Annotated in this window: 31 protein-coding genes; 18 read left to right on the forward strand and 13 right to left on the reverse strand. The window is 71.9% G+C overall.

Annotated features, from left to right (window positions below):
- The first annotated feature begins 343 nt into the window (after window positions 1-343).
- The 6 genes from I3F58_RS22430 to I3F58_RS22455 all read left to right on the forward strand — a co-directional run bounded on the left by I3F58_RS22430 (window position 344) and on the right by I3F58_RS22455 (window position 11,867).
- Window positions 344-2,215, forward strand: coding sequence for a serine/threonine-protein kinase (locus I3F58_RS22430; RefSeq protein ID WP_240110460.1), 1,872 nt, complete (start codon window positions 344-346; stop codon window positions 2,213-2,215).
- Window positions 2,216-2,332: 117 nt separating this feature from the next.
- Window positions 2,333-4,939, forward strand: a complete 2,607-nt coding sequence (locus I3F58_RS22435; RefSeq protein WP_240110461.1) for a serine/threonine protein kinase — start codon at window positions 2,333-2,335, stop codon at window positions 4,937-4,939.
- A 183-nt stretch (window positions 4,940-5,122) separates the two neighbouring features.
- Complete coding sequence (locus tag I3F58_RS22440) at window positions 5,123-6,835, forward strand: serine/threonine-protein kinase (protein WP_374208021.1); 1,713 nt, start codon at window positions 5,123-5,125, stop codon at window positions 6,833-6,835.
- Window positions 6,836-6,865: 30 nt separating this feature from the next.
- On the forward strand, window positions 6,866-8,293 hold the full coding sequence (locus I3F58_RS22445) for a serine/threonine-protein kinase (RefSeq protein ID WP_374208022.1): 1,428 nt from the start codon (window positions 6,866-6,868) through the stop codon (window positions 8,291-8,293).
- A 124-nt stretch (window positions 8,294-8,417) separates the two neighbouring features.
- Window positions 8,418-10,049: a succinic semialdehyde dehydrogenase gene (locus I3F58_RS22450; protein WP_240110463.1), complete on the forward strand. Its 1,632-nt coding sequence runs from the start codon at window positions 8,418-8,420 to the stop codon at window positions 10,047-10,049.
- A 33-nt stretch (window positions 10,050-10,082) separates the two neighbouring features.
- Window positions 10,083-11,867: a GMC family oxidoreductase N-terminal domain-containing protein gene (locus tag I3F58_RS22455; RefSeq protein WP_240110464.1), complete on the forward strand. Its 1,785-nt coding sequence runs from the start codon at window positions 10,083-10,085 to the stop codon at window positions 11,865-11,867.
- Between the two features lie 113 nt (window positions 11,868-11,980).
- Here I3F58_RS22455 and I3F58_RS22460 read toward each other — a convergent pair whose 3' ends face one another.
- Window positions 11,981-13,105, reverse strand: coding sequence for an LPXTG cell wall anchor domain-containing protein (locus I3F58_RS22460; RefSeq protein ID WP_240110465.1), 1,125 nt, complete (start codon window positions 13,103-13,105; stop codon window positions 11,981-11,983).
- Window positions 13,106-13,361: 256 nt separating this feature from the next.
- Here I3F58_RS22460 and I3F58_RS22465 point away from each other — a divergent pair, with 256 nt between their 5' ends.
- The 4 genes from I3F58_RS22465 to I3F58_RS22480 all read left to right on the forward strand — a co-directional run bounded on the left by I3F58_RS22465 (window position 13,362) and on the right by I3F58_RS22480 (window position 25,935).
- Window positions 13,362-17,138 (forward strand): LamG domain-containing protein, encoded by a 3,777-nt coding sequence (locus I3F58_RS22465; protein ID WP_240110466.1) that lies wholly within the window; start codon window positions 13,362-13,364, stop codon window positions 17,136-17,138.
- Between the two features lie 204 nt (window positions 17,139-17,342).
- Window positions 17,343-23,762 (forward strand): RHS repeat-associated core domain-containing protein, encoded by a 6,420-nt coding sequence (locus I3F58_RS22470; RefSeq protein WP_240110489.1) that lies wholly within the window; start codon window positions 17,343-17,345, stop codon window positions 23,760-23,762.
- Window positions 23,763-24,429: 667 nt separating this feature from the next.
- On the forward strand, window positions 24,430-25,683 hold the full coding sequence (locus I3F58_RS22475; protein WP_240110467.1) for a helix-turn-helix transcriptional regulator: 1,254 nt from the start codon (window positions 24,430-24,432) through the stop codon (window positions 25,681-25,683).
- 96 nt (window positions 25,684-25,779) lie between these two features.
- The gene (locus I3F58_RS22480) at window positions 25,780-25,935 is read left to right on the forward strand and encodes a hypothetical protein (protein WP_240110468.1); all 156 of its coding nucleotides are present in this window, start codon (window positions 25,780-25,782) and stop codon (window positions 25,933-25,935) included.
- 482 nt (window positions 25,936-26,417) lie between these two features.
- Here the strand turns inward: I3F58_RS22480 and I3F58_RS22485 are convergent, their stop codons facing one another.
- From I3F58_RS22485 to I3F58_RS22495, 3 genes are all read right to left on the reverse strand, one after another.
- A complete protein-coding gene (locus tag I3F58_RS22485; RefSeq protein WP_240110469.1) occupies window positions 26,418-26,705 on the reverse strand; it encodes a hypothetical protein in 288 nt (95 codons plus the stop codon).
- Window positions 26,706-26,944: 239 nt separating this feature from the next.
- Window positions 26,945-27,949 carry a hypothetical protein gene (locus tag I3F58_RS22490; RefSeq protein ID WP_240110470.1) on the reverse strand — a complete coding sequence of 335 codons (1,005 nt, stop codon included), beginning with the start codon at window positions 27,947-27,949 and terminating at the stop codon, window positions 26,945-26,947.
- Complete coding sequence (locus tag I3F58_RS22495) at window positions 27,928-28,179, reverse strand: hypothetical protein (RefSeq protein ID WP_240110471.1); 252 nt, start codon at window positions 28,177-28,179, stop codon at window positions 27,928-27,930. The genes I3F58_RS22490 and I3F58_RS22495 overlap by 22 nt, the downstream gene beginning before the upstream one ends.
- A gap of 145 nt (window positions 28,180-28,324) precedes the next feature.
- Here I3F58_RS22495 and I3F58_RS22500 point away from each other — a divergent pair, with 145 nt between their 5' ends.
- On the forward strand, window positions 28,325-28,498 hold the full coding sequence (locus I3F58_RS22500; RefSeq protein WP_240110472.1) for a hypothetical protein: 174 nt from the start codon (window positions 28,325-28,327) through the stop codon (window positions 28,496-28,498).
- Here I3F58_RS22500 and I3F58_RS22505 read toward each other — a convergent pair.
- Window positions 28,482-29,090, reverse strand: coding sequence for a hypothetical protein (locus I3F58_RS22505; RefSeq protein WP_240110473.1), 609 nt, complete (start codon window positions 29,088-29,090; stop codon window positions 28,482-28,484). The two genes, I3F58_RS22500 and I3F58_RS22505, sit on opposite strands and share 17 nt — an antisense overlap.
- Before the next feature lie 673 nt (window positions 29,091-29,763).
- On the reverse strand, window positions 29,764-30,072 hold the full coding sequence (locus tag I3F58_RS22510) for a chorismate mutase (RefSeq protein WP_240110474.1): 309 nt from the start codon (window positions 30,070-30,072) through the stop codon (window positions 29,764-29,766).
- A 341-nt stretch (window positions 30,073-30,413) separates the two neighbouring features.
- On the opposite strand from I3F58_RS22510, the gene guaA reads away from it, so the two are divergent.
- Together guaA and I3F58_RS22520 are read left to right on the forward strand one after the other, a co-directional pair.
- Window positions 30,414-32,012 carry a glutamine-hydrolyzing GMP synthase gene (gene guaA, locus I3F58_RS22515; protein ID WP_240110475.1) on the forward strand — a complete coding sequence of 533 codons (1,599 nt, stop codon included), beginning with the start codon at window positions 30,414-30,416 and terminating at the stop codon, window positions 32,010-32,012.
- Between the two features lie 157 nt (window positions 32,013-32,169).
- Window positions 32,170-32,673 (forward strand): DoxX family protein, encoded by a 504-nt coding sequence (locus tag I3F58_RS22520; protein ID WP_240110476.1) that lies wholly within the window; start codon window positions 32,170-32,172, stop codon window positions 32,671-32,673.
- On the opposite strand, the gene I3F58_RS22525 is transcribed toward I3F58_RS22520, so the two are convergent.
- Both I3F58_RS22525 and I3F58_RS22530 read right to left on the reverse strand, forming a co-directional pair.
- A complete protein-coding gene (locus I3F58_RS22525; RefSeq protein WP_240110477.1) occupies window positions 32,574-32,843 on the reverse strand; it encodes a hypothetical protein in 270 nt (89 codons plus the stop codon). The genes I3F58_RS22520 and I3F58_RS22525 overlap by 100 nt on opposite strands.
- On the reverse strand, window positions 32,830-34,203 hold the full coding sequence (locus I3F58_RS22530) for a PspC domain-containing protein (RefSeq protein WP_240110478.1): 1,374 nt from the start codon (window positions 34,201-34,203) through the stop codon (window positions 32,830-32,832). The genes I3F58_RS22525 and I3F58_RS22530 overlap by 14 nt, the downstream gene beginning before the upstream one ends.
- Before the next feature lie 203 nt (window positions 34,204-34,406).
- Between I3F58_RS22530 and I3F58_RS22535 the strand changes: the two genes are divergently transcribed.
- Window positions 34,407-35,705, forward strand: a complete 1,299-nt coding sequence (locus tag I3F58_RS22535; RefSeq protein ID WP_240110479.1) for an ATP-binding protein — start codon at window positions 34,407-34,409, stop codon at window positions 35,703-35,705.
- Between the two features lie 313 nt (window positions 35,706-36,018).
- Window positions 36,019-36,732 (forward strand): response regulator transcription factor, encoded by a 714-nt coding sequence (locus tag I3F58_RS22540; protein ID WP_240110490.1) that lies wholly within the window; start codon window positions 36,019-36,021, stop codon window positions 36,730-36,732.
- A gap of 9 nt (window positions 36,733-36,741) precedes the next feature.
- Here the strand turns inward: I3F58_RS22540 and I3F58_RS22545 are convergent, their stop codons facing one another.
- Complete coding sequence (locus tag I3F58_RS22545) at window positions 36,742-37,857, reverse strand: C40 family peptidase (protein ID WP_240110480.1); 1,116 nt, start codon at window positions 37,855-37,857, stop codon at window positions 36,742-36,744.
- 572 nt (window positions 37,858-38,429) lie between these two features.
- Between I3F58_RS22545 and I3F58_RS22550 the strand changes: the two genes are divergently transcribed.
- Entirely contained in the window at window positions 38,430-38,783 is a 354-nt protein-coding gene (locus tag I3F58_RS22550; protein WP_240110481.1) for a hypothetical protein, read from the forward strand.
- 194 nt (window positions 38,784-38,977) lie between these two features.
- On the opposite strand, the gene I3F58_RS22555 is transcribed toward I3F58_RS22550, so the two are convergent.
- The gene (locus I3F58_RS22555; RefSeq protein WP_240110482.1) at window positions 38,978-39,817 is read right to left on the reverse strand and encodes a C40 family peptidase; all 840 of its coding nucleotides are present in this window, start codon (window positions 39,815-39,817) and stop codon (window positions 38,978-38,980) included.
- Between the two features lie 360 nt (window positions 39,818-40,177).
- On the opposite strand from I3F58_RS22555, the gene pcrA reads away from it, so the two are divergent.
- Window positions 40,178-42,670 carry a DNA helicase PcrA gene (gene pcrA, locus I3F58_RS22560; RefSeq protein ID WP_240110483.1) on the forward strand — a complete coding sequence of 831 codons (2,493 nt, stop codon included), beginning with the start codon at window positions 40,178-40,180 and terminating at the stop codon, window positions 42,668-42,670.
- A gap of 102 nt (window positions 42,671-42,772) precedes the next feature.
- Here pcrA and I3F58_RS22565 read toward each other — a convergent pair whose 3' ends face one another.
- Both I3F58_RS22565 and I3F58_RS22570 read right to left on the reverse strand, forming a co-directional pair.
- On the reverse strand, window positions 42,773-44,311 hold the full coding sequence (locus I3F58_RS22565; protein ID WP_240110484.1) for a M23 family metallopeptidase: 1,539 nt from the start codon (window positions 44,309-44,311) through the stop codon (window positions 42,773-42,775).
- 224 nt (window positions 44,312-44,535) lie between these two features.
- Window positions 44,536-45,357: an alpha/beta fold hydrolase gene (locus I3F58_RS22570; protein ID WP_240110485.1), complete on the reverse strand. Its 822-nt coding sequence runs from the start codon at window positions 45,355-45,357 to the stop codon at window positions 44,536-44,538.
- A 330-nt stretch (window positions 45,358-45,687) separates the two neighbouring features.
- On the opposite strand from I3F58_RS22570, the gene I3F58_RS22575 reads away from it, so the two are divergent.
- A complete protein-coding gene (locus I3F58_RS22575) occupies window positions 45,688-46,101 on the forward strand; it encodes a cobalamin B12-binding domain-containing protein (protein WP_240110486.1) in 414 nt (137 codons plus the stop codon).
- 233 nt (window positions 46,102-46,334) lie between these two features.
- Here the strand turns inward: I3F58_RS22575 and I3F58_RS22580 are convergent.
- On the reverse strand, window positions 46,335-47,681 hold a 1,347-nt coding region (locus I3F58_RS22580), incomplete at its 5' end, for a DUF5691 domain-containing protein (protein WP_240110487.1).

Genomic DNA, 47,681 nt, shown 5'->3' on the forward strand with positions numbered 1-47,681 from the left:
GTCCTCCAGGTGCGCGAGCGCCCGGGCGCACTCCTGCGCCTCGTCCTGTGCGTAGAAGGCGGAGCGGGCCGACGACGACCAGGCCGAGGCGGGCCCGGCGGTCGCCGGCTCCGGCCGGAAGGCGCCGTCGACGGAAGAGGCACCCGACAGCGCCGCCCCTGCGGGCGGTCCGGTCAAGGGCGCCCACCAGGCCGGTCCCGGGGCGGCGTCCACGCGTGCCGGGGGGACGCCCGAGGGCGACCCGAGCGGAGGCGAGGCAGCGGCCCCGCTGGTACGGAAGACGCAGCCCGGGCGGTTGCTGGCGGGGCGTTACCGGCTGGACGGGGTGCTGGGGCGCGGCGGTATGGGTACCGTCTGGCGGGCCGTCGACGAGACACTCGGACGGACCGTCGCCGTCAAGGAGCTGCGGTTCCCCAGCAGCATCGACGAGGACGAGAAGCGGCGCCTGGTCACCCGGACGCTGCGCGAGGCGAAGGCCATCGCGCGGATCCGCAACAACGGTGCCGTCACCGTCTACGACGTCGTGGACGAGGACGACCGGCCCTGGATCGTCATGGAGCTGATCGAGGGGCGGTCGCTCGCCGACGTCGTACGGGAGGACGGGACGCTGACGCCCCGGCGCGCCGCCGAAGTCGGGCTCGCCGTCCTGGACGTGCTGCGGTCCGCGCACCGCGCGGGCATCCTGCACCGTGACGTGAAGCCGTCCAACGTGCTGATCGCGGACGACGGCCGCGTCGTGCTCACCGACTTCGGCATCGCCCAGGTCGAGGGTGATCCGTCCATCACCTCCACCGGCATGCTCGTCGGTGCACCCTCGTACATCTCACCCGAGCGCGCCCGGGGCCAGCGTCCCGGTCCTGCCGCCGACATGTGGTCGCTGGGCGGGCTGCTGTACGCCTCCGTCGAGGGCCACCCGCCGTACGACAAGGGCTCCGCCATCGCGACGCTCACCGCCGTGATGACCGAGCAGCTCGAACCGCCCCGGAACGCCGGGGCGCTGGACAAGGCCATCTACGGGCTGCTCGCCAAGGACCCCGCGCAGCGGCTGGACGACGCGGGCGCCCGGGCGATGCTCCACGAGGTCCTCGACGCCACCGAGCCGCCCGCCGCCGCGGCGGAGGGCGAACGACCGGCGGAGAAGACCCGGGTGGTGCCCCTTCCGCCCGGGCCGCCCGCCGTCCCGTCCGCCCGCAAGGCCCCGGACCGGGCCCCGGCCCCGGCGGCCGCCACCGCCAGTGCCGCCGCACCCGGCGAGGCCACCGCCGAGCGGCTGCGCGGCGCTCTCCGTGCCGTACGGAACGCGGCGGCGGCCACCACCGCCAAGCCCGGAACCAAGTCGACCGCCACGGCGGAACGTTCCGGTCCGCCCGCTTCCACACGGGCGCCGCTCACGGACGTGGTGCCGCGCCGCGCCCTGGTCACCATCGCGGTCGTGGCCGTCCTCGCCGTCCTCGCCACGGTGCTGGCCTTCGCGTTCGGCGGTGACGGCCCGGGCGACGGCAAGGGCGGCACAGCCGGCGGCGACGGGACGTCCTCGGCCGGATCCACCGCCGGCGACGGCACCGGCGGTACGGACGCAGGTACCGGCGACGACGGCCGCCCTGACGGCGAACCCGGCAAGGAGGAGAAGGAGAAGGAGGCGGGCGGCGGCGACCAGCCCGGCACCACCACCGGTTCCGGCGACGACCCCGGGGACGGCACGGGCGACGACGGCGCCCCGTCCTCCGGCTCGCCCGGCGACGGCGACGGCGAGAAACTCCCCGAGGGCTACGGGCTCGTCACCAACGACCGGTTCCACTTCTCCATCGCCATGCCGGAGAACTTCCGCCAGACCGCCATAGCCGGCCGCAACTCCGGTGCTGTCTTCAGTGTCGACGGAGGCTTCCCACGCCTCCAGGTCGACTACACCGACAGCCCGGGTGGCGACGCGGCAGCCGCCTGGCGTGCCGCCATGACGGCCGTCGCCGCCAGCAGCTCCGGCTACCGGCACCACGGCATCAAGCCCGTCGAATACAACGGCTACCCGACGACCGCCGATTGGCAGTTCGAGCGCAAACAGAGCGGCGAGCGGGTATGGGTGCTCAACAGGGGGTTCAAGGTCGACGCCACGCACGGGTACGCGATCATGATCACCTGCAAGTCCGGTGAGTGGGACGGCGAGGAGTGCACCGAGCTGCGGGACACCGCGTTCGCCACGTTCCGGCCCACGGACTGAGCGCGGGCACGTATCGTGAGAGCGCGTGGACCGTATGGGACCGGATCGGGTGCGTAACTGCACCGGATCCGACCGGATGTGACGGGCCGGGGGGAAGCGGGCTGGTGGGGAGGCGTCGTGGACGACTACGCGGGAAGGGTGCTCGCGGACCGCTACCGCCTGCCGCTGCCCACCTCTGACGACGACCCGTCCACCGGCGCGTACGACGAGCCGTATGCCTCCCTCGTCGAGACCCGGGCCTTCGACAGCTACAGCGGCCAGGAGGTCGTGATCCGGCAGGTTCCGCTGCCGGAGACCGTGGATGCCGAAGTCGTCGACGGAGACGACGTCCAGGACGCGTACCGGACGTACGGCCGAGGCGGTTCACAGCAGCAGGCGCGGCTGTACGGGCGGGACCGTGACCGGGGGCGCCGGGCGGCGGCCTTGGATCCGGCCGTCCAGCGGGCCGTCGAGGCGGTGCAGGCGGTCGCGCGGATCCCCGACCATCCCCGGCTCGACCAGGTCTTCGACGTCTTCACCGAGGACGGCTCGCTCTGGATCGTGAGCGAGCCGATCGCCGCCCGGCCGCTCGCCGCGCTGCTCGGGGACAGGCCGCTGGGCCCGTACCGCGCCGCCGAGATCGCCTCCGACCTGCTTACCGCGCTGCGCGCCCTGCACGCACACGGCTGGACCCACCGGAACATCACCACCCGTACCGTGCTGGTCTGCGACGACGGGCGCGTCGTCCTCTCCGGGCTCGCGACCGGTGCCGCCGAGGAGGCGCTGTGCGGGTACGCGCCCGTACCACCGCCGGACGACGACCACGGCGACCACGACGACCACGACGACCACGGCGACCACGACGACCACGACGACCACGGCGACCACGGCGAGCACGGCCTTCCCGAACTCTTGGGCGATCCCGGGAGTTCGGGTGATCCCGAGGAGGCCGCCGCCCCCGGAGGCCCGGACACCGGCCCGGACCGGGCCCCGCTGCCCCTGCCGCCCGCGCCTCCCGCCCTGCCCAGCGGCTATCAGCCACAGTGGGTGAACGAGCTGGCCGACCGCATCGCGGACGACGAGGACGACGCCCAGGACGGCAGCCCCGGCCGTCGGCCGGACGGCGACGCCCCGCGCGCGCTCCTCGCCGGTACGTGGCGGGACGGCCCCGCCCGGACCGGCCCCGTCCCGGCGGGCGGCGGCAGGTCCCCGTACGGCGACATGCCCCCGTACGGCGGCCCCCGCGCGGGCCTCCGCGTCGATGCCCAGAGGGCCGAGGCCCGGCAGCCCGAACCCCAGGGGCCCGCCGTCCAGCCGCTCGGCGCCCCGCGCCCGTACGGCTCCGCCTCACGCACGCCCGCTGGCCGGCAGCCGCCCCGGCCGGCCTCGGGACAAGGTCCCGGCCAGGGGCCCGAGCCGGAGCTCCGGCAGCCCGCCCCCTACCGCGGCCCCGCCACGCCGCTCGCCGCCGAGCGGGCCCGGCAGGCCAGGATCGCCGTCGTCGGGCCCGTCACCGAGCGGTGGGCGCCGGAGCAGGCGGGACCCGTGCACGGCACCTGGCAGCTCGCCCCGCCCGTCGGACCCGCCACCGACCTGTGGGCCCTCGGGGCCCTGCTCTTCCGCGTCCTCCAGGGACACGCCCCGTACCCGGAGGACAGCGCTCCCGAGCTCGTCCAGATGGTGTGCGCCGAACCGCCCGCCTTCGCGGAGGAATGCGGGCCGCTGCGGCCCGTCGTCGAGTCGCTGCTGCGCCAGGACCCCACCGAGCGGCCGGACTACGAGGAGCTGCGCGGCTGGCTGCGCTCGCTCATCCGGTCGGCGCCCGAGCCCGACGCGGGCCTGTCTCTCGTGCCGATGCCGTCCGCCGACGACACCCGGCTGCCGATCCTGCGCCGCCGCGGAGACCTGGAGCGCAGGCGCCGGGCCCGCGCCCCCGAGATGCGTCGCGAAGCCGACCGCCCCGCGCCCCGGTCCCAGCCGCACCGCCACCGGAAGGCCAGGGAACGGGGGCCCGCGCGCCGAAACTCCGGGAGCCCGCGGGCCCTGGGGCGCACGCTCCTGCTGCTGATCCTGCTCGCGCTCGCCGGGGCCGTCGCGTACGCCGTGCTGTTCATGCCCGGGAAGGGCGCCCGGGACCGCTCCCAGGCCCCCGCGGGCAGTACGGCCCTCCCCACCGCGACCACGCCCGCGACGGACCCGGAGGCCGGCCCGACCGAGTCGGCGGCGCAGCGCCCCGCCCCCGGCGGCCAGGCGCCCTCCACCAACGCCGTCACGCCCACGGCCCCCCGGCTCCCCGAGGGTTACGCCCTGCGCGACGACCCCGAGGGCTTCCAGGTCGCCGTCGACCGTACCTGGCGCCGCAGCCCCGTCAACGAGATCGGCCAGGTCCGCTACACCGGGGGCGACTTCACCCTCGTGGTGGTCCCCGGCCGCGACACCATCCGCACCTCCGGCGCCGACCCGCTGGAGTACCAGCGGGAGAAGGAGCGCGAACTCCAGCCGTGGCGGGACTCGACCTGGGCGTCCGCGACCGGGCTGCGCCGCATCGACGAGGGGCGGCAGTCCATGGCCGAGGGCCAGTTCACCTGGCAGGACGCGGGCGGCCGCAACCTGTACGTGCGCAACCTCGCCGTCCTCGTCGACGACACGTACCACGTCATTCTGGCCATCGGCCCCGAGTCCGAGCGTGACAGGGTCACCGCGTTCCACGAGCAGGCGACCCGGAGCTATCGCGTCACCCGCTAGGCACATCCGTACGACCATGTGAGTAACGCTCAGTGGTCAACTCGGCCCTGCGGCCTGTCAGGCAGAGCGGACAGAGCGGGCAAGTGCATCACGGTGCGGTCTCCTTGGGCGCCCCGCGGTTCCGCCCGCCGCACACCCTCCGTAACCTTGCTCCGAAGCTGTGGTGGGGGCGAGCGGAGACACGTGGAACACATGCAGGGCACAGGTGCGGGGCTGCTGCTCGCCGGTCGGTACCGGCTGGGCGAGAGCATCGGCCGCGGGGGCATGGGCAGGGTGTGGCGCGCCCATGACGAGGTGCTCCACCGGACCGTGGCCGTCAAGGAACTGACGGCGGGCCAGTACGTCTCCGAAGCCGACCGTACGGTCCTCCACGCGCGTACCCAGAAGGAGGCGCGGGCCGCCGCGCGGATCAGTCACCCGTCCGTCGTCACCGTCCACGACGTGCTGGAACACGACGACCGGCCGTGGATCGTCATGCAGTACGTGGACGGCCAGTCGCTCGCGGACGCCATGAAGGACGCGCAGGACGGGGGCGTCGACGCGCGGGAGGCCGCCCGCATCGGCCTGCACGTGCTGGGCGCGCTGCGCGCCGCGCACGCGGCCGGGGTGCTGCACCGGGACGTCAAGCCCGGCAACGTCCTGCTGGCCCGGGACGGCCGGGTGCTGCTCACCGACTTCGGGATCGCCGCCATCGAGGGCGACTCCACGATCACGCGCACCGGCGAACTGGTGGGCTCCATCGACTACCTGGCGCCCGAGCGGGTCCGCGGCGGCGACCCCGGACCGGCGTCCGACCTGTGGGCGCTGGGCGCCACGCTCTACGCGGCCGTGGAAGGCGGCTCCCCCTTCCGCCGTACGTCGCCCATCAGCACCATGCAGGCCGTCGTCACCGAAGAGCCTCCGGCCCCGGTCCGGGCGGATGCCCTGGGGCCGGTGATCACGGCACTGCTGCGGAAGGACCCGGCGGCCCGGCCCGATCCGGCGGAGGCCGAGCACATGTTCGTCGAGGCCATGGAGGGCCGCTACCCGGCCGCAGCCCAGGCGTATGTGCCGACGCGGACGCTGAAACCGGGCGAGCGGGACGGAGACCTGACCGGTGCGGCGGACGGCACGGCGACCGGCGCGGGGGGCACCGCGGAGCCTCCGGGCGAGCTGACGCAGCCGCCGACGACGAGGACGGCGTCGGCGGACGAGGCCGGAAAAGGGGCTTCCAGCGCCGCACCCGGCCCCCGCACGCCCCCGCCCCCGCCCCGGCCGCGCCGTGCGCGGCGGACCGCGCTGGCCGTCCTCGCGGCGGCCCTCGTCGGCGCGGGCACCAGCTTCGCGGTGCTCCAGTACGTGAACACCGGCGGGGCCCCGCAGTCCGTCACCGCCGGCCCGGCCGGCCGGCCGACCGGAGACCCGGGCACCGGGTCCACCGCGGATCCCGTCTCGGGCAAGGGGCTTGAGGGATGGCACCGGGTACAGGACCCGGAGGGCTTCAGCCTGCTCGTCCCCAAGGGCTGGGAGCGTCAGCTGGACGGCGACCAGATCGACTACACCCCGGACAACGGCAAGCACCGCATCCGGGTCAGCGTCGACCGGTCGCCCGATTTCGAGAACCCGTACATGCACATGCTGGACGTGGAACGGCGATTGAAGGACAGATTGCCGGAGTATCGCCGGATCCAGCTTCACGCGAATACGTTCCGTGATCAACTGGAATCCTGTCTCTGGGAGTTCACCTGGCTGGAGAAGAAGACCCATCCCGGAAAGCGCCACGCGATCGACCAGGTGTACTACACGGACGACGGAACCGAGTACGCGCTGTACATGTCGTCGCCCGAGGAGAGCTGGGCGACCACACGGGAGCAGTTCGACATCGTGCTGCGCCACTGGCGACCCGCCGAGGGGTGACTTCCTCGGCGCGAGCGGAGGAGATGTGCCGTGTCGGTCGAAGGCTGGAGACCGGAGGAGCAGGGGGAACTGCCGCGACAGCGAGAACGGCGGGAACAACCGCACGCCGAGCCCGGTGAGGCGCGTCGGATCGTCGGCCGCTACCGGCTCGAGGTCCGGCTCGGGCGCGGCGGCATGGGCACGGTGTGGCGCGCGTACGACGAACTGCTCGGCCGCCGGGTCGCGGTGAAGGAACTGCACGTCGACACGGACGGCGGGGGCGTCGCGGGGCGTGGCCGCACCGGCGGGGCGGGGGACCCGTCGGTCGACTCCACCCTGCGGGAGGCCCGCGCCGTGGCCCGTGTGCATCACCCGCACATCGTGTGCGTGCACGACGTGGTGGCGGAGGACGGCGTTCCGTTCATCGTCATGGAGCTGGTGGAGGGCGTCACGCTGGCCGAGCGGATCGCGGAGCACGGCCCGGTCGACGCCCGGGAGGCGGCCGCCATCGGGCTCGCCCTGCTGTCCGCGCTGCGCGCCGCGCACGCGATCGGGGTGCTGCACCGCGACCTGAAGCCCGCGAACGTGCTGCTGGAGGAGTCCACGGGGCGGGTCGTGCTCACGGATTTCGGCATCGCCCAGCTCGCCGGGGCGACGACCCTGACGGAGGACGGGATGTTCGTCGGGTCGCCCGAGTACACCGCGCCGGAACGGGTGCAGGGCCACCGGGCCGGGCCGGCGTCGGACCTGTGGTCCCTGGGGGTGCTGCTGTGTGCGGTGATGACGGGGCGGTCGCCCTTTCACCGAGACTCGCTGGGCGGGGTGCTGCACGCGGTGGTGGAGGCGGAGATCCGGCCGCCCGCCGGGACGGGCCCGCTGCTGCCGGTGGTACGGGGCCTGCTGGAGCGGGATCCGGCGCACAGGCTCGGCGCGGCGGAGGCGGAGCGGCTGCTGCGGGTGGGGTGGGCGGCGGATGCGGCGGGGCCCGAGGGTGCCGCGCCGGGGCGGGCGGTGGAACCGGACGTTCCGGTGCATGACCGGCCCGTGGGGCGGGTGGGGGAACAGGGGGACGCGCGGGCGGGGGCACGGTCTCATGTGCGCTCACCCGGGGAGGGCGGCGGGGGCTCCGGCCGGCCGGGCGGGGATGCGCGGGACCAGGCGGGGCGGGGACTGCCGCCGGTGGAGGCGATGAGGGAGGAGCCCGGCGTGAGGGACCCGGCCCGGGTGGGGGAGCGGGCCCCGGGCGGTGCCCCCGACTCCGTGCCGTACCGACAGTCCATGGCCTCGCCGCACCCGCGCATGCCGCCCGCGCCCCCCTCCCGCCCCCTCTCCCAGGTGCCGCCCCCGCCCCCTTTTCCACCCCCCTCCCCGCCCGCCCCACGGGTGCGCAGGCGGCCCTCTCCGCTCACCGGGCTGCTGGCGGGGCTGCTCCTCGCCGCTCTGGTGGCGATCGGTGTGCTGGTGCTCACCACCCGCTGATTCCGGCCGACAACGCGCTGATCAGGGCTTATCTGCCAGTGAACGCTGGCGTGATGTGCGGGCCCGGCGAAAACGCGTTACCGACGGGTACACAAAGGGCCCGGGCGCGCATACCCTCACCCCCATGACGGACACGCAGGCCCCCGCCACCGCAACCGCTGCCCCGACTCCCGCCGCCAACCCGGTGGCTCCGGCCCCCGCCGGTGTCCGTACCGCCGCCGACGTGGTCACGCCCGATCTGGTCGCGCGGCTCACCCGCGGCGTCAGAGGCTCCGGCCGTACCGCCAACCACACCCCGTTCACCGGCGGGCGGCTGGCCGAGCTGCCCGAGTCCGCGCCCGAGGACGTGGCGGAATCGTTCCGGCGGGCCCGCGCCGCCCAGGCGGCCTGGGCCGCGACCCCCGTCCGCCGCCGGGCCGCCGTGTTCCTCCGCTTCCACGACCTGCTCCTGGAACGGCAGGGCGAGGTCCTCGACCTGATCCAGCTGGAGACCGGCAAGGCCCGGCTGCACGCCCACGAGGAGGTGCTGGCCGTCGCCATCGCGGCCCGCCACTACGGGCACCGCGCCTCCGCGTACCTGAGGCCGAAGCGGCACACCGGAGCCGTGCCGACCCTCACCAAGGTGACCGAACTGCGCCAGCCCAAGGGCGTGGTGGGCCAGATCGCGCCCTGGAACTATCCCCTGGAGCTGTCCGTGGGCGACGCGCTCCCGGCGCTCGTCGCGGGCAACGCCCTGGTCATGAAGCCCGACACGGAGACGGCGCTGACGGCCCTGTGGGCCCGCGACCTGCTGGTGGAGGCGGGACTTCCGGAGGCCGTGTTCCAGGTGGTGCTGGGCGAGGGCCCGGTGGTGGGCCCGGAGGTCGTCCGGCACGCGGACTACGTGTCGTTCACCGGCTCGACCCGCACCGGCCGGGAGGTCGCGCGGGGGGCGGCGGACCGCCTCGTCGGGGTCTCCCTCGAACTGGGCGGCAAGAACGCGATGCTGGTGCTGCGGGACGCCGACGTCGAGAAGGCGGCGGCGGGCGCGGTGCGCGCGTGCTTCAGCTCGGCGGGTCAGCTGTGCATCTCGATCGAGCGCCTGTACGTGCACGAGTCGGTGGCCGACGCGTTCCTGGAGCGGTTCGCGGCGAGGACGCGGGCGATGCGGCTGGGCACGGCCCTGGCGTACGGGGCGGACATGGGATCCCTGGTCGGTGAGCGCCAGCTGGAGACCGTCACCCGGCATGTCGAGGACGCCGTCGCGAAGGGCGCGAAGGTGCTGGCGGGCGGCGTGGCCCGGCCGGATGTCGGCCCGCTGTTCTACGAGCCGACGATCCTGGAGGGCGTCGAGGAGCCGATGGCCGTCTGCGCCGAGGAGACCTTCGGCCCGGTGGTGTCCGTCTACCGCTTCACCGACGAGGACGAGGTCGTCGAGCGTGCCAACGCCACCGCGTACGGCCTGAACGCCAGCGTCTGGACCCGCGACGGCCGCCGCGGCCACGCCGTCGCCGCCCGCCTGCGCGCGGGCACGGTCAACATCAACGAGGGGTACAGCGCCGCGTACGGCAGTGTGCGCGCGCCGATGGGCGGCATGAAGGAGTCGGGCCTCGGCCGGCGGCACGGGGCGGAGGGCATCCTCAAGTACACCGAGGCCCAGACGGTCGCCCAGCAGAGGGTCATGCCGCTGGCGCCTTCCTTCGGGATGGACGACGCGAAGTACGCGCAGTTCATGAGCCGCAGCCTGAGGCTGATGAAGGCCCTGCGGCTGCGCTGACGGTTCCGTGGTCCCTGTGGTGTGAGGAGAGAGATGCCGGAAGCTCGGTACGACTACGACGTCATAGTGATCGGCTCGGGCTTCGGCGGCTCGGTGGCGGCGCTGCGGCTGACGGAGAAGGGCTACCGGGTCGGGGTCCTGGAGGCGGGCCGCCGCTTCACCCCGGAGACCCTGCCCAGGAACTCCTGGGACCTGAGGAACTACCTGTGGGCCCCGGCGCTCGGCCTATACGGCCTCCAGCGCGTGCACCTGCTGGGCAATGTGATGGTGCTGGCGGGCGCGGGGGTGGGCGGCGGCTCGCTCAACTACGCGAACACGCTGTACGTCCCGCCGCCCGCGTTCTTCCAGGACCGGCAATGGGCGTCCGTCACGGACTGGCAGGCCGAGCTGGCCCCGTACTACGACCAGGCGAAACGCATGCTGGGCGTGCGCCTCAACCCCACGACGACCCCGTCGGACGTCCATCTGAAGGCGGCGGCACGGGCGATGGGCGTGGGCGACACGTTCCACATGGCACCGGTGGGTGTGTTCTTCGGGGACGGGAAGGATGCGGAGGGCACGGCTCCGGGGGCGTCGCCCGGGGGCGAGGCGCCGGACCCGTACTTCGGAGGGGCGGGCCCGGCACGGCGGGCGTGCACCGAGTGCGGCGAGTGCATGACGGGCTGCCGGCACGGCGCGAAGAACACGCTGACGGAGAACTACCTGTACCTCGCGGAGAAGGCGGGGGCGGAGATCCACCCGATGACGACGGTACGGGCGGTCGCGGAGGCCCCGGGGGGTTCGGCGTACGAGGTCCGTACGGTCCCCACGAACAGGCGCAGGTCGAAGCCGCGCACCTTCCGCGCCCGCCATGTCGTCGTGGCCGCGGGGACCTACGGCACGCAGACCCTCCTGCACACCATGAAGGACAAGGGCCTGCTCCCCCGCATCTCGGACCGCCTGGGCGAGCTGACCCGCACGAACTCGGAGGCGCTGGTCGGCTCCCAGACGACGGACCGCCGCTACCGGGCCCGCCACGGGGCGGACCCGGACTTCACCCGGGGCGTGGCGATCACCTCGTCCGTCCACCCGGACGAGAACACGCACATCGAGCCGGTCCGGTACGGCAGAGGCTCGAACGCGATGGGCTCGCTGTCGATCCTCCAGGTCCCGTACGTCCCGGACGGGAAGGGCCGGGTGCGGGGGTGGCTGGGCAACGCGGCGAGGCACCCGGTGCTGACGCTCCGCTCCGTCTCCAACCGCCGCTGGTCGGAGCGGTCGATCATCGGCCTGGTGATGCAGTCGCTGGACAACTCGCTGACGACGTACCGGAAGCGGGGCGGCCTGGGCAAGGGACTGCTGACCGCCCGCCAGGGCCACGGCACCCCGAACCCGAAGCAGATCCGGGAGGCGACGGAGGCGGCGACGGCCATCGCGGAGGAGATCAACGGCTTCGCGGGCTCGAACATCGGCGAACTGATGGGCACCCCGCTGACGGCCCACTTCCTGGGCGGCTGCGTGATCGGCGCGTCGCCGGAGGAGGGCGTGATCGACCCGTACCACCGGCTGTACGGGCACCCGGGCATCTCGGTCGTGGACGGCGCGGCCGTCTCCGCGAACCTGGGCGTGAACCCGTCCCTGACGATCACCGCCCAGGCGGAGCGGGCCATGTCCCTGTGGCCCAACAAGGGCGAGCCCGACGCCCGCCCGGCGCAGGGGGAGCGGTATGTGCGGATGACCCCGGTGGAGCCGAAGAACCCGGCGGTGCCCAGGGAGGCGTTCGGGGCGCTGCGGCTGCCGGTGCTGCCGGTGCCGAGGGTGCCCCGCAAGGACGACTGACTTCTTTGTGCTTCCCCGGGAAACACAAGAGAGGCGCTGCACCCCCCTCCGAGTGCAGCGCCTCTCCGGCTCTACGGGTGCGCCTTCCTGTCGTCAGACGCGACCGCTGCTACTTACGCGGTGGCACCGCTGTTGCGACGCTTCAGCGCGAAGACGACACCGGCACCGGCGACGATGGCGACGCCACCGGCGATGCCGATGGTGGGCAGCATCGAGGAGGAACCGGTCTCGGCGAGCTCGCCCTTGATCGGCATCTCGGAGAGACCACCCTGCGGGGCGGGCTTGTTCTCGACCTTGCCCGGCTTGCCCTTGGCGTCGTCGACCTTGCCCGGCTTGGCGCTGGCGGCGAGGATCTCGAACTCGTACTCCGTCTCCTCACCGAACTCGCAGACGTCGTTCTTGGTGATGTTGATGCCGGAGGCGAAAGCGAAGCCGTAGCCGGCCGGAGCCTTCTCGTTCACCATCAGACGCATCGGGGCGTCCGCGTACTCGCCCGGCTTCAGGTCCTGCGCGCTGCCGAAGTAGCCCAGGTCGTCGTTGATGGTCTCCCAGCCCGAGCCGATGTTCGCCTGGACGGTGACGAACTTCGACATGTCGTCGAACTCCTTGCCGTCGATGGCCACGGTCATGAGGTAGGCGGCAACCTCGTCGAGGACGTTGTCGGAGTTGTTCGCGGCGCGGAACGTGAACTCCTTCCAGCCGGAGCCGGCCACGACCTTGGACGGCAGGCCGATGAGCTCGGTGGAGACGTCCTCGTTGTCCACGACGTCCGCGCAGCTGAACTCTTCTTCCTCCTCCTTGGTCACCTCCTCGTCCTTCTTCTCGTCGGACGTGGCGTTCTCGTCGTCCTTCTTGTCCTCGTCCTTGCTCTCCTCGCCGTCCTTCTTCTCGTCCGGCGCGGAGGGCTGCTCTTCCTTGGTCTCCTCGGACGGCGCGGTGTTCTCGTCGTCCTTGGTCTCCTCGCCGGCGGTGTTCTCGTCCGGCGTGGTGGCGTTCTCGCCGCCCGTGTTCTCCTCGGTCTCCTTGCTCTCCGGCGCGGTGGTCTCGCCGTCGTTCTCGGAGGTGCCGTTCGACTGGGCGTCGTCCTTGGTCTCCTCGCCCGCGCCGCCCGTGGAGGTGGCCGTCTCGGCCGCGGCGGGTGATCCGTCGGTCGCGTAGGCGGCCGGGGACATCAGGAACGCGGCAGGCGTGATGACGGCGGTCGCGGCGGCGACGGCCATGGCACGACGAAGCTTCAAGTCAAGACCCCGTGGTCTCGGCGTGCCGTTGGTGGCGGCACGCGGTCCGGTGTGGCCTCCCCCGCCGTGTTGCGGGCGTGGCCATTGGTTTCGCATAGGTGACCTGCGGCGGGCGGGATTGGTTGCACGGGAACTCACAGGTTCTTTATGTGAGCTGCATCACCCGCAAGAGTGATTGGCGTAATTGTGTGTTGACGTTGTGTGACTTCGTGGCTTGGATCGCGTCATGTCTTGATCAACTGCGAATGGGGGGGACATGCGCACGAGTCCATCGGGGGTCCACAGGCGAAGACAGTGGCCCCGCGCCGCCGTCGTGGCGGCCATCGCCATGACGACGGCCGTGTCCGGCCTGACGCTCCCGGCGATCGGCCAGGAACAGGCGGCGGAGGCGACCGCAGGGGGCAACGCGGCGCTCTCGGAGAGTCGCAAGGCGCTGGAGGAAGCGAAGCGCACCGGCGCCCGTGTCGAGGTCACAGCCGAGCGCTCCGAGCGTGCAACGGTCTTCGCGAACCCGGACGGGTACACCTTCACCCTGGAGGAATCCGCCGTCCCCGTGCGCGTCCGGAAGCCCGACGGAGGCTGGCAGAAGCCGGACGCCACGCTGGAGCAGCGGGCGGACGGGACGATCGGGCCCCGGGCCGCCGCCGCGGAGATGACGTTCTCCGGTGGCGATGACGCGACCCCGCTCGTGTCCATCGCGGACAGCGGCCGGTCGCTTGCCCTTGAGTGGCCCGGGAAGCTCCCGAAGCCTGAGCTGGACGGCACGAGCGCGCTCTACCGAGAGGTTCTCCCGGACGTCGACCTGAAGGTGACGGCGACGGTCGAGAGCTTCCAGCACGTGCTGGTCGTCAAGTCGCGCCGGGCCGCCTCCGACAAGCGGCTCAAGGAACTGACCTTCGGACTGAAGACGAAGGGCCTCGCGGTCAGCAAGGGCGCGGCCGGAAACCTGAACGCCGTCGATGACAGCGGACAGACCGTGTTCCGCGCGCCGCTGGCGCTCATGTGGGACTCGGCGGGCAAGAGCAAGCCGCAGCCCAAGTCCTCGTCGGCGGCACCCGCGATGCGCGCTGCCGCAGCGCCCGAAGCCGAGGTGCCGCGCGACCCGTCCGAGGTGGCGCCGTCCGGCAAGGGACTGCAGCCCGGGCAGGGCGACAAGATCGCCCGCATGGATGTGAAGGTCGACCAGGAGTCGCTCTCGGTCGTGCCCGATGCGGCCATGCTGGCCGGGACACCGGATTCGGCCTTCCCGCTGTTCATCGACCCGACCGTGACCTGGGGCGAGTCGGAGCGGACGCAGCTACGCTCGGACGGCTATGTGTCGTACAACTGGTCCAACGGCTCTGACGGCCGGGGGCAGGGTGTCGGCAAGTGCGGTAGCTGGAACGGCTACTACTGCGGGCCCGGTTACGTGCAGCGCCTGTACTACGAGTTCTCCGCGGCCAGTCTGAAGGGCAAGAAGGTCCTGGACGCGACGTTCCGGGTGACCGAGCCCTGGGCGTTCCAGTGCGAGCCGCGCTGGGTGGACCTGGTCCGTACGGACAACATCTCCTCGGCCACCACCTGGGCGACCCGTCCGAAGGAACGGGACCTGATGGTGGACCGGAACGTCTCCGCAGGACGCGGGTCCCTGTGCGACCCGGACTCCCCGGACGCGCCGATCGAGTTCCGCGACAACCCGGCGGAGAGCAACGAGAACCTCACCCCGACCGTCCGCGACTTCGCGGCGGGCAAGTTCCAGCGGCTGACACTTCAGCTCCGCGCCCACGACGAGACCGACACGTCGGCGTGGAAGCGCTTCAAGGACGACGCCGTGCTGGCCGTGGTCTTCGTGGGACTGCCGGACACGCCGACCGGGGTCGGACTGGTGGCCGGGTCGGGCGCGGTGTGCTCCACCTCCGAAAGCAGCCCGTCCGTCATCTCGGACCCCACTCCGGCGCTGGCCGCGACCGCACGCACCAAGGCGGGCGGCGAAAAGGAGGCAAGCCTCCGAGCCGTGTTCGACATCGACCACAAGAACGCTGACGGCACCTGGTCGGACACACCTCCCGGCAACGGCGACACACGTCCGTCGACGGGCTATGTGGGCCACGACACCAAGGTGACCATGTCGTGGTCCACCCTGGCTGAGGGCAAGCTCTACCGGTACCGCTCGTGGGTGCGCTCGTACTACGACGGCGGAAAGTCCTCGCTTGGCGGGCCGTCCAGCGAGAACGCGACGGGCTGGTGTTACTTCAAGGTCGACGCTACCGCGCCCGAGGCGCCGCGGATCTCACTTTCCAGCCCGTACAGCGAATGCACGTCTAACGACTGCGTCGCGGCCGGTGGCCCGGGAGCAAAGGCCACCATCACACTCAAAGCGGCTGACGGCGACACCAATAATGTGGCGTACCAGTACCGGCTCTCCAACGGCGAGGCGTGGCGCGAGGCAACGAAGGTCTGCTCGAGGGCCGTTGCTTCGAAGTGGTGTCCCAAGGCCCCGGAGTCTGCCCCATACGTCTACGGATATCGAGCCACCGTCACGCCAGACCGTTCCGGAACCTTCCGTCTCTATGCGCGCGCCAAGGACGATGCTGGCCGCTGGGGCGCCGAGCAGGTCGTCGACTTCCTCGTCGCCGCAGGCGAAGGCCCCGTTGCCCGCTGGCACTTCAACGAAGGCAGTGGCGCCGCCACCGACTCGTCCGGCAACGGCACGACCCACAACGCGAGCCTGTCCGGCGGAGCCATCCGTGACGACCGGGGTCGCCGTGGCCTGATCACCCATGACGGGAACGGCGCCGAACTCGCCACCCCCGTCACGGACAAGGGTCTGGCGACCAACGGGAGTGCGGGCTACGCGGCCACATCCGGTCCGGTGCTGGAGACCCGCTCCTCGTACACCGTGTCCGCCTGGGCGCGGCTGGACGACCCGACCCGCTACATGACGGTCGCGAGCCAGAGCGGATCGTTCTACGGCGCCTTCTACCTCTCGTACCTGCCCTCGGAGAAGACCTGGGCGCTGCGTACGTCACCGAAGGACGCGGCGGACGGCAATCTGTCCGATCAGAAAGTGATCGCCAAGCAGCCTGCCACCGTGGGCGCCTGGACCCATCTGGCCGCCGTCTACGACGCCGAGGCGCAGCAGATACGCCTGTACGTCAACGGGCAGCTCCAGGGCGCCGACAGCGTCAGCCCGTCCTGGTCGTCCACGGGGCCCTTCCAGATCGGACGCGTCATCTGGCGCGGGAACTACACCGACTACTGGACCGGCTCCGTCGACGAGGTGGCCGCCTGGCAGCGGGCGCTCCTCCCCGCGGAGATCGCGCAGGAGGCGCGGCTGCTGACGTCGGAGCAGTACGCGGGCGTCGAGCTGGTGGCCGACTGGAACGCCTCCGGTGTCTCCGGTGCGTCCGTCACGGACACCATGTCCGGGTACGGGAGGGAGCTGACGCTGTCCGGTGGGGCGAAGGCGGAGAACGAGGCCATCCAGTTCGACGGTGTGGACGACGCGGCGACCGCCGCCGGACCGCCGGTGGACGACACCGGCTCGTTCACCGTGACCGCCGCGGTCGAACTGGACAGCGCGAAACTGCTGGCCAAGGGCACCGGGTACAAGGGCCAGGTGCTCGGCCAGCGCACGGCTGACGGGTCGGCCTGGGGCTTCTGGTTCCAGGTCACCGACACCAGGACGGTCTTCGACGAGGAGACGTTCGAGGAACGGACCGTACCTGTCGGGTTCTGGCATTTCGGGCGCCTCAACGCGGACGGCACCTTCTCCACGGTGGCCTCGGACGAGGAGGCCGCACTCGACAGCGCCGTCCGGCTGACCGGCATCCACGACGCCCAGGCAGGCACCATCAGCCTGTATCTCGGCCACAACGTGAACGGTGAGCCCACGGCGTACACCGCCAAGCTCGGCGCCGGGGAGTTCGCGTTGGCCAAGGGCTACACCTCGGGCGGCTGGAAGCACCACCTGCCTGCCCGGATCAGCGACGTACGCCTGTGGGCCGGAGCCATGGCCGGCTCCAAGCAGGTGGAGCGGCACGTAGGCGACTGACGGGAGAGGCGGCGGGCGGCGCTTGTGCGTGCACAGGCGCCGCCCGCCCCGATCCCCGCCTGTACCGGGCTTCCTCCGGTTCTCCCAACTACTTCCAGGAACGGATGACTCATGCCGTTTGGCATAGGCACTACAAAGAGGAGACGGGCGGAGGTGACCCGGCGCCCAGGCAGCAGACCCCTGCTCGTGACCCTCGCCCTGGTCATGTCCGTCCCCGTTGGCCTGACCCCCGTCACCGCGGCAGCCGCGACCGGCGGGCTCGGCCGCCCCGACCTGCCCGAACAGCGGGTCAGCGAGGTCGAGGAGGTCAAGGGCCAAGGCGCCAAGGAGGCCCGCGCCCGGGTGGCCAAGGAGACCGCGGCCAACAACGAGCAGGCCGTGCGCGCCCGCAAGGAGAGCAGGGCCGCGACCTGGCCCAAGCCCGGCAGCGCCGAGCTGCCCCTCCGCGCGAAGGGCACGTCCAAGGCGGCACCCGGCGGCCTGCCCGTCACCCTCAGGCCCACCGGCAAGAGCAGGAACGACAGCGCCGCCACCCTCAGGGTCCTGGACCAGAAGACCGCCGACCGCCTCGGCATCAAGGGCGTCGTCCTCACCGCCCAGGCCGACGAGGCCCGGCAGGCGGAACTCACCCTCGACTACGGCGCCTTCGCCTCCGCCCTCGGCGGCGGCTGGGCAAGCCGCCTCCAGCTCGTCCAGCTGCCCGCCTGTGCGCTGACCACGCCGGAGAAGAGCGAGTGCCGCAAGGCGACCGCGCTCCCGTCCCGCAACGACGGCGCCAAGCAGACCCTCTCCGCCGAGGTGAAGCTCACCGAGGCAGCGAGCGACGGCCTGTCGCCCCAGCTGACGACCGCCACGACCGCCGCGTCCTCCGGTGCCACCGTCCTCGCGGCCACCGCGACGAGCGACCCCGGATCGGGCGAGGCCGCCAACGGCTCCGGCGACTACTCCGCCACCGAGCTGTCCGCGTCCTCCTCCTGGGAGGCGGGCGGCAGCTCCGGCTCCTTCACCTGGTCGTACGACTTCACGATGCCGCCCGCAGCCGCGGGCCCGAGCCCCAAGCTGTCCCTCTCCTACGACTCGGGCAGCGTCGACGGCCGCACCGCGACCACCAACAACCAGGGCACCTCGGTCGGTGAGGGCTTCTCCCTCACCGAGTCCTACATCGAGCGCAGCTACGGGGCCTGTGACGACGACGGCCACGCCGACGTCTTCGACCGCTGCTGGAAGTACGACAACGCCTCCCTCGTCCTCAACGGCAAGGCGTCCCGCCTCGTCAAGGACGACAGCACCGGCCAGTGGCGTCTCCTCAACGACGACGACTCCAAGGTGATCCGCTCCACGGGCGCGGACAACGGCGACGACAACGGCGAGTACTGGACCGTCATCACCGGCGACGGCACGAAGTACGTCTTCGGCCTCAACAAGCTCGACGGCGCCGGCACCCAGCGCACCAACTCCACCTGGACCGTCCCCGTTTTCGGCGACGACTCCGGCGAGCCCGGCTACTCCAAGGGCAGCAGCTTCTCCGGCCGCTCCCTGACCCAGGCGTGGCGGTGGAACCTCGACTACATCGAGGACACCAGCGGCAACGCGGCCACGTACTGGTACACCAAGGAGACCAACCACTACAAGAAGAACAAGGCGAGCACGGCGAACGCCTCGTACGTCCGCGGCGGCTACCTCACCGAGGTCAAGTACGGTCTCCGCAAGGGCGCGCTGTTCAGCGGCGACGCCGACGCGAAGGTCACCTTCTCGCATGCCGAGCGCTGCACGGTCAGCAACTGCACCTCGCTCACGAAGGACACCGCCGAGAACTGGCCGGACGTGCCGTTCGACGCGATCTGCTCCAGCGGCGCGAGCGACTGCAAGAGTTCCGGCCCGACGTTCTTCTCCCGGAAGCGTGTGACGGCCGTCCACACCCACTCGTGGGACGCGGCCACCAGTGCCTACAAGCCCGTCGACTCCTGGGCGCTGAGCCAGCAGTACCTGGACGGCGGCGACATCGGTGACACCTCGGACCACGTCCTGACGCTGAAGTCCCTGAAGCGGACCGCCAAGGCCGGTACGGCGATCACCCTGCCGCCGGTCTCGTTCACGTACCAGATGCGGCCGAACCGGGTCGATGGCACCGACGACATCCTCCCGCTTACCCGCCCCCGCATCTCGACGGTCACGTCCGAGACGGGCGCGATCACGACCGTGACGCTGTCGTCCCCGGAGTGCGTCCGCAGCCAGGTCCTCGGTGCCGCCGAGGACACCAACACCCGTAACTGCTATCCGCAGTTCTGGAACATCAACGGCTCCTCCGAAGCGTCCGTCGACTGGTTCCAGAAGTACCGGGTCACCGCTGTCACCGTCTCCGACCCGGCGGGCCAGAACGACGCCGTCGAGCACGAGTACGTGTACAGCGGCGCCGCCTGGCACCACAGCGACGAGCCCTTCACCCCGAAGGACGAGCGCACCTGGTCCGAGTGGCGCGGCTACCGTCAGGTGACGGTCCACAGCGGAGCCAAGGACACCACCCGCTCCAGGACCGTGTCCCTCTACCTGCAGGGTATGGACGGCGACAAGCTGAAGAACGGCACGACCCGCTCGGTCAGCGTCGCGCCCCTCGGCTCCCCGTCCCTCGGCCTCGCATCCATCAAGGACAGCAGCCAGTACGCGGGCCAGCTCCGTCAGCAGGTCACCTACGACGGTGCCACGGCCGTCAGCGCCTCCGCCAGCGAACCGTGGTCGAAGGAGACCGCGCGCCAGACGGTGCCCGGCGCGGGCGATCATGTGGCCCGCTTCGTGCGCGTCCAGAAGTCGACCCAGTACACCTATCTGACCGCCCCGAAGAAGTGGCGTTCCGCCACCACGTCCACCCAGTACGACAGCCACGGCACGCCGTACCTGGTGGAGGGCCGGGGCGACGACGCCAGGACCGGCGACGAGACCTGCACCCGCACCTGGTACGCCCGCAACGCGTCCGCCGGCCTCAGTCTCGCCTCCCGCACCCGCACGGTGGGCAAACCGTGCTCGGTCGCGGACACGGGGCTCGACCTGCCGGCCGACACCACGCGGCGCGGCGACGTCCTGTCCGACACCGCCACCGCGTACGACGGCCTCACCTGGTCCACGTCCATGCAGCCCACCAAGGGGATGCCGACCTGGACCGGCCGGGCCAAGGCGTACGGCTCCACGGGCACGCCGGTCTGGCAGAAGACGAGCGGCACGACGTACGACGCCCTCGGCCGCCCGCTCACGGTCACCGACGCCGCCGACCAGACGACCTCGACCGCCTACACCCCGGCGACCGACGGCCCGCTGACCAAGAGCATCACCACGAACCCCAAGGGCCACCGAAGCGCGGACTTCATCGACCCGAGGCGCGGGCTGACCCTCCGGTCGTACGACATCAACCTCAAGAAGACGGAACTCGCCTACGACGCCCTCGGCCGCCTCACCGACGTGTGGCTGCCGAACCGCGCCGCGGTCAGCACGCAGGCCCCGAACCAGAAGTTCCGCTACAACATCAGCGCGACACAGCCGTCCTGGGTGTCCACGGGCACCCTCAAGGCGGACGGCGACACGTACAACACCACGTACGCCCTCTACGACGCGCTGCTGCGTCCCCTCCAGACGCAGTCCCCGACCCCGCAGGGCGGCAGGCTGCTGACGGACACGCGCTACGACTCGCGGGGCCTGGCGTACGAGACGTTCGCGGACATCTTCGACAACACGAAGACCCCGAACGGCACGTACACCCGCGCCGAGTACGGCGAGGCACCGACCCAGACGCAGACCGTCTTCGACGGCGCCGGGCGTGCCACGGAGAGCACCCTGCTGGTCTTCGGCCAGAAGAAGTGGTCCACCACCAGCACGTACACGGGTGACTCGACCGCCACCACAGCGGTCAAGGGCGGCACCGCGGCCCGTACGATCACGGACGCCCTGGGCCGTACGGTCGAGACCCGCGAGTACGCGGGCCAGACCCCGGCGGACACGCAGTACGGGGCGATGACCGGGGTGTCGTACAGCAGCGTGACGTACACGCACACGCTGGACGGCAAGGAACGGACCATCACGGGCCCCGACGGGGCGAAGTGGAGCCGTACGTACGACCTGTTCGGCCGCCTCGCCACCGACTCGGACCCCGACAAGGGCACGTCCCGTCAGGAGTACGACGCAGCGGACCGCGTCATCAGGGCGACGAACTCCAAGGGCGTCTCCATCCTGACGGAGTACGACGAACTCGGCCGCACGGTCGGCACCTGGTCCGGCCAGAAGACGGACGCGAAGCAGCTGACCTCGTACACCTACGACACACTCCTGAAGGGCCTGGTCACGTCCAGCACCCGCTATGTGGGCGGCCGGACGGGCGCGGCGTACACCAAGTCGGTCACGAAGTACGACTCGATGAGCCGCCCGACGGACACGAGGCTGACGCTCCCGGACACGGACCCGCTGGTCAAGGCGGGCAACCCGGCCACGATCGACCTGGACAGCTACTACCGGATCGACGGCACGCTGGCGAACCACCGGGAGCCCGCACTCGGCGGTCTGGGTGACGAGATCATCGACTACACCTACAACGGCCTCGGCATGGTCACCAAGCTGGGTGGCAGCACGGGCTACCTGCTGGACGTCGACTACTCGGCCCTCGGGCAGCCGCAGCAGCTGACGCTGGGAACCGGCAACACGGAGGCCTTCAAGAAGTCCTACCTCACGAACACCTACGAGGAGGGCACGGGCCGCCTGCTCCGGAGCCATGTCACGGACCAGACACACCCGTACATGCTCCAGGACCTGACCTACACGTACGACCAGGCGGGCAACGTCACGTCCATCGCGGACCCCACCACCCTCGGCGGCAAGAGCAGCGCCGAGACCCAGTGCTTCGCGTACGACGGCCACCGCCGCATGACCGAGGCCTGGACCCCGGCGTCCCAGAACTGCGCCGACCCGCGCAACGCGTCGAGCCTGTCGGGCCCGGCCCCGTACTGGACGAGCTACACGTACAACAAGGCGGGCCAGCGGACGACGGAGACCCAGCACAAGTCGAGCGGCAACACGACGACGACGTACTGCTACAAGGGCACGCAGCCGCACGCGGTGACGGGCACGAGCAAGACGGCGAACTGCGCGACCCCGGACAGCACGTACACCTACGACTCCACGGGCAACACGACAACCCGCCCGGGCCCGAACGCCTCCCAGTCCCTGACGTGGACGGACGAGGGCCAACTCTCCGAACTCACCGAATCAGGAAAATCAACCGACTACATCTACGACGCCGACGGCACCCTGCTGATCCGCTCCACTCAGGGCGGTGAGCGCGTCCTCTACGTGGGCGCCACGGAACTCCACCTCCGCGCCAACGGCACGAAGTGGGCGCAGCGCAGCTACAGCTTCGGCGGCCAGCAGATCGCGCTCCGCACCAACGAGTCCGGCACCCAGAAGCTCCACTACCTGGCCGGCGACCGCCACGGCACGTCAACGCTGTCGATCGCCTCGGAGTCCACGCAGCCCTTCGTCAAGCGCCACATGACTCCGTTCGGCGCCCCACGGGGCTCGGGCTCGTCGGACTTCCCCGGCGACAAGGCGTTCCTGGGCAAGACAGCCGACAAGACAACGGGCCTGACCCACATAGGCGCCCGCCAGTACGACCCAACCCTGGGCCAGTTCATCAGCGTCGACCCACTCCTGAGCCTGGAGCAGCACCAGTCGCTCAATGGCTACAGCTATGCCAACAACAGTCCCGTCACCTCAACCGACCCCACAGGGTTGGCAGCGGTCAGTTGCCAACGCGGTAGCTGCTCGGGCGAGATGGAAGCAGCCGATGCCAGCATGTCCATGTCCTGGGGTGCGGTAGCCGGAGGAGCTGGCGGCGGCAGCTCTGGGGCGGTGGATACAAATCGACTTGGTACCGTTTCCTCTGGCGGAAACCGGCTTGCTTCGCCATGGCAGGCCCAGACGCGGCCGATTGGAAACTACGGAGACCTGAAATCCCTCCTTGCTGATTACAACGTCAAGGACCCTTATGGAATCATCGCTGATTATGGCAGCAAGAGGAATCCGTGGGAAACGTCGCGTGCTCTGTTCTTCGGCTGGCTCTGGGGTGGCGGCTATCCGCTGAAGCCAACTCAAGAGTTCCGTGGTGGCGACGCGTTCACGGGTAAGCTGGCTGGCGATGAGACGTTCAGCAGGGCTCGAGTGGAGCTGGTTAATCAAGCCATCAAGCATGGAATGGATGCTCCAAATGCGAAGGAGCCGCTCAATGTCGATTACAAGGATGTGGGGCCGGAGCCGGGGAGTCCCTGGTGGAAATTCAACTCGATACGTGGGGCTGCGAACGATGTGTCTGGCGTTCTGAGCAACGGTGCTATCGGTACACGCAACCAGGCTGATGCTTTCCTTGGTACCTATGACGGGTCGGGTAAGATCGTGTCTGTTGATCGTAAGGAAGGAGTAGCCATCGTGGAGTTCCACGCCACTAATCTGTCTGACTGGCGTTCAGCCACACACCTTATTCCGCGTAGCTGGAATCCGATGTTCGAGGACACGTTCGGTGCACCGGTGAGGCAGAACTTCGAGTGGCGAGAGAGGCTCCCTTTGAATAGCTGCGTGTGCTGGGTACAGTGATGACTGCTCGGAAATGTTGGCAGTTCGACGCTCTGGGAGTGCCGTCTTGCATAGCGCGATTCCTGGGGTTCGTTTTGGTGGCGCTCCTGCTCTCTTCCTGCGTGAATCAGGAAACTCTGACATCTGTGAAGGATTCGGATATTGTCGGATCGTGGGCGGATAAGTCGAGTGGCGGCGTGATAGTGTTTCGCGATGATAGGACATTTGAGGCGTCCGGAATTGTCTGGGAGTCCTGGCAATCGTCGTGTCCTGCGGGGAAGTCCTCTGGATCATGGAATTTCTGGGTGGATGACGGTCGAAGCGACACCGTCCTTGCCAGACCGGAGGCGAAGGAAGGGGCGTCCATGGCCCTAAATTTCTCCGGGGTTGCACATGGCGGGTGTTATATGACGCTCAGTGTGGTTTCGGGGGGTGAGGAGCTGTGCGCTACCGATGATCCAGACCTTGTGTGCTCCCTTGATGTTCGGCTGGAGAAGCAGCCGGACTGAGGGTGAGCTTGCCCGATTTTGCTTCGTGAGTGCTTGAGCCTGTGGGCATCGCACTAGTGCGATGCCCACAGGCTCTTGGTTTGGTGGTACCTGTTGGGGCCGATCCCGTGGGACCTCGGAGGTGACCAGGCTCGTCCCATACCCTGTGAGGGACGAGCTGCGTAGGGAGGGGCATGGTTGTGTCGTCTGATGCAAGCCCGGATCCGTACGAGGACTCAGTTCGCTTCGGGCAGCGAGTCCACATCTTCCGCAACCGCGGAGGCATGACCCGCGAGCAGCTTGCCGGGTTGCTCGGGCATCATCCCTCCTGGGTGAAGAAGGTCGAGACCGGGGCGTTGAGGATGCCGCGGCTGCCCGAGGTCCTCCGCATCGCTGAAGTTCTGCGGGTTCCGCGCCTAAACGACCTGGTCGGGGACGTCTCCGAGGCCGACGTCGAGTTGTTCGTCGGGCCCGGCCACCAGCGGCTTCCCGCTGTGGCGGCGGCCATCAACGCGTTCCCGCTCGACGCTGATGCCCCCGCTCCTTGCGCGGAGCACCTCCGCGCCCGTGTCGCCCGGGCCTGGGTCGCGCGGCACTCGTCGCCCAACCACCGTGAGGTGCTGGGCGATCTGTTGCCGGGGCTGATCCGGGATGCCCAAGTCGCCGCGCGGCGGGCGGAGACGGCGGCCGACAGGCGGGCGGCGCAGGCGGTGCTGGCGGAGGTGTACTCGCTCGCCCAGTTCTTCCTGGCCTACCAGCCCGACCCGGCACTGCTTTGGCGGGTGGCCGAGCGGGCGATGGTGGCGGCCCAGGAGTCGGAGGACCCGCACGCGATCGGGGTCACGGCGTGGCTGGCCGCTCAGGCCCACCGGGACAGCGGTCCGGCCCACTTCGACGCGGCGGACGACGTGACTGGGCGGACGCTCCGCTACCTGGAACCGCTCCTGCCGGATGCGACCGTGGACGTACGGGCGATCGCAGGCGCCCTCACCTTCGAAGCCGCGTACACCGCCGCACGTCGGATGGAGACCGGTACGGCCTGGGGCTGGTGGGACCGTGCCGCGCAGATGGCCGGGCGCCTTCCTCGGGGGTACGCGCACCCGGTGACGAGCTTCGGGGCTCACATCATGGGCGCCCATGCGGTGACCGTGGCGGTGGAGCTGAGGAAGGGCGGCGAGTCGGTTCGGCAGGCCGTACGGGCTGAAGCCGGGGTGATCCGGTCCCGGCCGCGCCGCGCTCGGCACCGCATCGAGCAGGCTCGGGCGTACTACCTGGACGGGCAGTACGAGACGGCGGTGTCCACGCTGGAACAGGCCCACGAGGCGGCGCCGGAGACGACCCGTTACAACGGCTACGCCCGGCGCATCGTGCTGGAGGAGACGGCGTCCAGGACGGCCGAGCGGCGGCAGCGGGCGGCGGCGCTGGCCGTGAAGATCGGGATGACGACCGCGTAGGTAAGGGGCCTGAACCGGGCCCCTGTTCTCGCCGGGGCGCTCTTACCGTCAGTGCCGGACACGTCACCGACTGGCACTGACAGGAGCAGATCCGTGATGACGATGATGGTGTACCGCGTGCGCTCCGACGGCACCACCACGATGATCCGCGAGCGGCACGAGGTCGCGCCGGCCGACCCGCCGCCGCCCGTGCTCACCTTTCCGCCGTGCACCTGCCCGCGCTGCGGCGCCCGGAAGGAGCGGAGCCGGTGAGCGCCTCCCTTCCCGCGTTCGGCGCGCTGACCGACGTACGACGGTGGGGCCTGGCCTGCGTGCACTGCGGGCACCGGTTCACACCGGCGGATGCCGGTACGGGCTTCGCGTACGGCGACCAGTTTCACGAGCCCCCGCGCGGCGGCAGCAGGGTCCGCTGGTTCCCCCGCGCCTGCGCCGACTGCCACGCCAGGCCCCGGACGCGCACCATCGCTCCCTGTGTGGCCCCCGGTCGGCCCCGTAGCCGTATACGAAGGATGCGCGGAAGCGTACGTGGTCGTCTGTTGTCGACTCCGTGAGGGTAGTCCTGGTCGCGTTGCGGGAGCTCGACTGACGGGGCCTCCGTCAGCGCCTCCGCCTCGCCCGACCTGCTTGGATGATGGTTGCAGTGGGTGCGGATTCTTGTCAGCTGACCATTGCGGAGTCGCACTCTCCCTGACCTTTCTTGCGGCGCAACCCTTTGAGGGGCCGAGGTGTCGAACTCACGTTCCTCGGGCCCGCTGAGTGGCCCGCGCGCTTTGATGGAAGGTCTCGCACATGTACCGCCCGGGTCCGTTGCCGCGTGCTGTCGTCTGCCTTCTGGCGTCGGCGTTCAGCATGACGGCGTGTACCTCCGCCTCGCCTGATGCGGAGGGCACCGCCGCGTCCCCCTCCGCCACGGCGATGTCGTCACCGACGCCGTCCGCGTCTCCGTCGGCTTCCGCCACACCTGCCGCGTCGTCTTCGTCTTCGTCCTCGCCTTCGTCCGTCAGCGTCTCGACGGTGTCCACGGCACCGGCTGGTCCCGTGGTACGGCAGGACTCCCCGCAACCTGCACGACAGCCCGCCCAGTCTCAGCCGACCACGCGGCCTCCCGCCGCACAGCAGTCTGCGCCGCCGCAGCTCGCGACGGTCGTGCCGCAGAACCCGAACCGGGGGCCCAACCCGCCCCCCGCGCCGCCGCAGCCCCCGCCGACCGTCGACATGGGCGATCCCATATGGCAGCCGGGGGATCCAGTTGATCTGGATCTCACCGGCGGGTGAAGGAGGTGACCACGTGGTGGAAGAGGGTGTGGTCTGTCGACGTCGCCTTCGCTTCGAGGAGGACGCCCGTTGCCGGGTCCACCCGGAAGTGGCAGGTCACGTCCTCGTCCGGGGCCCAGGCGCTGAAGGGGAACGTGCGGAGGGGGCGGACGGTGGACCTGATGGAGGTGGGGGATGTCGCTCGTACGTCCGCCAGGTGGGCGACGATGCGGGCCGGGGTGAGGAGTTCGGCCAGGCGGGCGGCCCGGGGGCCTGTCCGGTCCGGTTCGTAGGCGCCGCTCATGGTGAGGGTGGCCGCGCCGGTGGAGACCGTCCATGTGCGGGGGGAGGGGACGGCGGTGTAGTCCAGGTCCTCGTGTGTCTCGGCCTGGATGCGGACCCCGGCCGTCAGCGCTGTCGGTTCCAGCAGAGTTCTCGCCATGCGGGCCAGGGTCGTGGCGGCGGAGGACGCGGTGGTGGCGGGGGGCTCCTTGAGGGACAGGGCCGGTACCCGGGCGGTTGCCAGTTCGCCCTGGTCGTCGCTGAGCGTGGCTCTCAGGAGGAAGCCCGTCGCCGGGTCGATGCGTACGGTCAGGGAGTGCGCGGCCGGGGGGAGCCATGGGTCGGTGGGGGCGGCGAACCAGGGGGTGGGGGTGAGGGTCGCCTCCACTTCCTCGGGGGTTCGGCGCGCGTCCGTCACCCCGCCCACTGCGCGGATCAGTCTCGCCGGGTCGAACAGGACGGCCCAGGGCTCGTCACCGTCCTCTGTCCGGAGGTCGCGGGAGGAGAGGCCGCGGAGGCGGAAGGTCTCCTCCGGCTTCCCGCCGCCCGGCGTCCACGTGCCGTACCGGCCGCCCAGGCGCGCGTCCGCCGCCCGGGGCGCCCGGGTGTACTCGACCACCGCGTCCGCCCGTACGTCCTCGGCCGCCGTCGCCGCCAGGCGGGACAGGGCCCAGGCCGCCAGGGCTGATGGTTCGGAGGGCGGCGTGCCTAGCCGGTGGGGAGCTGCCATGAGGCCCAGGTCTCCTCGGTGCCGGGACGGTCCGGGGCCCACTGCACGTACAGCACCCGGTACGGGTGGCCCGGCGGCGGCGTGCCCGGGACCTCGATGGTGAACGAACCGTCTCTGTTGTCCGTGATCCGGCAGCCAGGATCAGTGATCCCGGCCCCGCAGGCCAGGACCTTCTGGCGCCGTGTGTCCTCGTCCGGGATCCCGGACCCGTCGACCCTGCTGTGCACCATGAAGGACGCGTACGACGGGGGCGTTGTCGCTGTCACGGTGACCTTGAGGGGCGCCTCCGGCCGCGGAGCGGGCCAGTGCAGCCTCTGCGGGGGCTTCTTGTGCCGGCCTTCGCCCCATGCCCCTGCCACCAGGGGGAGTTCGCGCGTGGTGCCGGACTCCTGCGCTGCCGGTCGCCCTGGGGCGGAGGCCGAGGGGCTGGACGGCTCCGGTGACGGTGACGGGGACGGTGACGAAGGAGCCGTGCAGGAGGCGAGCAGGGCGGCGGCAGCGGAGGCCGCCGCCGCCCTGGCCGACCGGCGTGTCAGCCGGTGCACTTGATCTCTTTGTCGTTCTGGTTGTAGACGTGCGCCGAGCCCTTGCCCTGCGAGCCCGACACGTAGAAGCGGGCCTGGCCCTTGTAGCGGTACCAGGTGCCCTTCTTGCAGCCCTTGGGGGCCACCACGCGCAGGCTCTTGGTGTTCTTCTTGCGGCCCTTGCCCGTGCTCAGGTGCTCCCAGCCGTACCAGCGGGAGCGGGACAGCGTCCCCTCGGTGGAGAGGTTCGGCGCCACCTGGCCGCACTTGGTGTCGAAGTGCACGTTGATGGTGCCCTTGGTGGTGTGCGAGTTGTGCGGGTAGTCCACCGAGGCCCTGCACAGGTACGGAAGGCGCTTGGCGGCGCTGAGGACGCCCGCGGCGCCGGGCGCCTCCGTGGCCCCGCCCAGCTCCTGAGCGCCGAGGACCGCGTCCCCGGTCGGCAGCAGCCGGTCCGGCTCCGCGATCTCGACGACCTCCGTCGTGTCCGTGCCCTCGGTGTCCCCCGGGAGCGGGCCGTCCGCGGCGGCGACGCCGCCGGAGGTGAAGGCGATTCCGGCGGCGAGCGTGACCGCCGATATGGATGTGATGACGCGCCGCCCCGGGCGCATGGTCATGGCCACTGGTTCCCCCAATGTGGTCGAAGCATGACAGGTGATGGTGATGTGTGGCGGGAGTGCTGTGTTTCAGGTCGGCAGCGCTCTCACCCGCCGGTCACTCTTGTCCCGGTGCTCGCGGAGTCCCAAGTTCCTTTCGGGCTCCGGTGGCTGAAAGCGCCACCCTGCGATCCTGCGTCCTGCCCGATCTCCGTTGTGCGCGCGGGGCGTGGGGTGTGTCGGACGCGTGTGCGGATCTGGCCGGATCTCGTCTGCGGAGGAGTGTGCTCCGTACGCAGCCCCGAGGGCCCCGCGGTCCGCCTCGGGAGGCGGACCGCAGGGCCCTCGGGGTCGGCGCCGGTAGCGGGGGGAGTGCCCGGGCCGAAGGGGCGCTCGGGTGGGAGGGGGAGAGCGGAGCGCCGGGTAACGGGGATGTCTGGTCGATGCGGTCGGTTCCGGGCGTCCCCGGAACCGACCGCTCTTCGGGTGACCGGGCTGCTGTCCCCTGCCGTCCGGTCACGCACGCTGGAACGTGGTCCCACGGCGCATCTGCCGATACGCCACACGCTCCAGCGGAGCCACGCGTGGGTGTTTCTCTCCGGTCCGCACCTGGCTGGAACGGATCCACTGCATCCAACGAGCAGGTGTGGTGTGGGTCACGCGCCGTACGGGTGAGACCGGGCCGCGGAGGGGCTCAGACGCGGCCTCGGCTCAGCTCCAGCAGCGTCATCGCCACCGACGTGCCCGGCTTCCCCAGCGCCTGCCGGTAGTGCGCCAGCACCTCCATCTCGCGCGTCAGGTTCACCCGGCGCCCGCCCGACGCGATCCTCGCGTCCTGGATGACCGCCGACACCGCCATCCGCTCCTGGATCAGGCCGATGATCCGGTCGTCGAGCGCGTCGATGCGTTCGCGGGCTCCGGCGATCAGTTCGGCGGCGTCGGGGGTGCGGGCGCCGGTCTGGTCGGCGGCGGAGGCTGCGGCAAGGGGGGTGGTCGTCGTCATGGTGGGGCTCCTTGTTGATCTGAGCCCGGGGATCCGGCTGCTGCGGCCTCCGGCGGACTGAAACGAACAGGCGCCCCGGGCCTTGGCCGGCCCGGGGCGCCTGTCGAAGTCGCTGTCAGCGGTTGTTCACGCAGCAGCACGACCATGGCAGCCGGACCAGCCGGTGCCATAGGTAAAGACGTGGGTCGTGTGCGTGAACATGGGGGTCAGTATGGGGGCGCGTGTCACCGTATGGCCAGTCCGCGCCCGTCCGTGTTCGGATGGTGAGACGAAAGCCTCCGCTCGCGCGCCGGTAGAATTGGCCAATACCGACCCTCTCCCACCGCCGGAAGGCCGCCGAAGTGTCACCAGCGACCCCCGCCGCCGCCTCGCCCGACAGCAGCCCGGACGTAGTCCTCGTTGTCGACTTCGGCGCGCAGTACGCCCAGCTCATCGCCCGTCGCGTCCGTGAGGCCCGGGTCTACAGCGAGATCGTGCCGTCCACCATGCCGGTGGCCGAGATGCTCGCGAGGAACCCGAAGGCGATCATCCTCTCCGGCGGTCCGTCCTCCGTGTACGAGGAGGGCGCACCCCGGCTCGACCGCGCGCTGTTCGAGGCCGGGGTTCCCGTCTTCGGCATGTGCTACGGCTTCCAGCTCATGGCCGTGACCCTCGGCGGCACCGTCGACAACACCGGCGCCCGCGAGTACGGCCGCACCCCGCTGCACGTCAGCAGGACCGGTTCCACGCTCTTCGAGGGCACCCCCGCCGAGCAGTCCGTGTGGATGTCCCACGGGGACGCCTGCTCGGCCGCGCCCGAGGGCTTCAGCGTCTCCGCGTCCACCGACGTGGTGCCCGTCGCCGCCTTCGAGAACGACGAGAAGAAGCTGTACGGCGTGCAGTACCACCCCGAGGTGATGCACTCCACGCACGGCCAGCAGATCCTGGAGCACTTCCTCTACCGCGGCGCCGGCATCGAGCCCTCCTGGACCACCGGCAACGTCATCGACGAGCAGGTCGCCCTCATCCGCGAGCAGGTCGGCACCAGGCGGGCCATCTGCGGGCTCTCCGGCGGCGTCGACTCGGCGGTGGCCGCCGCGCTCGTCCAGCGGGCCATCGGTGACCAGCTCACCTGCGTGTACGTCGACCACGGTCTGATGCGCAAGGACGAGACCGAGCAGGTCGAGAAGGACTTCGTCGCCGCGACCGGCGTCCAGCTGAAGGTCGTCGACGCCGAGGCGCGGTTCCTTGAGGCGCTGGCCGGGGTCAGCGACCCCGAGGAGAAGCGGAAGATCATCGGCCGCGAGTTCATCCGCGTCTTCGAGCAGGCCCAGGCCGAGATCATCGCGGAGGCGCCCGGCGACCAGCCGGTGGAGTTCCTCGTGCAGGGGACGCTCTACCCGGACGTCGTGGAGTCCGGCGGCGGCACCGGCACCGCCAACATCAAGTCCCACCACAACGTGGGCGGGCTGCCCGAGGACCTGGAGTTCCAGCTCGTCGAGCCGCTGCGCAAGCTGTTCAAGGACGAGGTCCGGATGGTCGGCCAGGAGCTGGGCCTGCCGGAGGAGATCGTGCAGCGGCAGCCGTTCCCGGGGCCCGGGCTCGGCATCCGGATCGTCGGCGAGGTCACCAAGGAGCGGCTCGACCTGCTCCGCGAGGCCGACGCGATCGCCCGTGAGGAGCTGACCGCCGCCGGGCTCGACCGGGAGATCTGGCAGTGCCCCGTCGTGCTGCTGGCCGATGTGCGCTCCGTGGGCGTCCAGGGCGACGGGCGGACCTACGGGCACCCGATCGTCCTCCGGCCGGTCTCGTCCGAGGACGCCATGACCGCCGACTGGACCCGCATGCCGTACGACGTGCTCGCGCGGATCTCCACCCGGATCACCAACGAGGTCAAGGACGTCAACCGGGTCGTCCTGGACGTGACCAGCAAGCCCCCGGGCACCATCGAGTGGGAGTGACCTCCGGGTCTCCCCGCACGCGCGCCGAAGCCGTCGTCCACTCCGAGTGGGCGGCGGCTTCGCCGTTCGCGGTTGAACGGGCGGCCCGCCGCGTACGTATCTGCTCTGAGGCCGCCGGACCGCAAGAGGGCGGGCGGCGGTGAGCGAGGGGGAGAGAGTGACGGACAGGCGAGATCTTCGACGGCGGGACGAACTGCGTGAGGCGGCGGCCCGGTACGCGCTGCTGCCGCTGCGGGTGTTCCTCGGTGTGACGTTCGTGTACGCCGGGCTCGACAAGCTGACCGACCCGGGGTTCTTCGCGGCCGAGGGCACCGGCTCCATCGGCGAGGTGATGCGGGGCGTGCGGGACACCTCGGCCGTGCCGTGGCTGGTCGACCTGGCCCTGAAGAACCCGGCCGGGTTCGGGTACGCGATGGCCTTCGGGGAGCTGGCGGTCGGGCTCGGCACCCTGGCCGGGCTGTTCGCCCGGGTCGCCGCGCTCGGCGGGGCGTGCCTCTCGCTGAGCCTGTGGCTGACCGTGAGCTGGCAGGCCGACCCGTACTACCTCGGCAACGACCTCGCCTATCTGATGGCCTGGCTGCCGCTGGTGCTCGCCGGGGCGCCCCTGCTGTCGCTGGACGCCCTGTTCGCCGCGCGGCGACGACGGAGCCGTACCCGGTAGGAGACGAAGGAGGCGATCGCCGCCAGCGTCAGGCCGCCGACCAGGATCGGGAACGCCGCGAACCAGGGCACGTTCGGGTCGCCCGCGGCGTCGGCCGCGTACACCACGGCGACCGCCAGCGCCGTGGCGCCCGCGAGCAGCCTGCCGGGCCGGAACTCATGACGCCGCACGGGTCACCTCCACGAGGCCGAACACGGCCTCCACGTCCAGATCCAGGGTGCCGCCGGGGGTGACCCCCGCCGGCGGGGTCAGGGTCTCGGTCACCTTCAGGTCGGTGCCCCCGACGTCGTGCTCGTCCGTCAGCCGTACCGCGCCGAGCCCCATCTCGACGTGCGCGTTCACCGTCACGTCCCGGGGGACGACGATCCGCAGGCGCCCGGCCGCCTGGTCGGCCGAGACCGTGGTGGTCTCACCGGCCGGTACCTTCAGCGCGTCCAGGTCGAGGGTCACGTCGCCGTTGGCCAGGTCGTAGTGCGGCCGCAGCTCCGTGAGGGACGCCGGGGCGATCTCGGTGCGCGTGAACTGCGTGCTGATGTCGGCCGGTACGACGGACACCGCGGCCAGCAGGAGGGCCGTCGTCACCGTCATGAAGAGCGTGCCGAAGCCCGTGCGGCCCACCAGGCTGCTGACCACGAGGCCGAGGCCGAACACCATGAGCGCGCAGACCAGGCCGATCTGCAGGCTCGTCCCCAGCGGCTGCAGATCCCACGCCGCCGCCGTGCCGATGCCGCCCGCCACCAGGGCGAGGAGGAACACCAGGCCTCCGATGGAGCGCGGGGCCCGTGGCATTGCGGGAGGGACCGCCACGGCCCCGGCGCCCCACTGCCCCCGCGGCTCCGGCCACTCGGAGGGAGCCTGGTCCGGCGGGCCCCACAGGTAGCCGACCGGGACCGGACCCGTCGAGCCGTCCTTGACGATCGGGTCCCGCCACCACGACGGAGCGTCCGGCGGGGGCGGCGCCTTCGTCTCCGGCGGGGCGTCCGGCGCCGCCATGTGCCCCGTCCCGGGACCGGCCGCCGACGCGGTCCCCGGCGCCTGGCCCGGGACCTGCCCGACGCCCGGCCCGCCCTGGGCCTGGGCACCGGCAGCCGCCTGGTGGCGCCGCTGCGACCACACCGCCGCCCCGCCCACGGCGAACGACAGCACGATCGCGAAGCCCACCGCGTCGCCGTTCGCGCTCAGCATCGTCAGGAACAGGCCGCAGCCGACCAGCGCCATGAGCACGGCCGTCAGCGAGGAGCCGCTCACCCGGCCGGACAGCAGCCGCCGTGCCTCGTTCTCCTCCTCGCCGTCCGCGGGGATCAGCAGCCAGGCGAAGCCGTAGAAGATCAGACCGATCCCGCCGGCCACCGCGAGCACTCCGGTCGCGACCCGGAACACCACCGGGTCCAGGTCGAAGTGCCGGGCCAGGCCCCCGCACACGCCCGCCATCATCTTCTGGCGCGGGGTGCGCCGCAGGGGCGGCGGCGGGGGCTGCTCCGGCTCCCTCGGGGCCCAGGTGCCCGTTCCGGGCTGCGTCGCAGGTGTCATAGGGACATGGTGACGGTCCGTACGGCGTCGCGGGACCGGTGGAGACCCTGGCCGGTCCCTGATATTCCGGTCGGGGGTTCCCCCGGGGGGCCCTCCGGGGGAACCGGGGTCTGGAAGGGCCCCGGCGGTTCCCTGCTGTCTCAGGGTCCGGGTCAGGGCACACCCTGATGTTCCGCCGCCCCCGCCCGTGTGACCATCGGTACATGCCTGCCGCCGCCCGCACGACCGCCGAACCGGCCGCCGCGCTCGACGAGTCCGCCCCGCGCAAGCTGTACCGCAGCGCCGACGGGCGGATGCTCGGCGGTGTCGCCCGGGGCCTCGCAGGGCACCTGGGGCTGCCCGTCGTCTGGGTACGGCTGGCGTTCCTCGGGCTCTTCCTGTCCGACGGGCCGCTCGGCGTCCTCCTCTACGCGGCGTTCTGGATCGCCGTGCCGCTCGGCGTCGGCGGGCGTTCGGCCGAGCAGCGCACCCTGTTCGAGACCACTCCCGACGGGCGGCGCAGGCTCCGCAAGCCCGACACGGGACAGGTCGTCGCGCTGGTCGCGCTGATCGTCGGGATGTCGGTCTTCATCAGGAGCCTCGACCTGGGCGGCCAGGCCAACCGGTACGTGTGGCCGGCGCTGCTGATCGGCGTCGGTGTCGTCCTCGTCTGGCGGCAGGCGGACAACGCCCGGCGCGCCCGCTGGACCGACTCCGGGCGCCGCAAGCGGCTGTTCGAGCTGGCCCGGGGCCTCACCGGGGTCGCGCTCGTGGGGCTGGGCCTCACCGTGTTCCTGGTGGTGCGCGGCTCCGCGGCGCAGCTCGGTACGGCGCTCACGGCGGCGCTCGCCGTACTCGCCGGGATCGCGCTGCTGGCCGGGCCCTGGCTCGTACGGATGTCGCAGGACCTGTCCGAGGAGCGGACCATGCGCATCCGCGCGCAGGAGCGCGCCGAAGTGGCCGCACACGTCCACGACTCCGTCCTGCACACCCTCACGCTCATCCAGCGCAACGCGGACCACGCGGGCGAGGTGCGGCGCCTGGCCCGGGCGCAGGAACGGGAGCTGCGCACCTGGCTGTACAAGCCGGAGGGCACGGGCAAGGACGAGGCGGAGGAGCCGGCCACCCTCGCGGACGCGGTGCGCCAGGCGGCGGCCGAGGTGGAGGACAAGCACGGTGTCCCCCTGGAGGTGGTGGTCGTGGGCGACTGCCCGCTCGACGAGAAGCTGGCCGCGCAGATGCAGGCCGCGCGCGAGGCGATGGTGAACGCCGCCAAGTACGGTGGCGTGGGTGGCCCCGTCCAGGTGTACGCCGAGGTCGAGGGCCGTACGGTCTTCGTCTCCGTGCGGGACCGTGGACCGGGCTTCGACCCCGGGGCCGTTCCCGCCGACCGCATGGGCGTACGCGAGTCGATCATCGGCCGCATGCAGCGCAACGGCGGCACGGCCCGGGTCCGCTCGGCCCCGGGGGAGGGCACGGAGGTGGAGCTGGAGATGGAACGGGCGGAGGAGCCGGGCCCGTGACGGGAGCGGGGCCGGTGACGGGCGCCGTCGGCGGGCCGGGCGGCCGGGGTGCGCGGCACGGTGGCGGGAGCGGCGGGGGCATGCGGGCGCCGGGTGCGTACCGTTGGCGTCACCGGCAGACGGACGCGGCCGGGGGATCCGGGGCGGGCCGTCGGGAGGACGGCCGTCGGGCAGGCATCCCCGGGCGCGGTCGGACAGGGGCCGGGCCGGGGCGTCGGACGTGGGGACGGCCGGGTGGAGCGAGCAGGCCGCGGGGACGGCCCGGCCGAGAGGAAGGCGGCGGCGGATGACGAGTGAGGAGAGGGACGGGCGGATGACCGGTCAGGAGAGGCTGGAGCAGGGCACGGGAGACGGCGGCGGCGCGGGTCGGCACGTGCGGGTGGTGCTCGTCGACGACCACCGGATGTTCCGTACCGGTGTCCAGGCCGAGATCGGGCGTACGGAGGAGACCGGCGTCGAGGTCGTCGGGGAGGCGGCCGACGTCGACCAGGCGGTCACCGTCATCACCGCGACCCGCCCCGAGGTCGTCCTGCTGGACGTGCACCTGCCGGGCGGCGGCGGAGTCGAGGTTCTGCGCCGCTGCGCCCCGCTGATGTCGGCGGCCGAGCGGCCCGTACGGTTCCTGGCGCTGTCCGTCTCGGACGCCGCCGAGGACGTGATCGGCGTCATCCGGGGCGGGGCCCGAGGCTACGTCACCAAGACCATCACGGGCGCCGACCTGGTCGACTCGGTCTTCCGGGTGCAGGAGGGCGACGCGGTGTTCTCGCCGCGCCTCGCGGGCTTCGTGCTGGACGCGTTCGCCTCGACGGACGCCCCGCCGGTCGACGAGGACCTGGACCGGCTCACCCAGCGGGAGCGCGAGGTGCTGCGGCTGATCGCGCGGGGGTACGCCTACAAGGAGATCGCGAAGCAGCTGTTCATCTCCGTGAAGACGGTCGAGTCCCATGTCTCGGCGGTGCTGCGCAAGCTCCAGCTCTCCAACCGGCACGAACTCACGCGCTGGGCCACGGCCCGCAGGCTGGTCTGACGCGTCGCGTCACCCCACGCGGGCCGCGCCCGCCCAGGGCATCTCGTCGATGGACGCGATCTTGACACTGGAGCCCGTACGGGGTGCGTGGATCATCTTGCCGTCCCCGATGTAGATCCCGACATGGCTCACCCCCGAGTAGAAGAACACCAGGTCACCGGGGGCGAGCTGGGAGCGGGCGACGCGTCGGCCCGCGTTGATCTGGCTGTAGGTGGTCCGGGGCAGCGCCACTCCGGCGGCCCGCCACGCGGCCTGGGTGAGGCCCGAGCAGTCGTACGAGGAAGGGCCGGTCGCGCCCCACCGGTACGGCTTGCCGATCGCCCCGTACGCGAAGGCCACCGCCTTGGCGGCCCGCCCGGAGGCGTCCGCCCGCGAGGCGGCGTCCTGGGCCTGGGCGGTGGTGCCGGGCTCGGGGAGAGCGGCACGCCCGGAGCGGGTCGTACGGGGTGCGGCGCCGGGGCGGGCCGAGGTGCCCTCGCCGTGTGCGTGCGGGCCCGCCCGGTACGCGGCCCGCTCGGCGGCGGTGAGCCGGGCCAGCAGCTTCTCGGCGGTGCCGAGCTTGTGCTGGACGGTCGTCTTGTGCCGGTTCAGCTCGTCCTGCCGGGCCTTCAGCTCACGCGCCTGGTCGTCCGCCTCGCGGCGCAGCCGGTCGAGCTCGACCAGCTGGCCCTTGATCGACGACACGGCGGCGGCCTGGCGGGCGCCGACGCGTTCGGACAGGGCCGCCCCCCGCAGATAGGACTCTGGGTCGGCGGTGAGGGCGAGCCGGAAGGCGGGGTTCACTCCGCCGGAGCGGTACTGGGCGGCCGCTGTGCTGCCGAGGGCGTCGCGGGCGGCGTTGAGGCGGCCGGTGCGGCGGGCGGCCTCGTCGCGCAGGGCGTCCAGCCGCTCCTCGGCCTGCTCGGCCTTCTCCTTGGCGCCGTTGTACTTCTCGGTGGCGAGCTCCGCCTCGTGGTGCAGGCTGTCCACCCTGGCCTTGACCTCGGCGCTGGTCAGCTGCGGTTCTGCATGGCCCGATCCCTCGAAGACGGTGGCGGTGGCCGCCCCGGCGAGTGCCAGGGTGGCGGCCGTTCGGCCGGCCTGTCCGGTCAGCGGGCGCTGCTTGGGCTTCCGGTGCGCTGCCACGAGGGTGGTCACTTCCTTCGCTGCGTACGTACGGGGTGGGGCACGGCGTGCAGAAACGGTTCGGGTGGTGGCGGGGCTGCGGGGCGGGCTGGGGGACGGGGGACGGGGAGGCCGGGTGGGTGCGTGGCTGGTCGGTGAGACGGAAGCGGCCGCCTGGGGGAGGACGCTAGGCCCGGGGGCCGGGGCGGGGTGCGGGGGCGATCGCTATTGCCCGCGGATGAGCGACGAGGTGTCACCGGTGATCGGAAGAGGGCGTCCGGAATCACTGCCTCCACATCAGCCGTGATCATTGCGGGTAAAGCCGCCGGGTCCGTGGGCGGTGGATGCTATGGCCCGGAGCGCGGTCACCAGGGCGCGGCAAGTCCGGGCGGGGCCGTCCCGGCTCCCGGCTCCCGCCGCGCGGCGGGCGGCCCGGGGAACGGCGGGTGGCTGACGCCTGCTGCCTCCGGGGGCGGTTACGGGGCCGCCCGGGGCGCCGCTCCGGGTGCCGGTCCCGGGCCGGGCAGGCGGGGTGCGCGGGCGGAGGGAGGGCGGTCTCCGGCGATTCGAACAGGGCCTATAGGCTCCCCGGCATGGACGTCCTGATCAATGTCTTCGTCGCCCTGCACGTCATCGGTATCGGCTCGCTCCTGGGCGGTTTCCTGACCCAGATGAAGGCCATGGGCGCGGGCACGGCCCGCATGGTGCCGGCCATGCTGCACGGCGCGCTCACCATGCTGGTGACGGGCGTCGCCCTGGTCGGCCTCAGGGAGGGGCAGGGCGCGGAGCTGAACCACGTCAAGATCGGCGTCAAGCTCGCGGTGCTGGTGGTGATCCTGGCGCTGGTGTACGTGAAGCGGGACGAGGAGCGGGTCGGCAAGGGGGTGTTCGGCGCGGTCGGCGGGCTGACGGTGGCGAACGTCTTCATCGCGACGCTCTGGACGTGACCGGCGGGTCCGCCCCCGCGCGTCGCCACGGCGCGGCGGGCCGTGCTTCCGAGGATCGGGGGCGCTGCCCCCGATCCTCCGCGGTCGCGGCCTGACGCCGCTCGTCCTCAAGCGCCGGACAGGCCGGGGGACTGCGTGCGTCCCGCGCCGGACGGGCCCGGGCCAGGCCCCTCCGGCGCTCGAGGAGCGGGCGCTCAGGCCGGCCGGACCGCCGTGTACAGGGACGGCAGGGCGGAGAGCGGGTCCTCGCGGACGGTCGTGCCGGGACTCGGCGCGTGGATCAGTGTGCCGTTGCCGGTGTGCACGCCCACGCCGAGGCCGTCGTCCTCGTGCTTGTGGAAGAACACCAGGTCACCGGGCAGCAGCTCGTCGGCTGTGACGGGACGCCCGGATTCCGCCTGTTCTCCCGCCGCACGGGGAAGGGCCACACCCGCCGCCTTCCACGCGGCCTGGGCCAGGCCCGGTCCGTCGTACGAACTCGGGCCCGACGCGCCCCAGACGTACGGCTTGCCGATCTGGGCCCGTGCGAACGCCAGTACCTCCTCGGCCTTGGCGGCGCGGTCCTCCTCGGGGGGACCGGGGAGCGCGAGCCCTTCCAGCAGCGTGCGGGCGCGGGCCAGCTTGGCCTGGACGGTGAGCTTTCCGGTGCGCAGGCCGGCCGCCTCGGGGGCTTCCCGCTCCGGCTGATGCTGCTGCTGCGCGGCCTGGGTCCGGCGGGACTGGAAGTGGGTGACCGCCCGGCGCTCCCGGTCGGTGAGGCGGTCCATGATCTGGGCCTCGTCCGCCCGGGGCGGCAGCGAGGGTTCGGGGGCTGCGGGCCTGACGTAGCGCTGCTGTGCGGTGCCCGCCAGGCGGTACAGGTCGTCGACCTTGCGCTGGACCTCCTCCACCGTCGGTTCGGGAGCGGCGGGTGCGGCGAGGGCGCTCTGCGGGGACAGCAGCGTGACGGAGGCGAGGGCCGCCGGGATCGTACGTGCGGCCGTGGCAGCGGCAGCGGTGGTGGTGATGGTGCGCGGCTTGCGATGCGACGCCAAGGGTCGGCATCTCCTTCCATGGACCGCCGCGACGCCGCCGGCCGTGGGCGGGCGGGCGGCCACGCGGCGGCAGGCCGGATCAGGGGGACGGCGGCCCGGTCGTCGGCGCGGAGCACCGGAGGGAGGAGCGCCGCGGGGGGAGGACCGGCCGCTTGGTCGGCACGCTAGCCAACCTGTGGCGGCGTTGTGAAGGATGATGTTCGATATGCCCGATACATTTCCGTGACCTTTCCGCGTCCGGGGCGTGGTCGCGGCAGGCGGTCGCCGGAGCGTCGCGTGATGTGAGGGCCGTCTCGGGTTCCGGCCAGGAGGCCGGAACCGGCTCGGGGTGTCAGTGGGGCGGCCTAGACTCGGGAGGCGATGAGCAGCAGCCTCTTTGACGACAGCTTCCTGGCGGACCTCCAGGGGAACCACGCCTCGGCCTCGGAGGAGCCCCCGCCGCCCGAGGCCTTCGAGGGCGACACCCCGCCCCCGGAGGAGGTCCCGCACGACCTGTTCGAGGGCCGGTTCGACCTGCCCCCGGACCCGGCGGACGTGCAGCGGGACGACCACTACCGGAACGGCGCCCCGCGCCCCGCCGTGGACCCCGCCGCCCTGCTCGAAGGGCTCAACGAGCAGCAGCGTGCCGCGGTCGTCCACACCGGCTCGCCGCTGCTCATCGTGGCCGGTGCGGGCTCCGGCAAGACCCGCGTGCTCACCCACCGCATCGCGCACCTGCTGGCGACCAGGGACGTCCACCCGGGGCAGATACTGGCCATCACGTTCACCAACAAGGCTGCCGGAGAGATGAAGGAGCGCGTCGAACAGCTCGTCGGCCCGCGCGCCGGCGCCATGTGGGTGATGACCTTCCACAGTGCGTGCGTCCGCATCCTGCGCCGCGAGTCGAAGAGGCTCGGCTTCACCTCGTCGTTCTCGATCTACGACGCGGCCGACTCCAAGCGGCTCATGGCCCTGGTCTGCCGCGACCTGGACCTCGACCCGAAGAAGTTCCCGCCGAAGTCCTTCAGCGCCAAGATCTCCAACCTCAAGAACGAGCTCATCGACGAGGAGAGCTTCGCGGACGGGGCCGCCGACGGCTTCGAGAAGACGCTGGCCGAGGCGTACCGCATGTACCAGGCCCGGCTGCGCGAGGCCAACGCGCTGGACTTCGACGACATCATCATGACGACGGTCCACCTGCTCCAGGCGTTCCCGGACGTCGCGGAGCACTACCGGCGCCGCTTCCGTCACATCCTCGTCGACGAGTACCAGGACACCAACCACGCCCAGTACACCCTCGTACGGGAGCTGGTGGGCCGGGCCGACGACCCGGCGCAGCCCCCGGCCGAGCTGTGCGTCGTCGGTGACGCCGACCAGTCCATCTACGCCTTCCGCGGCGCCACCATCCGCAACATCCTCCAGTTCGAGGAGGACTACCCGGACGCGACGACGATCCTGCTGGAGCAGAACTACCGCTCCACGCAGACGATCCTCTCCGCCGCCAACGCGGTCATCGAGCGCAACGAGAGCCGCCGCCCCAAGAACCTGTGGACCAACGCCGGGGCGGGTTCCCGGATCACGGGGTACGTCGCGGACACCGAGCACGACGAGGCGCAGTTCGTCGCGGACGAGATCGACCGCCTGACGGACGCGGGCGACGCGAAGGCCGGAGACGTCGCGGTCTTCTACCGGACGAACGCCCAGTCCCGTGTCTTCGAAGAGGTCTTCATCCGCGTCGGCCTGCCCTACAAGGTCGTCGGAGGGGTCCGCTTCTACGAGCGCAAGGAGGTCCGGGACGTCCTCGCGTACCTGCGGGTTCTGGCCAACCCCGAGGACGCCGTCCCGCTGCGCCGCATCCTGAACGTGCCGAAGCGTGGCATCGGTGACCGTGCCGAGGCCATGATCGAGGCCCTCGCCCTGCGGGAGAAGCTCACCTTCCCGCAGGCGCTGAAGCGGGTCGACGAGGCGTACGGGATGGCCGCCCGCTCCGCGAACGCGGTGAAGCGGTTCAACCAGCTGATGGACGACCTGCGCACGGTCGTCGAGTCCGGCGCGGGCCCGGCCGTGATCCTGGAGGCGGTCCTGGAGCGCACCGGCTATCTGGCCGAGCTCCAGGCGTCGACCGACCCGCAGGACGAGACCCGGATCGAGAACCTCCAGGAACTCGCGGCGGTGGCGCTGGAGTTCGAGCAGGAGCGGGGTGAAGGCGAGAGCTCGGGCACGCTCGCGGAGTTCCTGGAGCAGGTCGCGCTGGTCGCGGACTCGGACCAGATCCCCGACGAGGACCAGGAGGGCGACGGCGTCATCACGCTGATGACCCTGCACACCGCCAAGGGCCTGGAGTTCCCGGTGGTCTTCCTGACCGGCATGGAGGACGGGGTGTTCCCGCACATGCGGGCCCTCGGCCAGGCCAAGGAGCTGGAGGAGGAGCGCCGCCTGGCGTATGTCGGCATCACCCGTGCGCGCGAGCGGCTGTATCTGACCCGGTCCACGATGCGCAGTGCGTGGGGGCAGCCCGCGTACAACCCGCCGTCGCGGTTCCTGGAGGAGATCCCGGAGCAGCACCTGGCCTGGCGCCGGACCGGGCGCACGGCCGCGCCGTCGGCGGGTGGCGGACGGTCCGGCGGTACGCCCGCGTCGGGGGTCGCGGCGCACCGGGCCCGGTCGGGGCCGTCCGGCTTCGCGACCCGTCGTACGACGGACAAGCCGGTGATCGCGCTGGCGGTGGGCGACCGGGTGACGCACGACCAGTTCGGGCTGGGCACGGTCATGGCGGTGACGGGCTCCGGAGGCGACGCGCAGGCGACGATCGACTTCGGCGACGCGAAGCCGAAGCGGCTGCTGCTGCGGTACGCACCGGTGGAGAAGCTGTAGGGGGCGGCCGACGGCGCCGGCCACGCCCGTCCGGGGGCGTGGCGGGTGCCTGCTGCGGGCCCGGGGCCGGTACGGCGCCGGGCCCGGACCGTCCTGCGAGCGTCAGCCCGTCGGGCTGAGGCCCTTGCCGCGCAGCCAGGCCTCCGGGTCGATGGCGGCTCCGCCGCCGGGGCGGACCTCGAAGTGGAGGTGGGGGCCCGTGGAGTTGCCGGAGCTGCCGGAGTAGGCGATGACATCGCCCGCCTTGACCGGTCCCGAGCGGATCTTCGCGCTGCTGAGGTGGCAGTACCAGGTCTCGGTGCCGTCGGCGGCGGTCACGATGACCATGTTCCCGTACGCGCTGTTCCACTGCGTCCGTACGGTGCCGTCCGTCGCCGCCTTCACGGGTGTGCCGTACTGGACGGGGAAGTCGATGCCGGTGTGCAGGGACATCCAGTTGATGCCGGACTGACCGTACCGGGCGCTGAGCCTGTGCAGGTCGACGGGGACGGCGAACTTCGGGCGCATCGCCTCGCGTCGCGCGGCCTCCTCGGCTCGCTTCTTGCGCTCGGCCTCCTGGCGTTCCTTGAGGTCGATGCGCTCCTGGGTGCGGCTGGCGCGGTCACCGAAGTCGCGGGCGCCGTTGTCGAGAGCCAGAAGCTGGGTGTCCAGGGCCTTGTTGGCGACGTCGGGTTTCACGGCGGTCGGGCTGTCCGCCGCGACCGTCGAGGGCTCCTCCTTCTTCGGAGCCCCGCCGGTCAGGCCGCTCACCGAGGCGGCGGCGATGCCGGCCACGCCCATGACGCACGCCGACGGCACGGCCACGGTCAGCAGCGCGGACCGTTTGGCGGGAGTGCGGCGTCGTCCCCGGCTGCCGGCTGCGCGGCGGGTCGGCCGGGCGGCGGGCTCGCGGGGCGGGGACCCGGCGGTGATGACGGGCTCTCCCTCGTAGGGGTCCTCCTCGTAGGACTCCTCCTCGGAACCGCCCTCAGGGTGCCCCCCCTCAAGATGGCCGGCCGCCGGGTCGCCGTCGAAGCCGCCCTCGAACTCGGCGACGGGGCCGTCCGGTTCGGAGAGGTCCGCGTCCGCCTGCTCGGGTTCCGGCATCTCGGAGTCCGGTGTTTCGGCGCCGGTCTCCGAGATGCCCTGCATGTCGGCGGACGCGTAGTCGTACTGCTCCGGGACGAACGGTTCGTGCGTGTCGTGCGCGGGGCCGGCCTCGCCGGGAGCGTCGGCCGTGTCGGCGGCGTAAGCCCAGGCCGTGGCGTCGTAGGCGCCGGTCTCAAGCCCGCCGGTGTACCACTGGCCGGTCGCGTCGTACCCGGAGGTCGTGGCGAACTGCTGCGAGGCATCGGCCTGTTGGGCGTCGTGGGCCTGGTTCCAGGCGTTCGCGTCCCACTGGCCGGTGTAGGCGGTGGAGTCCCACTGCTGGTCGGCGGCCGGGTTCCATGCGGTGGAGTCGTACTGCCCGCTGTGTCCGGGGTCGTAATAGCCGCTGTGTGAAGCGGAGTCGTCGAGCGTCGTGTAGGAACCGGTGCCGTAGGCCCCGGCGTCGTACGTTCCGGTGGCGTACGCCCCGGTCTCGTACGTGCCCGTGTGGTGGCTGCCCGTGGCGTAAGTGCTGTCACCGGTGTAGCCGGCGTGGGGGTGCTGGTCGTTCACCAACTTCTCTCTCGCCTCGGCAGCAGGACAAGGTCTGGGCACGGCCCCCGGAGGACGCCCCAGAGGGGGAAGCAGTGGGCGCGACTGTACCCGGCGGTACGCGCAACCGACAATCTTCCGCCGGTTTTGCGCCCTGCGGAAACGGGCATTCGGCCGCCTTTCGGCGGAGCGCACACGGAGCCTTGGCGGTACGTTCGAAGCGTGTTCGATAAATGGCGGCGTCTTTACGCCACGGACACGGAAGCGGAACCTCCACCCAGGGCCGTGGACGGCCCTGCCAGCTCCTCCTGGACACGGGCGGTCACCGCGGGGTGGACCGGCAGCGCGAGATGGCCGATTCCGGTCACCCGGACCGGCACGGCCAGCAGGTCGGGATGGTTCAGGCACGCGGTCTCGGCCGGGGCCATCCATGGGTCCAGCTCGCTCCAGAACGTGACGAAGCGGGTGCGGCAGCCGGGCGCCGGCGCGTCCAGCTCGCGCAGGAGGCGGGAGCCGGGCCGTATCTGGCGCACGAGCGGGTGCAGGTCACCGAGGAGCGGCACGGCGGACGTGCCGTGGTGCGGGGTGCCGAGGGTGATCACCGTACGGACGTGCCGCTCGCCGCCGAGCCGCTGCACGTAATAGCGGGCGACCAGGCCGCCGAGGCTGTGTCCGACCAGGTCCACCCGGGTGTGTCCGGTGCGGGCGCGGACGTCCTCGACATGGCGGGCGAGCTGTTCGGCGGCGGTACGGAGGTCCCGGGTGAAGGGGGAGTAGTTGAGTGCCTCGACCCGCCGCCCGGCCCCGGAGAGAGTACGGCGCAGGAGGACGAAGGCGGACCGGTTGTCGACGAACCCGTGCAGCAGGACGACGGGCGGGGGTGCCGGCCGCGGGATACCGGGCCCCGGGGCGCCGGGCCCTGGGGGCGGCGGCCCGGCCGGGGCGTGGCGCTCCTGGGTCACCCCGGTGGGGTAGAGGAGCAGGTGAAACGCGAGGACGGTCAGCTCCAGGACGGCCGCCTTGGCCGGGGGGAGGTGTGAGGGCAGCGCGAGAAGCGGGGCTGGCATGGGCGGACCTCCTGGGCGAACGGCATACGGAGGGCGGCTCCGACCCCCCGTATGCCCTCAGGCGGCGCCGGTGACGAGGGGTGGGGATCGGTCGTACCGCCGTGCCATGCGGCTGATGGCACGGGGATACGCCGACCTCGTCACGGCTCCTTTGTGCGTTCGCCCCGACGGTGCCTGGGCCCGCCGTATCGGGTGCGACGCCGAGCGAACATGTCCACGTGTGATTTCCCCCTCCCTCACCACCGCGAAACTGTCGGGTGCGGGATGCTGTAGATAACGTTCGTTCACCTCCCCGGCGCTCAAGTACGGGGGACGCATCTGGAGGCAGTGATGGGTGTGACCGGTCCGATCCGTGTGGTGGTCGCGAAGCCGGGGCTCGACGGCCATGATCGCGGCGCGAAGGTGATCGCGCGGGCGCTGCGGGACGCCGGTATGGAGGTGATCTACACCGGTCTGCACCAGACGCCCGAGCAGGTCGTCGACACCGCGATCCAGGAGGACGCGGACGCGATCGGTCTGTCGATCCTCTCGGGTGCGCACAACACGCTGTTCGCCAAGGTCATCGAGCTGCTCAAGGAGCGGGACGCGGAGGACATCCTGGTCTTCGGCGGCGGGATCATTCCGGAGGCGGACATCGCACCGCTGAAGGAGAAGGGCGTGGCGGAGATCTTCACGCCCGGGGCGACGACGGCGTCCATCGTCGACTGGGTCAACGCGAACGTCCGCCACCCGGCTGAGGCGTGAACCTGCCGGGGCGCCGCCCGGGGCTGTGCCCCGACCCCCCGAGCGGGTTCGCCGCGCGGGCCTCGTTCCCCCTGCCCGCGCTCCCCGAGCGCCGGACGGGCTGACCGCCGGCCCGTCCGGGCGTACCCCCTCCGGGTGAGCTTGCGGACAGGCGGCGAAGGCGCGACAGCGAGGCCCGGGAGCGGCAGCACCCGGCTCCGGCAGGGGCGGGCCGGGGGAAACCGCCTGAGGCGCTACGGCGCCAGTTCCGCGTGCATCGCCGCGCGTAGCCGCAGCGTGGAGACGAGGCGCTGGAACGCCTCGCTCCAGTAGGTGTCCGCGCCGGACGCCCTCGCGCCGGACGCGGACGTCAACGGGGCGAGACGGTCCGCTTCGGCCGGGTCCAGGCAGCGCTCGGCCAGGCCCATGACCCCGCTGAAACTCCAGGGATAGCTTCCCGCGTCCCGTGCGTCGTCGAGCGCGTCGGCCACCGCCCGCCCCAGCGCCCGGGACCACGGCACCGCACATGCCCCCAGCAGCTGGAACGCCTCCGACAGTCCGTTCCCCGCGATGAACTCCGCCACCCACGCGGCCCGTTCCTCCTCCGGCAGAGTGGAGAGCAGCGCCGACCGCTCGGCCGGGGACGACGCCGGGCCCAGCAGTGCCCGCGCCCACTGCGGGTCCCGCTGCCGGACCGCCGCACGGCACCACGCCGTGTGCAGTTCGGCCCGCCAGCCGTCGGCGACCGGCAGCGCGACGATCTCCTCGGCCGGACGTCCCCCGAACCGCTCCCGCCACACCGCGAGCGGCGCCGCCTCCACGAGCTGCCCCAGCCACCACGAGCGGCGGCCGCGCCCGGCGGGCGGGTTCTGGACGACACCGTCACGCTGCATGCCCGCGTCGCACTCGTGCGGCGCCTCCACCGCGACGGTCACGTCGGTCCCCGTGCGGTCCAGACCCACGCAGGTCGCGGCACGCTCGGCCATGCGCGCCGCGAACGCCGACGCGGGGAGCGCCGACAGCAGCTCCGCCGCCGTGGACCGTACGTTCCGGCTGCGGTCCGACAGGGCCCGCTCCAGGAACGCCTCGTCGGCCCCGGACAGCCCGGTCCGCAGCGCGTCCAGGAACATCAGCCGGTCCTCGGCCCGTTCGGTGCCCCACGTCGAGCCCAGCAGGTCCCGCGCCGCCGCCGGATCATGCGCCCTTACGGTCGCCAGGGCGGCGACCCGCTCCGCGAACAGGCCCTCCTCCCACAGGCGTCGTACGGCTCCGCTGTCGGCCGGGTCGGGAACCGCTCCGCCCCCGTGGCCGCCGCGCAGGGCGAACTTCCACTCCGGGTTGAACCGCGCCAGCCACAGGGCGCGCGGCCCGGCGAAGGCCAGCACCTGTGGCCGCAGGTCCGTGCGGCCGCGGGCGGCGTCCAGCAGTGCGGGCAGCGCGGCTGCGGGCGCGCGGTAGCCGTACCCGTTCGCGGCGGCCAGCCACTGCGGCAGAAGCTCGGTGAGGTCCGGCGCGGTGCCCCGGCGGCCCCCGCCGTGCCCCGCGCCGGCCCGGTCGGCCAGCAGGTGGGTGAGCCGTCTCCGGGCCGCCTCGGGCAGCGG

This window comes from Streptomyces sp. MUM 203J, from assembly GCF_022414595.1.
In the GTDB taxonomy this organism is placed as follows: Bacteria; Actinomycetota; Actinomycetes; order Streptomycetales; family Streptomycetaceae; genus Streptomyces.

Excerpts from the sequence above, each read along its gene's own strand:
- I3F58_RS22430 (WP_240110460.1), top strand. The coding sequence starts at position 344 with ATGGGTACCGTCTGGCGGGCCGTCGACGAGACACTCGGACGGACCGTC.
- I3F58_RS22450 (WP_240110463.1), top strand. The coding sequence starts at position 8,418 with ATGACGGACACGCAGGCCCCCGCCACCGCAACCGCTGCCCCGACTCCC.
- I3F58_RS22455 (WP_240110464.1), top strand. The coding sequence starts at position 10,083 with ATGCCGGAAGCTCGGTACGACTACGACGTCATAGTGATCGGCTCGGGC.
- I3F58_RS22465 (WP_240110466.1), top strand. The coding sequence starts at position 13,362 with ATGCGCACGAGTCCATCGGGGGTCCACAGGCGAAGACAGTGGCCCCGC.
- I3F58_RS22470 (WP_240110489.1), top strand. The coding sequence starts at position 17,343 with ATGTCCGTCCCCGTTGGCCTGACCCCCGTCACCGCGGCAGCCGCGACC.
- I3F58_RS22480 (WP_240110468.1), top strand. The coding sequence starts at position 25,780 with ATGACGATGATGGTGTACCGCGTGCGCTCCGACGGCACCACCACGATG.
- I3F58_RS22490 (WP_240110470.1), bottom strand. The coding sequence starts at position 27,949 with ATGGCAGCTCCCCACCGGCTAGGCACGCCGCCCTCCGAACCATCAGCC.
- I3F58_RS22495 (WP_240110471.1), bottom strand. The coding sequence starts at position 28,179 with ATGGTGCACAGCAGGGTCGACGGGTCCGGGATCCCGGACGAGGACACA.
- I3F58_RS22505 (WP_240110473.1), bottom strand. The coding sequence starts at position 29,090 with ATGACCATGCGCCCGGGGCGGCGCGTCATCACATCCATATCGGCGGTC.
- I3F58_RS22510 (WP_240110474.1), bottom strand. The coding sequence starts at position 30,072 with ATGACGACGACCACCCCCCTTGCCGCAGCCTCCGCCGCCGACCAGACC.
- I3F58_RS22530 (WP_240110478.1), bottom strand. The coding sequence starts at position 34,203 with ATGACACCTGCGACGCAGCCCGGAACGGGCACCTGGGCCCCGAGGGAG.
- I3F58_RS22535 (WP_240110479.1), top strand. The coding sequence starts at position 34,407 with ATGCCTGCCGCCGCCCGCACGACCGCCGAACCGGCCGCCGCGCTCGAC.
- I3F58_RS22540 (WP_240110490.1), top strand. The coding sequence starts at position 36,019 with ATGACCGGTCAGGAGAGGCTGGAGCAGGGCACGGGAGACGGCGGCGGC.
- I3F58_RS22550 (WP_240110481.1), top strand. The coding sequence starts at position 38,430 with ATGGACGTCCTGATCAATGTCTTCGTCGCCCTGCACGTCATCGGTATC.
- pcrA (WP_240110483.1), top strand. The coding sequence starts at position 40,178 with ATGAGCAGCAGCCTCTTTGACGACAGCTTCCTGGCGGACCTCCAGGGG.
- I3F58_RS22570 (WP_240110485.1), bottom strand. The coding sequence starts at position 45,357 with ATGCCAGCCCCGCTTCTCGCGCTGCCCTCACACCTCCCCCCGGCCAAG.
- I3F58_RS22575 (WP_240110486.1), top strand. The coding sequence starts at position 45,688 with ATGGGTGTGACCGGTCCGATCCGTGTGGTGGTCGCGAAGCCGGGGCTC.